General features: G+C 70.5%; 45 protein-coding genes. 37 read left to right on the forward strand and 8 right to left on the reverse strand.

Translation table 11 applies throughout. The annotated features are described in order from the left end of the window. Positions 1-305: 305 nt before the first annotated feature. A complete protein-coding gene (locus D7W79_RS01100) occupies positions 306-485 on the forward strand; it encodes a hypothetical protein (protein ID WP_043321424.1) in 180 nt (59 codons plus the stop codon). A gap of 105 nt (positions 486-590) precedes the next feature. On the opposite strand, the gene D7W79_RS01105 is transcribed toward D7W79_RS01100, so the two are convergent. After that, entirely contained in the window at positions 591-1,679 is a 1,089-nt protein-coding gene (locus tag D7W79_RS01105) for an ADP-ribosylglycohydrolase family protein (protein WP_120523460.1), read from the reverse strand. An 80-nt stretch (positions 1,680-1,759) separates the two neighbouring features. Between D7W79_RS01105 and eno the strand changes: the two genes are divergently transcribed. From eno to D7W79_RS01120, 3 genes are read left to right on the forward strand one after another with little or no spacing between them, the layout of a single operon-like run. After that, positions 1,760-3,058 carry a phosphopyruvate hydratase gene (gene eno / locus D7W79_RS01110; protein WP_120523461.1) on the forward strand — a complete coding sequence of 433 codons (1,299 nt, stop codon included), beginning with the start codon at positions 1,760-1,762 and terminating at the stop codon, positions 3,056-3,058. 2 nt (positions 3,059-3,060) lie between these two features. Next, positions 3,061-3,852 carry a 5'/3'-nucleotidase SurE gene (surE, locus tag D7W79_RS01115; RefSeq protein ID WP_120523499.1) on the forward strand — a complete coding sequence of 264 codons (792 nt, stop codon included), beginning with the start codon at positions 3,061-3,063 and terminating at the stop codon, positions 3,850-3,852. Between the two features lie 44 nt (positions 3,853-3,896). Further along, positions 3,897-4,781 carry a peptidoglycan DD-metalloendopeptidase family protein gene (locus D7W79_RS01120; RefSeq protein ID WP_244221541.1) on the forward strand — a complete coding sequence of 295 codons (885 nt, stop codon included), beginning with the start codon at positions 3,897-3,899 and terminating at the stop codon, positions 4,779-4,781. A 219-nt stretch (positions 4,782-5,000) separates the two neighbouring features. On the opposite strand, the gene D7W79_RS01125 is transcribed toward D7W79_RS01120, so the two are convergent. Together D7W79_RS01125 and D7W79_RS01130 are read right to left on the reverse strand one after the other, a co-directional pair. After that, positions 5,001-6,002 (reverse strand): 2-dehydropantoate 2-reductase, encoded by a 1,002-nt coding sequence (locus tag D7W79_RS01125; protein WP_120523463.1) that lies wholly within the window; start codon positions 6,000-6,002, stop codon positions 5,001-5,003. Further along, complete coding sequence (locus D7W79_RS01130) at positions 5,999-7,528, reverse strand: acyl--CoA ligase (RefSeq protein ID WP_120523500.1); 1,530 nt, start codon at positions 7,526-7,528, stop codon at positions 5,999-6,001. Before D7W79_RS01130 ends, D7W79_RS01125 begins: the two co-directional genes overlap by 4 nt. A gap of 151 nt (positions 7,529-7,679) precedes the next feature. Between D7W79_RS01130 and D7W79_RS01135 the strand changes: the two genes are divergently transcribed. The 4 genes from D7W79_RS01135 to D7W79_RS01150 are packed head-to-tail and all read left to right on the forward strand — an operon-like array spanning position 7,680 to position 11,387. Next, positions 7,680-8,462, forward strand: coding sequence for an SDR family NAD(P)-dependent oxidoreductase (locus tag D7W79_RS01135; RefSeq protein WP_120523464.1), 783 nt, complete (start codon positions 7,680-7,682; stop codon positions 8,460-8,462). A gap of 54 nt (positions 8,463-8,516) precedes the next feature. After that, positions 8,517-9,599 carry a hypothetical protein gene (locus tag D7W79_RS01140; protein WP_120523465.1) on the forward strand — a complete coding sequence of 361 codons (1,083 nt, stop codon included), beginning with the start codon at positions 8,517-8,519 and terminating at the stop codon, positions 9,597-9,599. Between the two features lie 17 nt (positions 9,600-9,616). Beyond that, positions 9,617-10,759 carry a tetratricopeptide repeat protein gene (locus tag D7W79_RS01145; protein WP_120523466.1) on the forward strand — a complete coding sequence of 381 codons (1,143 nt, stop codon included), beginning with the start codon at positions 9,617-9,619 and terminating at the stop codon, positions 10,757-10,759. A 58-nt stretch (positions 10,760-10,817) separates the two neighbouring features. After that, positions 10,818-11,387 (forward strand): imm11 family protein, encoded by a 570-nt coding sequence (locus D7W79_RS01150; RefSeq protein WP_120523467.1) that lies wholly within the window; start codon positions 10,818-10,820, stop codon positions 11,385-11,387. A gap of 96 nt (positions 11,388-11,483) precedes the next feature. Here the strand turns inward: D7W79_RS01150 and lexA are convergent, their stop codons facing one another. Beyond that, complete coding sequence (gene lexA / locus D7W79_RS01155) at positions 11,484-12,152, reverse strand: transcriptional repressor LexA (protein ID WP_120523468.1); 669 nt, start codon at positions 12,150-12,152, stop codon at positions 11,484-11,486. A gap of 196 nt (positions 12,153-12,348) precedes the next feature. Here lexA and D7W79_RS01160 point away from each other — a divergent pair, with 196 nt between their 5' ends. The 6 genes from D7W79_RS01160 (at position 12,349) to D7W79_RS01185 (ending at position 27,589) form a co-directional block, all read left to right on the forward strand. After that, positions 12,349-15,687 carry a response regulator gene (locus D7W79_RS01160; protein ID WP_120523469.1) on the forward strand — a complete coding sequence of 1,113 codons (3,339 nt, stop codon included), beginning with the start codon at positions 12,349-12,351 and terminating at the stop codon, positions 15,685-15,687. Continuing rightward, on the forward strand, positions 15,684-17,525 hold the full coding sequence (locus tag D7W79_RS01165; protein ID WP_120523470.1) for a sensor histidine kinase: 1,842 nt from the start codon (positions 15,684-15,686) through the stop codon (positions 17,523-17,525). Before D7W79_RS01160 ends, D7W79_RS01165 begins: the two co-directional genes overlap by 4 nt. Before the next feature lie 33 nt (positions 17,526-17,558). Further along, positions 17,559-18,560, forward strand: a complete 1,002-nt coding sequence (locus D7W79_RS01170) for a FecR domain-containing protein (protein ID WP_120523471.1) — start codon at positions 17,559-17,561, stop codon at positions 18,558-18,560. 183 nt (positions 18,561-18,743) lie between these two features. Then, positions 18,744-20,648 (forward strand): Ig-like domain-containing protein, encoded by a 1,905-nt coding sequence (locus D7W79_RS01175; protein WP_120523472.1) that lies wholly within the window; start codon positions 18,744-18,746, stop codon positions 20,646-20,648. Positions 20,649-20,854: 206 nt separating this feature from the next. After that, a complete protein-coding gene (locus tag D7W79_RS01180) occupies positions 20,855-24,445 on the forward strand; it encodes a flagellar motor protein (protein ID WP_120523473.1) in 3,591 nt (1,196 codons plus the stop codon). A gap of 24 nt (positions 24,446-24,469) precedes the next feature. Then, positions 24,470-27,589: a hypothetical protein gene (locus D7W79_RS01185; protein WP_147441754.1), complete on the forward strand. Its 3,120-nt coding sequence runs from the start codon at positions 24,470-24,472 to the stop codon at positions 27,587-27,589. Here the strand turns inward: D7W79_RS01185 and D7W79_RS01190 are convergent. Then, positions 27,573-28,946 carry a DUF4388 domain-containing protein gene (locus tag D7W79_RS01190; RefSeq protein ID WP_120523475.1) on the reverse strand — a complete coding sequence of 458 codons (1,374 nt, stop codon included), beginning with the start codon at positions 28,944-28,946 and terminating at the stop codon, positions 27,573-27,575. The two genes, D7W79_RS01185 and D7W79_RS01190, sit on opposite strands and share 17 nt — an antisense overlap. A 27-nt stretch (positions 28,947-28,973) precedes the next feature. Here D7W79_RS01190 and D7W79_RS01195 point away from each other — a divergent pair, with 27 nt between their 5' ends. Both D7W79_RS01195 and D7W79_RS01200 read left to right on the forward strand, forming a co-directional pair. After that, positions 28,974-29,363: a VOC family protein gene (locus D7W79_RS01195; RefSeq protein WP_120523476.1), complete on the forward strand. Its 390-nt coding sequence runs from the start codon at positions 28,974-28,976 to the stop codon at positions 29,361-29,363. A gap of 59 nt (positions 29,364-29,422) precedes the next feature. Beyond that, the gene (locus D7W79_RS01200) at positions 29,423-31,240 is read left to right on the forward strand and encodes a cyclic di-GMP-binding domain-containing protein, MshE-related (protein ID WP_120523477.1); all 1,818 of its coding nucleotides are present in this window, start codon (positions 29,423-29,425) and stop codon (positions 31,238-31,240) included. A gap of 19 nt (positions 31,241-31,259) precedes the next feature. Here D7W79_RS01200 and D7W79_RS01205 read toward each other — a convergent pair whose 3' ends face one another. From D7W79_RS01205 to D7W79_RS43455, 3 genes are all read right to left on the reverse strand, one after another. Further along, on the reverse strand, positions 31,260-32,219 hold the full coding sequence (locus D7W79_RS01205; protein WP_120523478.1) for an alpha/beta hydrolase: 960 nt from the start codon (positions 32,217-32,219) through the stop codon (positions 31,260-31,262). 153 nt (positions 32,220-32,372) lie between these two features. Next, complete coding sequence (locus D7W79_RS01210; RefSeq protein WP_120523479.1) at positions 32,373-33,293, reverse strand: serine protease; 921 nt, start codon at positions 33,291-33,293, stop codon at positions 32,373-32,375. Positions 33,294-33,601: 308 nt separating this feature from the next. Continuing rightward, complete coding sequence (locus D7W79_RS43455; protein WP_158616854.1) at positions 33,602-33,778, reverse strand: hypothetical protein; 177 nt, start codon at positions 33,776-33,778, stop codon at positions 33,602-33,604. Positions 33,779-34,128: 350 nt separating this feature from the next. On the opposite strand from D7W79_RS43455, the gene D7W79_RS01215 reads away from it, so the two are divergent. The 21 genes from D7W79_RS01215 to D7W79_RS01320 all read left to right on the forward strand — a co-directional run. Next, complete coding sequence (locus D7W79_RS01215; RefSeq protein ID WP_147441755.1) at positions 34,129-35,133, forward strand: isopenicillin N synthase family oxygenase; 1,005 nt, start codon at positions 34,129-34,131, stop codon at positions 35,131-35,133. Further along, positions 35,126-35,857 (forward strand): PIG-L deacetylase family protein, encoded by a 732-nt coding sequence (locus D7W79_RS01220; RefSeq protein WP_120523481.1) that lies wholly within the window; start codon positions 35,126-35,128, stop codon positions 35,855-35,857. Before D7W79_RS01215 ends, D7W79_RS01220 begins: the two co-directional genes overlap by 8 nt. 26 nt (positions 35,858-35,883) lie before the next feature. Continuing rightward, entirely contained in the window at positions 35,884-37,776 is a 1,893-nt protein-coding gene (locus tag D7W79_RS01225; protein WP_120523482.1) for a glycosyltransferase, read from the forward strand. A gap of 38 nt (positions 37,777-37,814) precedes the next feature. Next, entirely contained in the window at positions 37,815-38,918 is a 1,104-nt protein-coding gene (locus D7W79_RS01230) for a class I SAM-dependent methyltransferase (RefSeq protein ID WP_120523483.1), read from the forward strand. A 171-nt stretch (positions 38,919-39,089) separates the two neighbouring features. Beyond that, a complete protein-coding gene (locus tag D7W79_RS01235) occupies positions 39,090-39,773 on the forward strand; it encodes a thioredoxin domain-containing protein (RefSeq protein WP_147441756.1) in 684 nt (227 codons plus the stop codon). After that, positions 39,773-41,272, forward strand: a complete 1,500-nt coding sequence (locus D7W79_RS01240) for a methyl-accepting chemotaxis protein (protein ID WP_120523485.1) — start codon at positions 39,773-39,775, stop codon at positions 41,270-41,272. Before D7W79_RS01235 ends, D7W79_RS01240 begins: the two co-directional genes overlap by 1 nt. A gap of 42 nt (positions 41,273-41,314) precedes the next feature. Next, positions 41,315-42,526: a proprotein convertase P-domain-containing protein gene (locus tag D7W79_RS01245; protein WP_120523501.1), complete on the forward strand. Its 1,212-nt coding sequence runs from the start codon at positions 41,315-41,317 to the stop codon at positions 42,524-42,526. A 158-nt stretch (positions 42,527-42,684) separates the two neighbouring features. Next, positions 42,685-43,908, forward strand: coding sequence for a type 1 periplasmic-binding domain-containing protein (locus tag D7W79_RS01250; protein WP_120523486.1), 1,224 nt, complete (start codon positions 42,685-42,687; stop codon positions 43,906-43,908). A gap of 131 nt (positions 43,909-44,039) precedes the next feature. Then, complete coding sequence (locus D7W79_RS01255; protein WP_147441757.1) at positions 44,040-45,434, forward strand: hypothetical protein; 1,395 nt, start codon at positions 44,040-44,042, stop codon at positions 45,432-45,434. A 41-nt stretch (positions 45,435-45,475) separates the two neighbouring features. Next, complete coding sequence (locus D7W79_RS01260) at positions 45,476-46,045, forward strand: hypothetical protein (protein ID WP_120523488.1); 570 nt, start codon at positions 45,476-45,478, stop codon at positions 46,043-46,045. A 29-nt stretch (positions 46,046-46,074) separates the two neighbouring features. Beyond that, a complete protein-coding gene (locus D7W79_RS01265) occupies positions 46,075-46,521 on the forward strand; it encodes a hypothetical protein (protein ID WP_120523489.1) in 447 nt (148 codons plus the stop codon). Positions 46,522-46,651: 130 nt separating this feature from the next. Next, the gene (locus tag D7W79_RS01270) at positions 46,652-47,773 is read left to right on the forward strand and encodes a tetratricopeptide repeat protein (RefSeq protein ID WP_120523490.1); all 1,122 of its coding nucleotides are present in this window, start codon (positions 46,652-46,654) and stop codon (positions 47,771-47,773) included. A 147-nt stretch (positions 47,774-47,920) separates the two neighbouring features. Beyond that, positions 47,921-48,436 (forward strand): OmpA family protein, encoded by a 516-nt coding sequence (locus tag D7W79_RS01275; protein WP_120523491.1) that lies wholly within the window; start codon positions 47,921-47,923, stop codon positions 48,434-48,436. 518 nt (positions 48,437-48,954) lie between these two features. Beyond that, a complete protein-coding gene (locus D7W79_RS01285; protein ID WP_120523492.1) occupies positions 48,955-50,112 on the forward strand; it encodes a chorismate mutase in 1,158 nt (385 codons plus the stop codon). Between the two features lie 497 nt (positions 50,113-50,609). Then, on the forward strand, positions 50,610-50,939 hold the full coding sequence (locus D7W79_RS01290; RefSeq protein ID WP_120523493.1) for a DHCW motif cupin fold protein: 330 nt from the start codon (positions 50,610-50,612) through the stop codon (positions 50,937-50,939). A 25-nt stretch (positions 50,940-50,964) separates the two neighbouring features. Beyond that, entirely contained in the window at positions 50,965-51,888 is a 924-nt protein-coding gene (locus tag D7W79_RS01295) for an MbnB/TglH/ChrH family RiPP precursor modification enzyme (RefSeq protein ID WP_120523494.1), read from the forward strand. Next, positions 51,878-52,732 (forward strand): hypothetical protein, encoded by an 855-nt coding sequence (locus D7W79_RS01300; RefSeq protein WP_120523495.1) that lies wholly within the window; start codon positions 51,878-51,880, stop codon positions 52,730-52,732. Before D7W79_RS01295 ends, D7W79_RS01300 begins: the two co-directional genes overlap by 11 nt. After that, positions 52,725-53,567, forward strand: a complete 843-nt coding sequence (locus D7W79_RS01305) for a class I SAM-dependent methyltransferase (RefSeq protein ID WP_120523496.1) — start codon at positions 52,725-52,727, stop codon at positions 53,565-53,567. The genes D7W79_RS01300 and D7W79_RS01305 overlap by 8 nt, the downstream gene beginning before the upstream one ends. A 41-nt stretch (positions 53,568-53,608) precedes the next feature. Next, on the forward strand, positions 53,609-54,919 hold the full coding sequence (gene hemW, locus D7W79_RS01310; protein WP_158616855.1) for a radical SAM family heme chaperone HemW: 1,311 nt from the start codon (positions 53,609-53,611) through the stop codon (positions 54,917-54,919). 82 nt (positions 54,920-55,001) lie between these two features. Further along, positions 55,002-55,730: a methyltransferase domain-containing protein gene (locus D7W79_RS01315; RefSeq protein ID WP_120523498.1), complete on the forward strand. Its 729-nt coding sequence runs from the start codon at positions 55,002-55,004 to the stop codon at positions 55,728-55,730. Positions 55,731-55,845: 115 nt separating this feature from the next. Next, positions 55,846-56,657, forward strand: an 812-nt coding sequence (locus D7W79_RS01320) for an HlyD family secretion protein (RefSeq protein ID WP_276375036.1), incomplete at its 3' end; no start/stop codon positions are given.

Here is a 56,657-nt window from a genome sequence, read left to right on the forward strand (position 1 = left end):
CTTTTCGGCTGGAGCCGTGCCGCGCGAGGGCAGGGGGGCCACCTGAAATGAGTCGTATTGCGGCGCGCGGTGGACGCATTAGGATCAGGCGAATTTTGAACGTCCACGGACGTCTCCCTGACATCCGTGGCACGGTTGCCCTGTCCCGGATGTCGGGAGCTGGACGAGCAGCCATGCGGAATCAGGGCTGCGTTCCCAGAAAGAAACCGGGGTTCTTAATTTGCATCAGAGAGATGTGGAAGTGGTAAGGGGGCGGGACGGCGGGCGTACATCGGGGTACGTAGGCTGAGGGAGAGACCGAACCCATGCTCGACGCGTTCATCATTGAAGAAATCAAGCGCCGCGAGCGGCTCCGCCGCGAGGATTACGAGCGGCCGGTGGTGGAACTCCCACTGCCTGCACCCGATGACCGTCCCCACCGGAGGACGGACACCGAGGAAGAGAAGCCGTCTCGAGGCGTCGTCGTCATCGACCTCCTCGGCTGATGACCCATCCCACCCGTGGCCCCGGAGCCACGGCGTGTCCCGGAGCCCGCGGACGGGCCGCCCCTCACCGGACGGCCCCCGCGGGCTTCGCATTTGCGGGGTGCGTCATGCCGGGGCCAGCAGCAGCAGGTGCCGGGGGTGGTACACCTCCCACAGCACCGTCCCCTTCTGGAGGGGGTTGTAGGGCTGGAGCGCCAGGAGGACCTTCTGGCGCCACTCCTCCGGCAGCGCACCTTCACCGTGGAAGGCGCCCACCAGCGCACCGGTGACGGAGGCATGGACCTCCGTGTCGCCGCCCCGGTGGATGACGTCCAGGAGCGCGGCCTCCGCCGTGGGCACGTGGAGCAATTCCCAGAAGGCCAGCCGGAACGCGGCACGCACCGCGTTATTGCCGGGCCGGTGCATGTGCAGCTCCGGGCCGTAGAGCTGAGGGTCGTCCTTGGCCGCCAGGGCCAGGTCCTCGCGCAGCAGGCCGGCGGCCTGGGACACCTCCTGGACGTAGTCCTTCTCCTGCTTCCCCAGGGCGGCGGCCGCCAGGGAGATGCCCACCTCCGCGGCCGGCAGCAGGTCCGCGGCCTTCAGGTTCGGGCCCCCCGTCACCGCCTTGGCGATGGCGGCGCACAGCCCCGCGCTGGCCAACTGGCTGCGCGGGTCGAAGTGCGTGAGGGCGGTGTCCTCCAGCGCGGCCTTGGCCAGGGCGAAGGAGTCCTTCGCCAGGTGCACGCCCAGGGGCACCACGCGCGGCAGGGCGCCAGCGGGGGCCAGGCGGCGGAAGTTCTTCTGCCAGACGCGCTTGCCGGCGTCCTTCAGCTGGGGCGTGGGGCTGGCGTCGCACTCCTGGAACAGCTCCCGCATGGGCTCGCTGACGGAGATGGCGTGTGACTGCCAGGCCCGGTAGCGCTTGAGCGCGTCCCCCGCGTCATAGCGCTTCAGGTCGCGCAGGCTCAGGGCCAGCGCCACCGCGAGCTGGGTGGGCTCCGTCACCTGCCCCTTGCGCAGGTCGTGTTGTCCGCCGCCGTGCATGCCCTGGTACGGCCCCTCGGCGAGCTGGGGGAAGGACGGCGCGTAGAAGGGCCTTCCCGCGGTGGGGACGGCCAGGGCATTGCCGATGGCGAGGCCCAGCAGCGCACCCCGGGCGCGTTGACCAGGAAGCGGATCGGGGCCCGTGGCGCGGCGCTTGGGAGGAGGAGGCATTCGGCGGCTGGACACTGTAGCAGGCGGCCCATGCGAGCGTGCTTGCCCGTTCTGGCCGTGCCTCGTAGAAACGGCCGCCTATGACCGAGATCGCTCAAATCCTGGCGCGTGAAGTGCTCGATTCCCGTGGCAACCCGACCGTGGAGGCCGAAGTGCTGCTCGTGGGCGGCTCGCGTGGCCGCGCGACGGTTCCCTCCGGCGCCTCCACCGGCGAGCACGAGGCGCACGAGCTGCGCGACGGCGACAAGGGCCGCTACCTGGGCAAGGGCGTGCAGAAGGCCGTGGACCACGTGCGCGACACCATCGGGCCCGCGCTCATCGGCATGGACGCCGTGGACCAGGTCGCCGTGGACCAGCGGATGATCGAGCTGGACGGCACGCCCACCAAGTCCAAGCTGGGCGCCAACGCCATCCTCGCCGTCTCCATGGCCGCCGCGCGCGCCGCGGCGGACGCGCACGGCCTGCCGCTGTACCGCTACGTGGGCGGCCTGCAGGCGCGCACGCTGCCCGTGCCGCTGATGAACATCCTCAACGGCGGCGCGCACGCGGACACCCGCGTGGACGTGCAGGAGTTCATGGTGGTGCCCGCCGGCGCGAAGACCTTCGCGGAAGGCCTGCGTTGGGGCGCGGAGGTGTTCCACGCGCTGAAGAAGATTCTCAAGGGCCGCAAGCTGGCCACGGGCGTGGGCGACGAGGGCGGCTATGCCCCGGACCTGCCGGCCAACGAGGAGGCGCTCAAGCTCATCATGGAGGCCATCGACGCCGCGGGCTTCAAGGCGGGCGAGCAGCTGTTCCTGGCGCTGGACGTGGCCGCGAGCGAGTTCTTCGACAAGGGCTCCAAGAAGTACAAGCTCAAGGGCGAGGGCAAGGAGTACGACTCGCAGGGCCTGCTGGAGTACTACCGGGGCCTGGCGCAGAAGTACCCCATCATCTCCATCGAGGACGGCATGGCGGAGGATGACTGGGAGGGGTGGAAGAAGCTCACCGACGCGCTGGGGGACAAGGTGCAGCTCGTGGGCGACGACCTCTTCGTCACCAACGTGGAGCGCCTGTCCAAGGGCATCCAGACGGGCACGGCGAACTCCATCCTGGTGAAGGTGAACCAGATTGGTTCGCTGACGGAGACGTTCGACGCGGTGCGCATGGCGCACAAGGCGGGCATGACGTCCATCATGAGCCACCGCTCCGGCGAGTCCGAGGACACCACCATCGCGGACCTCGCGGTGGCGCTGGACTGCGGGCAGATCAAGACGGGCTCGGCGTCGCGCTCCGACCGCGTGGCCAAGTACAACCAGCTCCTGCGGATTGAAGAGGAGCTGGGCGCCGGGGCGCGGTACGCGGGCCGCACCGCCTTCCGCTCGCTCGCGAAGAAGCAGTGACCGTGAGCACTTCGCGCCCCCGCATCCTCGTCTCCAACGACGACGGCTACTTCTCCGAAGGGCTGCAGACGCTCGTGGAGGCGGTGAGCCCCCTGGGCGAGGTGTGGGTGGTGGCGCCTGACCGCGAGCAGAGCGCCGCCTCCCATGCCATCAGCCTGCACCGGCCGCTGCGCATCAAGGAGGTGCGCGAGCGGTGGTTCTCCGTGGACGGCACCCCCACGGATTGCTCGTATCTGGCGGTGAACCACCTGCTGAAGGACAATCGTCCCCAGCTCATGGTCTCCGGCATCAATCACGGCGCGAACCTGGCGGACGATGTCATGTACTCCGGGACGGTGGCGGCGGCCATGGAGGCCGCGTTCCTGGGCATTCCGGCCATCGCGTTCAGCCTGGTGACGCGGGGGCCGTTCGACTTCGGGCCGGCGGGCCGCTTCGCACGGGCGCTGGTGACGGAGGCGCTGTCCCGGCCCCTGCCGCCCCGGATGCTCCTCAACGTGAACATCCCCGGGGGCGTGGAGCCGGACGGCTACGTCATCACCCGGCAGGGACGGCACTCCTACGGCAACAACGTCGTGGAGAAGGAGGACCCGCGCGGCCGCAAGTACTACTGGATTGGCGGCACGGAGTACGAGCACCAGGACATCCCGGGCAGCGACTGCAACGCCGTCTTCGACGAGAAGCGCGTGTCGGTGACGCCGATGCACTTCGAGATGACCGACCACGGTCGCATCCCCGAGCTCTCGGGGTGGAACCTGCAGGGCTTCAAGCGGCATGGTTCGGCTGGCGGTGCCTGAGGTTGGGGCCGGGCGGCTCCAGCCGAGCGGGCAGGGCGCTCTGGGTGTTGCTCGCGGCCGCGTTGCTCAGCGGCTGCGTGGGCACCCAGGCCGCCTCCTCCTCGCAGCTGGACACGGCGGGGGCGCGCTCCGCGACCACGAGTGACGGCAAGCCGCTGTCGTTCGCGCTGAGGCCCACGCACGAGGAGCCGGAGCTGGTGGCGGTGCGCCACCGCGTGGCCCCGGGCGAGACGATGTACCGCATCGCCAAGACGTACGGCATCACGGTGGAGGAGCTGGCGCGGGCCAACGGCATCAAGGATCCGCGCGAGCTGTCCGTGGGCCAGGAGCTGATGATTCCGGGGGAGGAGCCCCCGAAGTACGGCGACCCGGGACCGCTGTCCGACGAGGAGCCGGAGCTGGTGCTCTCCAAGCCGGGGCAGGCGCCGGTGTCCACGCCGCGCCGCTCGGTGCCGGCGGTGTCGCGCCGCGAGGATCCGCCGCGTGCGCGCGTGGTGTCGGGGCGGCCGGGCGCGCCGTCGCGTCCGAGGCTCGCGACGCAGGGGCTGCTCGACTGGCCGCTGCGCGGGGTGCTGTATGGCCGCTTCGGTAAGAAGGGCAAGGAGCCGCACGACGGCATCGACCTGGCGGCGCCCGCGGGCACGCCCATCAAGACGGCACAGGAGGGCACGGTCCTCTACGCGGGCGAGCAGAAGGGCTACGGCCTCATCGTCATCGTGGAGCACGCCTCGCCGCTGATCACCCTGTACGCGCACAACCGCGACCTACGAGTGCGCACGGGACAGAAGGTGCGGCGAGGGCAGGTCATCGCCACGGTGGGCGAGTCCGGCCGCACATCCGGCCCGCATGTGCACTTCGAGGTGCGCGTGGATGGGAAGCCAGCGGATCCGCTGGAGTACCTGGGCGTGATGCCGTCCGCGTCCGACTGACTTCCTGGACGTGAAGGGGGGCCACCTCCCGCCCGACACGGCTCCACCCGGTCCGACTGTCGGACCAGCTCGTGCGGCTCGGAGGGCGCGGACCCCGCCCGGCCACGGTCCCCAACTGGTCCGATTGTCGGACCAGTTCGTTCAGCACGCCGCCGACGGCCCGTCTCCCCAGGGTTCTCACGTTCTCATCCGTCGGGACAGCGCTCCTGTCTCGACGGCTCAGGTGGCGTCGGGCGTCGCGCGGGGCGGGTAGCCTCCGGAGTGGCGGGCGCGCTCGCGCACCAGTGCGAGGATGTTCTCGCAGGTGGGCATGGGGCGGCCCACGAGCTGGCCCAGCTCCACGACGGCGCCCAGCAGCGCGTCGATCTCCATGGGGCGCCCGCGCTCCAGGTCCTGGAGCATGGACGTCTTGTGCGCGCCGACCTGGCTTGCGCCTTGGATGCGCTGATCCACGTCGATGAGGAATCGAGTGCCCAGCGTCTCCGCCACCGCCTGCGCCTCCACCATCATCGCCCGCGCCACGGCGCGCAGGTCCGGTTGGCGGGAGAGGACGTCGAGCGTCGCGCCGGTGAGCACCGACAGCGGGTTGAAGGCGAGGTTGCCCCAGAGCTTCACCCAGATTTCATCGCGGATGTGGGGGCGCACCGGGGACTTGAGCCCGGCCTTCATCATGAGCTGCGAGAGGGCCTGCACGCGCGGGCTCTTGCTGCCATCAGGTTCGCCCAGCGTTACGCGGTCGTTGTACGTGTGGACGATGACGCCGGGAGAGACGACCTCCGCAGCGGGGTACACGACCGTGGCGATGACGCGCTCCGGAGGCAGCGTGCGCAGGAGCACGCCGCCCGGATCCACGCTCTCGATGTGGCGGCCCGCGTACGGGCCTTCGAGTCCGTGGAAGTACCAGTAGGGCACGCCGTTGATGCCGGTGACGAGCGCTGTCTCCGGGCCCAGCAGCCGGGCGATTTGAGGCGCGGCGGCGGGCAGGGCGTGGGCCTTGAGCGTGAGGAACACGTAGTCCTGCGGACCCGCGTCGTCGGGAGCGTCCGTGCAATGCGGGCGCACGGTGACGGTCTCGCCGCCACTGGTGAGCGTGACGCCGTTCGCGCGCATCGCGTCCAGGTGGGCTCCTCGCGCGATGAAGGTCACGTCCGCGCCGGCCTGGAGCAGCTTGACGCCGAGAAACCCGCCAATGGCACCCGCGCCGAAGATGGCGATCCTCATGACGTGAGCCCCAGCCGCTCCGCGAGCCCGATGCGCTGCACCTTGCCGGTGGGCCCCTTGGGCAGCTCCGTGAGGAAGACGATGCGGCGGGGCACCTTGAAGTCCGCCACGCGCGACGCCACGTAGTCACGCAGCTCGCGCTCGGTGGGGCTGTGGCCCTCGCGCGGGACGACGGCGGCGGCCACGTCCTCGCCGAGCTTCGGGTGGGGCAGGGCGAACGTCACGGCCTGCTGCACGGCGGGATGATCCAGCAACACGGTGTCCACCTCCAGCGGGCTCACCTTCTCTCCGCCGCGATTGATCAGCTCCTTCAGCCGGCCGGTGAGCCGCAGGTAGCCCTGCGCATCGAGCGTGCCCTGGTCGCCGGTGCGGAACCACCCGTGGGTGAAGGCGCGCGCGTTGGCCTCGGGGTTGTTCACGTAGCCGGACATGACATTGGGGCCCCGGATGACCACCTCGCCGAGCGCACCCGGAGGCAGCAGCGTGCCCGCGTCGTCCATGATGGCGACCTCCGGGCCAGCGGCGAGCCCCACGGACCCCGCGTACCGGGGACGCGGTGGCAGCGGGTTGGAGGCCATCTGGTGCGCGGCCTCCGTCATGCCGTAGCTCTCGATGACGGGCACGCCGAAGACGCGCTCCAGCTCCTCCATCACCTGCGGTGGCAGCGACGCGGAGGAGGACCGGATGAAGCGCAGGCGGTGGTCCTTCAGGCTGTCCGTGTTGCGGCGGGCACGCTCCATCAGGGCCTGATGCATGGTGGGGACGGCCGTGTACCAGGTGGGGCGAGCCTCCTCGAACCAGGAGAAGAAGCGCAGGGCGTTGAAGCCCGGCGTGCACACCACGCGGCCTCCGGCCCCCAGGCTGGACAGCACCGCCGCCACGAGCCCGTGGATGTGGAACAGCGGCATGATGTTGAGGCACGCATCCGTGGGGCCCAGGCCCAGCTGCGCGCCGATGTGCCACGCCGAAGCACTGAGGTTCGCGTGCGTCAGCGGAACCAGCTTGGGCCGCGCCGTCGTGCCCGACGTGTGCAGCACCAGCGCGACATCGTCCGCGGCGGCGGGCCCGGGACGTTGTGCCTTGCCCGACAGGGGCTGCACGGCCTTGAGCGTGAAGTGCCCCGCGGGTCCCTCCGGCGTCGGACTCAAGTCGATGAGCGGGATGCTCCGTGCGCGCGCGACCTCGCGGGCCGGTCCCTCCGTGCCTTCGAGCACGACGAGCGCACGGGCCTGGAGGTCCTCCAGGTAGAACGTGAGCTCGTCCGCGCGGTAGGCGGGATTGAGCGGCGCGGTCGTCGCGGCGCCGGCCACGGCGAGGAAGGCCGCCGCCATCTCCGGCCCGTTGGGCAGCACCAGCGCAATGCGGTCTCCCTGTCCCAGGCCCCATGCGTTCAGCTGCTCGCGGACCCTCGCGGTGAGCTCCCCCAGTGCGCCGTACGTCATGCCCTGCATGCCGGGCGCACCGAGCGCTACGTCCTCCGTCCGTCCGCGTGCGAGCAGTGCTTCGAGGGTGTCCATCCGCTCCATGCCGGGCTCCACGTCCTCGGGGTTCCCTTCCGAATATGGCCGTGGATCCCCCTGGGCAACCGCTTTGTGCGCGGGCCGTCCTGCTCCGGAGAGGGCGCCGGAGCGCGGCTCCCTGGCGCTCTGCTATATCGGCGCGCCGGGAGGCATTACCATGTCGCGGAAAGTGGCGCTCATCACCGGCGCGTCGGCGGGACTCGGAGTGGAGTTCGCGGAGCAGTTCGCGAAGGATGGACACGACGTCATCCTCGTCGCGCGGGGCGTGGCGAAGCTGGAGGCCCTGGCCCGGAAGCTGGAGCAGGCGCACGGCGTGAAGGCGCACGTGCTGCCAGCGGACCTGGGTCAGCCTTCCGCGCCCGACCAGCTCTTCGCGCGCGTGCAGGAGCTGGGGCTCGCGGTGGACTTCCTCGTCAACAACGCGGGGTTTGGATCCTCCGGGCCGTTCCTGGATCAGGACCTGGGGCGCGAGGCGGAGATGGTGGAGGTCAACTGCACCGCGCTCCTGAAGCTCACGCACCTGTTCGCGCGGCCCATGCGCGAGCGCAAGCAGGGGCGCATCCTCAACATCGCGTCCACCGCGGGCTTCCAGCCGGGGCCGTACATGGCCACGTACTACGCGACGAAGGCGTTCGTGCTGTCGTTCACGGAGGCGCTCGCGTTCGAGCTGGAGGGCACCGGCGTGACGGTGACCTGCCACTGCCCTGGCGCCACCAAGACGGAGTTCACCGCGCGCGCGGGCAACTCGGAGTCGCGGCTGTTCAAGCGGTCCGGCGTGGCGGAAGCACCCGAGGTGGCGGGGCATGCCTACTCGGCGATGATGAAGGGGCGGGTCCTCGCCGTGCACGGCGTCCTCAACCGCCTGGCGGCCTTCTCGTTGCGGTTCAGCCCCCGTGCCGCGGTGCGTTTCGTCACGGCGAAGCTCAACCAGCAGGCCTGAGCGGGCAGGGAAGCGGGCACGGAGCCCCTGGGCGCGGGCCGGGAGGAGGGTAGAGTGTCGCGCGTGTCTCGCTTCCCCCGGTTCCTCGTCGCATCCCTCGTATCGCTGACGTCGCCTGCCCTCGCGCAGGACGTGATGGCCGTTCCCTCACCGTCCCCTGAACTGGCGTCGGCCGAAGCGACGGCCGCGCCACTCACGGTGGCGGTGCTGCCGCTGGAGGCCAACGCGGCGGGGAAGGATGCGGCGGAGGGCATCACCTCGCTCATCGCGGGCCGGCTCGCGGAGTCGCCCCTGCTGCGCGTGCTGACCCAGCGTGAGCTCCAGGCGCGGATCAACCCCGAGCGCCAGCGGCAGCTCCTGGGAGGCACCCCGTGCGAGAAGGGCGACTGCGTCGAGGCGTTGTCCTCGCTGACAGGCGCGCGCTACGTCCTCACGGGCCGCCTGGACCGGTTCGGGGGCCAGTACCTCCTCACCGCGAGCCTCGTGGACACGCAGGATGGCCGCACCATCGCCAGGCCGCGCGCGGAGGCCTCCGAGGACGGCGAGCTGCTGCGCACGGTCGTCGCCGTGTCCGACGAGTTGAGCGTTGCCCTGGAGTCTCCCGGTGAAGCCGTTCCGGCCCGGCCGCTGTTGGGCGGCGGCGCGGTCGTGTCGTCGCCGGGCGGTGGGCTGACGATGGGGCTGCGCTTCAACAACAGCTTCATCGACAAGCTGTCGTCGTTGAATCCGGGCCTGGACCTGGAGGTGGGCTACTGGTTCCACCCGGAATGGCAGGGCTTCGTCCAGGTGGGCTTCACGCTGGTGCGCGCTGGCGGCACCGACGAGGGCAAGGTCAACGTGCTGCCCAGCATCGTGGGGGCGCGGCACTACCACCGCCTGGACACGTCCCTGCGGCCCTACTGGGGCTTCGGCCTGGGCGTGCAGCTGGCGTTCGGCGACTACGGCATCTTCCAGAACACGGGCCCGCTGCCGTCCGTCGTAGGGTTCGTGGGATTGGAGTACCTGCTGGTGGGCCACGTGGCCTTCCAGCTGGAGCTGGGGACGAACATCGCGCAGGCGGTGCTGGGGCTCGCCGACGACGGCGCGGGCGACGGCCTCAACCTGGATGTCAACGCCGGCATCGCGTACCACTTCTGAGTCTTCCGGAGCCTTTCATGTCCTCGCGTCTGCGCGCCCTGCCGCTCCTCGCATTGCTGGCCTCCGGGGCCTGCACCGAAACGCCGAAGATGGATCCGAAGGACCAGGCGGAAGGGCTCTACCTCCGGGGCAACTCGGAGTACCTCCAGGGCAAGTTCGACGCCGCGCTCAAGTCCTTCGACGAGATGAAGACGCTGGCCCCCGGGGACCCGCGCCTGCCCGCCGCGAGGGGAGAGGTGCTCCTGTCGATGAGCCGGCTGGAGGAGTCCGAGAAGGAGTTCGAGGCCGCGCTGCGGTTGGATCCGAAGCGCTCCACCAACTGGAGCCGGCTGGGATTCATCCAGGCGCAGCTGGGCAAGAAGGACGAAGCGCGGCAGTCGCTACAGAAGGCGCTGGCGCTGCATCCGAAGGACTTCAACGCGCTGGAGCAGCTGGGAGAGCTGGCCGAGGAGCGCGGCGACCACGACGAGGCCGTGCGCGACTTCACGCAGGCGGCCGAAGCCGCGCCGGAGGCCTCGAAGTCCGACCTGCTGGTGCGGGCGGTGGACGTGCTGACGAAGCAGGGGCGGCAGGACGAGGTGCTCGGGCTGCTGCGCAAGGCGACGGGGCAGGGCGTGCGGACGCCGGAGGTGCTGACGGCGCTGGGAGACGCGGAGGTGCGCGCGGGCCGGTTGCCGGAAGCGGCGGCGGCGTACGAGGAGGCCGCGAAGAAGTCGCCCAAGGATCCGACGCTGTGGGAGCTGGTGGCGGAGATCCAGCTCAAGCTGGGCAAGCGCGAGGAAGCGCTGAAGGCCTACGGCGAGTCGCTGAAGGTGAAGGACCGCGCCATCGTCCACGTGGCGCTCGCGAGGGCGCACCTGGCGGTGGAGGACCGCGCGGCGGCGGAAGGAGAGCTGCAGAAGGCCCTGGACACGGTGTCGGGGGCGGACGTGGGGGAGATGCAGGAACTCGCGGATCTGCTCACGACGCTGGGGCGCAAGCAGGACGCCCTGCGCATCCTGACGAGCCTGGGCTCGGAGCCGGGGCACGCGAAGAACACGGAGCTGCAGCTGGCCACCGCGAGGCTCGCGCGTGACCTGAAGGACACGGCCACGGTCCAGGCCGCATGCGCCCGGGTGGCCGCGGCGGCGACGGATGGTGGCGTGGTGAAGTGCCCGTAGGTGCGTGGATGCACCGCGGGTAACTGCTCATGCGAAGCGAGTGACTCCGGAGCCATCCATGCCACGGCGCTACTTCCGGCTTCTTGATGACGTCACCATCCCAGGGCGATGGGACCTTGGCGTTCCCCATGATGCCAGGGGGAACGAGGTGGAAGACCCCTGGATGTTCAGGGAAGGCCAACCTGTGGCTTCTCCACAGCCGCTGAGCATTCCCGTGGAGCATCCGGGAACGCCGCTCGAGTTCTCACTGGCTGGATTCAGCACGCCGGTGGTTCATCCTCGGGTCGCAGCCATTTTTTCAGGGCTGGCAGCGCAGGACATCCAGTTCGTGCCAGTGGATGTCCGGGAGCATGTGGGGCCGTACTCCATCCTCGTCGCGACCCGGCTCATTCGCTGCATCGATGACGAGGCGTCCGAGGAGGTGATCCGGTGGACGCCTCAAGATGGACGTCCGGACCGCGTGGGCCAGTACCGCGACGTCGACGGCTTGCGCATCGATCCAACGCAGGTCGGAGATGCGAAAGTGTTCCGCACGTGGGGGTGGTCCATCGCCCTTATCGTCTCCGAGGACATCAAGCGCGCCCTGGAACGGATCCGCGCCACGGGAATGCGGTTCACCGAAGTCTGACGGCTGCGGCCACTCGCTCGACTGCGGGGCCTGCCCCGTCCGCTGAAGCCCCCGCCCGGGCCCACACCGTGCCCGGGCGGTGCATCACCGCAACACCTACGTCCGGCCGCCCTGCAGCTTCCGGTACACGCCCACCACCTGCCCCAGGATCATGGTGGAGCGGAAGTCCGAGCGGTTCACGTAGATGGGCTGCATCGTCGCGTTCGCCGGCTGGAAGCGGATGCGGTCCTGCTCCGGGTAGTAGCGCTTCACCGTGGCTTCGTCCTCGATGAGCGCCACGACAATTTCACCCGGCTGCGCCGACGGCGTCTTCTTCACGAAGAGGTAGTCCCCGTCGTGGATGCCGTCGTCGATCATCGACTGGCCCTTGACCCTCAGCGCGAATACCTCCCGGCCGTTCACCCCGCCCAAGAGGAAGCTGTCGATCTTGACCGAGTCCTCCATGTGCTCCTGCGCCAGCGCCGGCGCACCCGCCGCCACCTTGCCGAGCAGGGGGATCTCCACCATGCCGGACTCCCGGCTCTTCATCCCCAGCCCCAGGAGCAGCCTCGCCCGCTTGGTGGGCACCAGCGAGCGGCTCTGCTGCTCGCCGCGGGTCAGGTAGCCCTTGCGCTCCAGGGCCTTCAGGTGGTCGTTCACCCCGTTGGTCGAGCGGATGTCCATGTGCTCCCCAATCTCCCGGATGGTCGGGGGGAAGCCTCGGACCTCCGTCTCCTTCACGATGAAGGTCAGGATTTCGCGCTGGCGCTCCGTGAGCTCTTCCATGGCCGCACTCCTTCGCTCGGTCGCCCGCCTGCTCTGGCGGTGATGGGCAACAGAATTTCAGTGTCCCATGCTCCCTGAACATACGTGTAGAGTCAATCTGTTCAGTACCCCCACCCATACCGTGCGTGCTGCCCTCAACCCGTCGCTCTCGCAGCTTGAGGAGGCGCGTTGATCTCGGCGTACACTTGGCGCCGCCGTGTCCGACCTCCGCCACACGTTGCTCTTCGTCGATGACGAGGCCGACGTCCTGGACATCCTCAGCCGGATGTTCCAGCGACGCTATCGCGTCCTCACCGCCCCCCACGGCAAGGCAGCCCTGGAAATCCTGCGTACCGAGTCCGTGGACGTCCTCGTCACCGACCAGCGCATGCCGGAGATGACCGGCATCGACCTGGTCAACGCCGCCCGCTCGGAAGGCATGGACGTCACCACGCTGCTGCTGACGGCCTACACGGACCCGCAGGACATCATCGCGGCCATCAACCAGGGCCAGGTGTACCGGTACGTCACCAAGCCCTGGGACGTGAACGACCTGCTCATCACCGTGAAGAACGCGGTGGAGTTCGCCCAGCTCAAGAAGGACAAGGAGAAGCTCATCCGCCAGCTGCACCAGCGGGTGGAGGCCCTCTTCGTCCTCTACGAGGTCAGCCGCGCCAGCGCGAACGACCCGGCCAGCTACGACGCCATCATCGACCGCGTGCTCACCGCCGTGGCCCGCGTGCTGCCGTACGACTGCGGCGCCGCCCTCATCGCGCCGGACGGCCAGCGCGGCGCCACGCTGCGCCTGCGCTGCGTGGGCAACGTGGGGGAGGAGGCGCTGCTGGGCGTCAAGGAGTCCATGCTCGGCGCGTACCGCAAGAGCAGCGGCCTGACGCTCCCGGAGGACCGGGTCATCACCCGCGTCACCGGCACCACCACGAAGGACTCCGCGTCCCCCGTCGTCTACCCCAACCAGCTCACGGTGAACCTCACCGCGGCTGGCAAGCCCGTGGGCATGCTGTCGCTGTTCTCCCACCGCGCGGACGCGTTCACGGAGGACGACGGGCTCTTGCTGGACGTGCTCGCCAACCAGACGGCGGACGCCATCCAGTCGCTGCGGTCCGCGGAAGAAGAAGCCCGCCACCGCATGGAGCGCATGGTCGCGTCCATGGCGGACGGCGTGGTGCTCACCGACGAGAAGAACGACATCGTGGTGATGAACCCCGCGGCCCGCCGCATCCTGCGCGCGGGGGAGGAGGGGCAGGTGCCCTCCAACCGCCTCTTGGAGGAGCGCCTGGGCTTCCAGCCGTTCCAGCTGGTCCGCAACCTGGAGTACAGCGGCCACCAGGTGCTGCGCGAGGACGTGAAGCTCTTCGAGCGCACCGTGCAGACCACCGTGACGCCCGTCAACGACGCGCGCGGCACCCTGCGCGGCGTGTGCGTGGTGCTGCGTGACATCACCGACCAGAAGCGGCTGGAGGAGCGCAAGGACACCTTCGTCTCCATGGTGAGCCACGAATTGCGCACGCCGCTCACCTCCATCACCGGCGCGCTGGACCTGGTGCTCAACCGGATGGCGGGGGACATCAACGAGCGGCAGCACCGCTACCTGTCGCTCGCCAAGGACTCCGCGGAGAAGCTCAACAGCATCGTGGACGACCTGCTGGACCTGTCGAAGTACGCGCAGGGCCGGCTGAAGATGAGCTTCGAGCGCATCTACCTGGAGGAGCTGGTCCAGCGCGTGGTGGAGAAGTACGGGCCCGCCTTCGCGGAGAAGCGCATCCGCGTCGTGCCGCTGCTGCCGCAGCACCCGCTGCGCGCCATGGTGGACCCCAACCGCGTGAACCAGGTGCTCAACAACCTGCTCAACAACGCGGTGAAGTTCACGCCGGAGGGCGGCGAGGTGCGCGTGGAGCTGCGCGCCACGTCCAGCCTGCCCGGCTACGTGGTGCTCTCCTGCTGGAACAGCGGCGACCCCATCCCGGAAGAGAGCCTGGAGCGCATCTTCGACCGCTTCGAGCAGGCCCGCACCCAGGCGAACCGCACCGTGCGCGGCACCGGCCTGGGCCTGCCCATCTGCCGCAACATCGTGGAGGCCCACGGCGGCCGCATCTGGTCCGAGCCCTCTCACGACGGCGTGCGCTTCATCGCCGTGCTGCCCACGGAGCCGCCCCAGGAGATGCTGTCGCAGGCGGCCGTGGACACGCTCCTGCCGTCGCCGCAGCCCATCCGCGCGGACACGCGCGGCAAGGTGCTCATCATCGAGGGCGAGCCCGAGGTGGGCCACATCATGAAGGCCCTGCTGGGCGCCCGGGGCTACCGGGTGCGCCTGGCGGGCTCCGCGGAGGAGGGGCTCTCCGCCGCGCGCAACCTGCACCCGGACGTGGTGCTGGTGTCGGTGCGGCTGCCAGACGTGGACGGCCTGCGGCTGGCGGAGATCCTCCGGCATGATCCGGAGACGCGCCGCGCGCCGCTGCTGCTCACCTCCGCGTTCGACGAACGCCAGCGCGCCTTCCGGGCCGGCGCGGACGCGTTCCTCGTGCGCCCCCTGGCCGGCGACAAGCTGCTGGCCACGGTGGACTCGCTGGCGCGGGGCCGCGCCGGGGCGCAGCACGGGCGCGTGCTGGTGGTGGACGACGACGTGAAGATCGCCTTCATCTGCCGCGAGGTGCTGGAGGGGCTGGGCTTCGAGGTCGGCGTCGCGCACAGCGTGGAGGAGGGGCGCCGTTCCCTGCGCGAGCGCAGGCCGGACGCGGTGCTCCTGGACGTCACGCTGCCGGATGGCGATGGGTTCGCGTTCCTGGAGGAGATCAAGGCCGAGCGTGCCAGCGGCCACATCTCCGTCATCTTCATCTCCGCGCGCACGGAGACGTCGTCCAAGGTCCGCGCACTGAAGCTGGGCGGGGACGACTACATCACCAAGCCCTTCGACGCGCTGGAGCTGGGCGCGCGCGTGGAGAGCATGCTGCGGCGCAAGGAGCAGGAGCTGTCCTCGTCGCCCACCACGCAGCTGCCCGGGTCCACCGCCATCGAGCGCGAGGTGCAGCGCCGGCTGGGCGCTCGCCAGCCGTTCGCGTTCTGCTACCTGGACCTGGACAACCTCAAGGCCTACAACGACTACTACGGCTTCGCGAAGGCGGACGGCGTGGTGCGCCAGACGGGCGACCTCATGCGGGAGATCTTCCAGCAGGAAGGCGCCCCGGGGGACTTCCTGGGCCACGTGGCCGGGGACGACTTCGTGTTCATCACCTCCGTGGAGTCCGTGGACCGGGTGTGCCAGCGGGCCATTGAGGCCTTCGACCGGATCATCCCGCTCTACTACGACCGGCATGACCGGGAGCGCGGCCACATCGAGGCGGAGGACCGCTTCGGGGAGATGCGCCAGTTCCCCATCATGAGCGTGTCCGTGGTGGCGGTGATGACGGACGGCGTCGCGCATGACCACGCGGAGCTGGCGCGCCGGGCCGCGGACATGAAGAAGCGGGCGAAGGCGATTCCCGGCTCCGTCTTCCTGCGCAGCGACCTGGAGCGCGTGGTCCGGTCCGTCACTGGATGAGGCTCTACCAGCAGCTCATCCTCTTCATGCTCGCCGCGACGGTGCTGCCCCTGGCCATCGTGGGCTTCCTGTTGCTGTCGCGCTCGGAGCAGGCGCTCGCGCAGCGCATCGACGAGCAGCAGCGCGCCACCGCCACCGCCACCGCGGAGGCCGTGGAGGCCAGCCTGATGGAGGTCGTCAACGGCCTGGCCCGGTCCGCGGAGCTGCTGCCCTGGGAGCGCGCCACGCCCGACGAGGTGCGCGGCATGCTGATGCTCCTGTACGGCCAGTCCACCACGGTGAGCGCGGTCATCCAGGCGGACGCGAACGGACAGCCCCTGGGGCCCGCCGTGTTCCGGAGCGCGGAGCCGCTGGAGCACCACCCCGCCTTCGACGCCGCGAGCGTCCGGCAGCTGGCGCACGCGGTGCCGGTGGAGCAGTTCCGCAAGGGTGGCAAGGGCCAGGCGGCGCTGGGCAGCGCGTACGTGCACGCGGGCTCGGGCGTGGCCGCGGTGCCGGTGGCGGTGAAGCTGGGGGCTTCGGAGGAGGCCCCCTACGCCGTCGCGGAGCTCGTCTTCACCCAGCTGGAGGCGCTGCTCGCGCGGCGCGCGAACGACGGGTCCGCGCGGCTGGACGTGGTGGACACCGAGGGGCGCATCCTGGCCAGCTCCCAGCCCACGCGGCGCATGGCGGCGCTGGAGCCGGAGCTGCGAGAGGCGCTGGGGCCCCTCCAGGGCGCGGACACCGGGCGCAGCTTCCAGCTGAAGGACCCCGCGCGCCGCGTGAGCGTGGCCTGGGTGGACGCGCTGGAGATGGGCGTCGTCGTGACGGAGGACGAGGCCCTGGCGCTGACGCCGGTGCGGGAGCTGCGCACCACGGTGCTCGCGTCCGTGGCGGGCGCGCTGCTGGTGCTGCTGGCCCTGGGCGCGCTCTTCACCCGACGGCTGGACCGGCGGCTCGCGCAGGTGGTGCAGGGCGCGGAGGCCTATGGCCGCGGAGAGCTGGAGCGCCGCCTGCCGGTGGAGGGCCAGGACGAGCTGAGCGAGCTGGCGTCCACCTTCAACCGCATGGGCGAGGAGCTGGAGGCGTCGCGCGCGCGGCTGATGAGCTGGAACGACGACCTGCGCGTCCGGGTGGAGGAGGCCACGGCGGACCTGCGGGCGGCGCAGCTGCAGCTGGTGGAGGCGCAGAAGCTGGCGGCGGTGGGGCAGCTGGGCGCGGGCGTGGCACACGAAATCAACAACCCGCTGGCTGGCATCCTGGGCAACGTGCAGCTCTTGCTGCTGGACCGGGCGGCGGACGACACGGACTTCGAGACGCTTCGCAAAATCGAGCAGAGTGCCAAGCGCTGCAAGGAGATCACCCAGAACCTGCTGCGCTTCTCCCAGCAGCGCGAGCGCCCGGACCTGCGGCCCGTGGACCTGAACGCGGTGGTGCGCGACGCGCTGAGCCTCACGGAGAACCAGACGCGCGGGGAGGGCATCGACCTGGTGACGGAGCTGAGCGCGGACGTGCCCCGCGTGAAGGCGGACCCCGGGCACCTGTCGCAGGTGGTGCTGGCGCTGCTGTCCAACGCGCGCACCGCGATGATGAAGACGCCGGTGAAGCGGCTCACGCTGCGCACGGGCGAGCGCGACGGGATGTGCATCCTGGAGGTGGAGGACACCGGCAAGGGCATCGCGGAGAACATCCGGCCGCGCATCTTCGAGCCCTTTTTCACCACCAAGGACGTCTGGTCCAATGTGGGCCTGGGCCTGAGCGTTGCGTGGCGCATCATCACGGAGGCCGGGGGGACGCTGGAGGTCCGCTCGGAGGCAGGGCAGGGGGCCCGGTTCACCATCGTGCTGCCCCGGGCATAGAATCCGCCGCGGTGTGCTAGCTAGGGGCTTCGCATGGCTGCTCCCCCTTCCCGCAAGCGACAGGTGCCCTTCCTCGTCGGGCTCGTGCTCATCCTGGCCGCGCTGCCGGTGGGCTGGTTCGTCTTCCTGCGGGAGACGCCCGCTCCGCTGCCGCCGCCCGCGCCCAAGCGCACCGTCACCGCGCCGGTGGCGCAGAAGAAGGCCGTGGAGCTGGTGCTGAGCCACTTCGAGGGCAACGTGGACGTGCGGCATGGCGAGGGGGCGTGGGAGTCCGCCCGGAAGGACATGCCGTTGCGGCCGACGGACGTGGTGCGCACGGGCCCTGGAGCCTGGGCGGTGCTGCTGAACGGCGAGTCCGTGGAGCTGCGCATGGAGTCCGACTCCGAGATCTCCGTGGAGGAGCTGTCGGATCAGCTGTCGAGCATGCTGCTGGCCAACGGCATGGCCACCGCCACCGTGCGGGGCCGCCCCAACGTCCGCCACACCTTCGTCCTGAAGGCGAAGAACGGGAAGGAGAACGCCGCGGAGGCCAGCACCACGCAGGGCACCTTCACCATGAGCAACAACGGCAAGGGCACCGTGAGCGTGGGCACGCGCGAGGGCGACGTGAAGCTGGCCAACAATGAGGGCAAGTACGTCATCGTCCGCGCCGGCCAGCGGTCCATCGTGCGCCCGGGACAGGTTCCCACCGAGCCCGTCCCCATCCCCAGCACCGTGTTCCTGAAGATGGAGTGGCCCGCCGGCAAGACGCAGCGCAAGCCCGAGGTCGCCGTCGTGGGCCAGACGGATCCGGGCAGCCGCGTGATGGTGGACGGCGTCAGCGTGCCGACGGACAAGGACGGGAGGTTCACGGTCAACGTCGCGCTCAAGAAGGGCAGCAACACCGTCCAGGTGAGCGCCGTGGATGTGGGCGGCGCGCGCCAGGACGCGCAACGCGAGCTGGTCCTGGTCACTCCGCCCGCGCCGAAGAAGCCGGGGACCCTCGAGGTCGAGACCGGGGTCTTCCGGGAGAGTGCCGGCGGCACCTCGCCCTGATCCGCCGGCCGGGCCCGCGGGTCCTGCCCGGGCGGGCCCACCTCGTGGGTGGGGCGGGTTGATGGCGCTGTCCCCGGGGCCGACGGCGGGCCCCTTCCCGTGCCCGGTGGCAGCAAAGTCGTGCAGTCCCGGCGGAGGGCCCTGTAGAGTCGGGACGCCCTGGAACGTCTCCTGCTCACCGCGCTGGTGTTGGTCTGTGCCCCGGTCTGGGCGGCTTCGCTGGAGCTGCTCGGTCCGGACGTGCCCGTGCCTCCGGAGGGCTTCACGGTCGCGGTGGTGCGCAGGGACGCCGGAGGCCAGCCGGTGGCGTTCACGCCGTCCTCGGTGACGGCGGAGGGCGCGGAGCTCAAGCCCGGACCGGACGCTCCTCCGCTGCGCACCTACGTCGTCGTGCCGAAGGCCCAGGCGCGCGAGGTGGTGGTGCGCGTGCAGGGCGACGGCGAGGAGGCCCGGGCCCGCTATGACGTGGGGCCACCCGCGAGCCACATGGAGCTGTCACTGGAGCCCGCGCTTCCGGTGAAGGGGCGCGACAAGGAGGCGATGCTCACGGTGCGGAGGCTGCGGCCGGATGGGACGCCGGACGACAGCGGCGCGCCCCCGGTGCTGCGCGTGAGCACCGGGCAGGTGAAGGACCTCCAGCACACCGGGCCGGGCACGTACACCGCTCGCTACGTGCTGCCCCCGACGCGCCTGCCCGAGGCGGCCATCCTCGTTGCGCTGTCCGCGTGGCCGCATCCGCAGTCGGTGCATGGGGCGTATGGGCGGCTGCTGGTGCCGCTGGCGACGGCGGTGGACCTGCCCGGCCGGAGCGAGCCCGGCGGTCAGGTGTCGCTGGAGGTGGCGGGGAAGCGCTTCGGGCCCGTGCCGGTGGACGCGAGCGGGCGCTTCGTGCTGCCGCTGGTGGTGCCTCCGGGCTACTCGCTCGCGCGGGGCGAGGTGAAGGACGATTCAGGCCACGTGGAGCGCCTCGCCATCGACCTCCAGCTGCCGCCCACGGATGGCCTGGCGTGCGTGCTCAACCCGCAGCGGCTGCCCGCGGACGGCGTGTCCCAGGCCCGGCTGTTGTGCGCGACCAGTGATCCGAAGGGGCTCCCCGTGGCGGACGCGCGCGTCACGGTGAAGGCGAAGTACGGCCGGCTGGACGGGCCCCAGCGCGACACGAACGGCATGCTGGAGTGGCGCTACACGGCGCCGCGCACGCTCGCGGAGGATGAGCGCATCGAAGCGGCGTGGCCGCAGCGGGGCCCCGGCTCCCGCGAGTCGCTGCCGATGCAACTGGTGCAGGGCGCGGTGCGCGACGTGACGGTGTCGGTGTCCGAGCCCCTGGTGCACGCGGGCACGACGGCGCGCGTGGTGGTGACGGCGCGGGATGCGGCAGGGCAGCCCCGTGCGGATGCGAAGGTGTCGCTGTCGTCGACGCTGGGAACGGCGGGCCCGGCGGTGGAGTCCCCGCCCGGGACTTTCACGCTGCCGTGGACCGCGCCGCAGGACCTCCTCGGGCCGGGCACGGACTTGACAGTGCGCGCCTATGGCCCGACAGGCACGGAGCCCGCGCGGCTCGCGGTGTGGCGGAGGGGGCAGTCGCTCGTCGCGGGCGTGGTGGACCTGGCGGGATGGCCGGTGCCCCGGCAGCCGCTCCGGGTGAACGGCGTGGAGAAGGTGACGGGGGAGGACGGGACGGTGGACGTGGGCACGGTGGTGCCCGGCAAGGTGCGCGTGTCGCACGGCGTGTGGCCGGGGCTCGACGTCACGGTGCACGTGCTGGGGCCGCGGGGGCCGGTGTTCCCGGAGTCCGCGCCGCTGGTGCCCGCGCCCGTGGTGCAACGGGTGGAGCTGGCGCCGCCGCTGCCGGTCAACGTGCGGGTGCGCGTGGAGGGCGCGCGGGTGACGTGCTGGGTGGAGGATTCGAACGGCCAGGTGCTGAAGGACCGGCCGGTGCACGTCGCGCTGTCCGAGGGCGAGCGGGGTGACGAGTCCGTGCAGGACGGGCTCACGCGCTTCACCGTGCGCGGCGCGCGAGGCCCCGTGAGCGTGTCCGTGGCGGACGTGCGCACCGGCGTGACGGCGGTGGAAGAGGTGCGGCCTTGAGGTCTCCGCGCCCGGCGCATGGCGGTGTGCCCGCGACCAGGAGCGGCCGGGAGGACGCGCCTGCGTGCGGCGAGGTGCCCGTGCCCACCGGAATGTTCGTGCCCGAGACGGCGACACGCGATGCCCGGAGGGATCGTGAGGACACGTCGCGTCGTGGGAGGCGTGCGGAAGGCGCATGGCGGAGGGCTTTCGGCCACTCCGCCACAGTGGGCCTCGTGCTCGTCCTGCTCCTGCTGTCGTCCGTGGCATCCGCGCAGGCTCTGTCCTCGGACCTGCCCGCGCAGGCGTCGACCATCGCGGGGCGCGTCTGCGTGGACGTGGACGGCGATGGCCTCTGCGGCCCCGACGAGCCTGGGCTCGCGGACGTGCGGCTGGTGCTGGCCACCGGCCGCGAGGTGCGCACCGATGCCTTCGGCCGCTACCACCTCACCGGCGTGGACTCTCGCGTGCCGGACCTGACCGACGGCCCGCACCTGCGCCCCGGACGCCATGCGCTGAAGGTGGATCCGCGCAGCCTGCCGCCGTCCAGCCAGGTGGTCCCCCGGATCGCGACCGTGGAGGTGCCCTGGGGCGCCGCCGTCCTCCAGGACTTCGCCGTGCGGCCTCCGCCCACGCGCCCCTCCGCGTCCGCCGCCACCGCACCCGGCCGTCCCCCCGAGGCACACGTCGCCAACAGCGGCCTGCGCTTCGTCATCAGCGGCCAGGCCTCCCCCGGCGACCGGGTCCGGGCGGGCGACGTGGACGCGACCGTGGAGGAGTCCGGCGCGTGGCTCGCGACGGTGCCGCTCCAGCCAGGAAGAAACACCCTCGTCATCACCACCACCTCGCCGGGCGGCGCGGTGGAGTTCACCCAGCAGTCCTTCGACGTGGTGCGACGCGGTGAGCACGGCTGGCTCGTCATCCCTCGGGAGAGGAATCGCCTGGGCGCCGTGCACGGGCTCTCCGCGGACGCGCCCGTGCCCGCGGGGGACACGTTCCTGAGCCTGGAGGTGCCCCCCGGCACCCAGGTGACGTCTCCCGACGCGAGCCTCCACGCGGGCCCCGATGGTGAGGTCCGCCTGCCCGTGCGGCTCGTGCCGGGACGCAACAGCGTCCCCCTCACGCTGGCGCCCCCCTCGCAGGCCTCGAGCACCGTGACGGTGTCCGTGGAAGCGCGGGCCCAGCCCTTCGTCGTGGGCCTGCTCGACGTGGAGGCCAGCATCGCGCCGGCCGGCGGCGGCTTCCGGCTGCGGGGCCGGGGCGCCCTCCACGGCGAGGCCCAGGTCGGGCCCGTTCAGGTGGTGGGGGAGCTGGACCTGAGCGACACCGACCTGCGCCAGCTGCACGACGCACCGCTCGCGGACTGGCTGCGCCCCCGGCTGCCCGAGCGCTTCGACCGCTGGCCCGACCCCGACCTCGTGCCGGCGGAGTGGGGCGACGCTTCCGTGTCCCTCACGCCCAACCCCGCCGAAGGACGCCTGCGCCTGGAGGCCCGGCACGACGCGTATGGCCGTGCGGGCTTCGGCACCTACCGCGCGCTCTTGCAGGACCGCGAGGTGGGCCGCTACCACCGCCCCCTCTTCGGCCCCTACGCGGAGCTGCGCGACCAGCTGGGCCCTGTGAGCGTGGGCCTGGACGTGTTCGCCGGAGGGTTGGTGGATCCGACACGCGGCCTGGCCGCGACGCCCGCGCACGAGGAGCTGCAGGCCACCGGCGGCAGCCTCTACTACCTGGGGGGCGGCACCGTGGCGGAGGGCTCCGAGCTGGTGCGCGTGGAGGTGCGCGACGGCGTCACCGGCCTGCCCCTGGGCGAGCAGCACCTCATCCGCGGCCGCGACTACGACATCGACTACCTCGCGGGCCGCATCCTGCTCGCGCGCCCGCTGTCGTTCCTCGCCGGCGTGTCACTGCTGCGCACGGACGCGCTCACCGAGGCGCCGGAGCCGGTGCTCGTCGTGGACTACGCCGTGCTGCACACCGGCGATCCACGCGACTCCGTGGGCGGTGAGGCCTGGGCGCGCTGGCGCGACTCCACCGTCGGCCTGGCCGCCGTGCGCGAGCGCCGCCTGGGGGCTCCATTCCAGCTGCTGTCGGGGCGGGGCCAGACGAAGCTGGGCGGCTACTCGCTCCTCGCCGAGGCCGCCGGCAGCCGGGGCCTCGCGGTGGAGTCGGACGTGTTCGGCGTGTCGGACGACGGCGGCCTGTCCTTCCTCCGCCCGGTGGGCACGCAGGACGACCACGGCGGCGCGGTGGGCCTGCGCCTGAGCGGCCCCGGTGTCCTGGGCCCCGCGCATGGCGGCTCCGTGGACGCCGCGTGGCGCGAGCGCTCCCGGGGCTTCTCCGACGGCGCGCACGTGGACGCCGCGCGCTTCCGGCAGCTGTCCCTGCGCGTCACGCAGCCCGTGGGCCCGGTGGCGCTCACGCTCCTGGGCGACGAGCGGCGCTCCGCGGATCCGCGCCTGCCCTTCGAGGACACGCCCTTTGGCGCCCGCACGCTGGGCGCCGCCGTGGGCTACGACCGCGGCGACTGGGGCGCGCGAGTGGAGCTGCGCGACAGCTGGCTGCGCGCCACCGACCTTCCTGGCGAGGGCGACGCGCTCGAGGGAGGCCGCACGTCCCTGGGCGTGGCGGGCCACTACGCGCTGTCCTCGCGCCTCACCCTGTCCGCGGGCCACCGGCAGCGGCTGCACGAGCGCGGCGCTGGCCTGGGCCGCATGGACGACACCTTCACCTCCGCGGGCGTGGACGTGGTGCTGGACGAGGACGCCACCGTCGGGGTGAAGGGCGGCTGGGGCCCCGAGCTGGGCCCGCAGGCCTGGCTGGATGCGCGCGTGCGGCGCGGCCGGGAGACGTACTACGGCGGCTACTCCGTGGACGTGGACGGGCCGGACTTCGGCGCGGGCCGCGCCGTGACGGGCGCGCGCACGGAGGTGGGGGATGGCACCACCGTGTTCGTGGAGGACGTGAGCGCGCACGACGCCATGGCGGTGCGGCGGGCCCGCGCGGTGGGCTTCCAGTGGGCGGCGGGCCAGAGCGGCTTCAGCGCGGGCGCCCGCTACGAGCGCGGCGTGCGCCAACCGCTGCCGCTGGACATCGCCAGCGACCTCACGCGCGACGTGGCCAGCGTGTCCGCGCAGTGGCTGCGCGAGCGCTTCCGGGCGGACGTGCGCGCGGAGTTGCGCCACGAGGAGGGCACCCCCGCGCGCGGCGCCTCCGGCCCGGTGGACCGCACCCAGGTGGTGCTGGCGCTGGCCGCCGAGGCGCAGCTGCTGAAGGACGTGACGGCCTCCGGACGGCTGGACTTCGCGCACACCGCGGGCCGGGAGGGGCTGGAGGCCCGGTTCGCGGAAGGGTTCGCGGCGCTCGTCTGGCGGCCCGGCCCCTGGCTGGTGGTGGCGCGCTACGGCCTCACGCGCGAGCTGTCCCCCGGCGCCCGCTTCGCCTTCGGGGACCGGGTGCTCCAGACGGTGTCGCTGATGCCAGCGGTGCGGCTGGGGGAGCGGCTCTCCGTGGCGTCGGGCCTGCACGTCGGACGCTCCAGCCTGGGCGAGTCCTCGCGCTGGGTGTGGACGGGCACGCTGCGGCCCGCGGTGCGGGTGCTGGGCGGACTGGAGGTCGCGGTGGAGGCCGCCCGGCGCACGTCCGCGGCGGATGGCCAGGGCCTGAGCGCGCTGCGGCCGGAAGTGGCCTACCGGCTGGACGAGCGCCTTCGGGTGGCCCTGGGGTACACCGTCCTGGGCTTCAGCGGCTTGGGTCTGGAGGCCAAACCGGAGGATGCTCCGGACCGCCTCTATCTCCGGGCGGAAGTGGCCTGGTAGTCGCCGGGCAGAGGGACGTCGAACGTGCGAGTCTGGCGGATCATCCTGGGACTGGGGTTGTGCGCGGGCGTGGCTCGCGCGGAGTGGACCAACGTCCAGACCCAGACGGGCATCCCGAAGGCCGTGACCGTCTTCCGGCCCGGCTTCTTCGCCGTGGCGACCGACACGCAGCTGTACGTGTCGCGCGACGGCGGCGTGACGACCCTGAACGAGGGCATGGCGGGCAGCTTCCTGCGCGCCCCCGACTGCGTGGTGGGCATTCGCACGGATGGCACGCTCCGGAGCGTGGGCGGCTGTTCCCCGGCGGATGACGGCAAGCACCTGTTCCCCAACGACGGCAACGAGGTCGAGGTGCGCGCCGTGCACGTCACCGCGGACGGAGGCGTGGGCTACGCCGTCGCCGCCGAGCTGCCCCTGACGACCCCGCAGTTCCGCTCCTCGCTCGTCCCGAGGGATGGCGGCACGGCCGAGTGGGGAGTCCTGGCGCCTCCACAGCCGGGGCAGACCGCGCAGCCGCAGCTCGCGGTGCTGCCGCCGCAGGCGGATGGCCTGCCGCAGGCGCTGTTCTCCGTGTCCTCGGCCAAGGCCAACTTCGTCTGGTACCGGGGCACGAGCGCGGTGTCCTACACCGCGGTGGGCAGCCCCTCGCTGAACCCGGCGCGCAGCGTGGCGCTCCTGCCAGGTGCGACGCCGGACAAGCCGCTCGCGTTCTTCGGCAACGACATGGCCCTGTTTCGAGGCACCCTGGGCGGCTCCGCCACTCCGTTCGAGCCCATCCCGCTGGCGCCCGGCGCGGTGGACGCGCTCGCGTTCGACGTGGCGAGCGGCTCCAGCGCGGGGACGGGCTTCGGCCTGCTGCTCCTCAAGCAATCGGACGGCAAGGTGACGGCGTTCAGCGCGGAGCCGGTGACGCCGCCCGCCTTGCCCGGCACGCTCTGGCGGCAGAACACGGACCTGCCCCTGGGCATCACCCAGTCCGCGCTGCAGCTGGCCTGCGCGGACGCGTCCTACTGCGTCGCCATCCTCAACGGGTACGCGCAGAACGTCCTCATCTACGAGAACGCGAACGCGCCCAACGTGAGTGAGCTGCCGGCCAGCCTCCGCGTGGACGAGGGCACGACGCAGGACGTGCAGCTCAAGCTGCGCGACGGTGACGGGGACGCCGTGCGGCTCTCGGCCACGGTGCGCGCGCCGGGCAGCCCGCTCACCGTCGTCCAGGAGCCGCTCGACTCGCGCGAGGACAGCGGGCTCAAGCTGAAGCTCACCGCGCCCCCGGGCATCTGCGCGAGCCAGACGTCCTTCCTGGACGTGGTGGCCTCCGACGGACTGCGCGCGCACGACACGCCGAAGGCCATCGCGCTGGAGCTGCGCCACACCGTCGCGCCCGGCGCGCCCCAGGGGGCCACGCTGTCGGTGGACAGCGGCGCCTTCTTCATGGGCGGGCCCCCGGGCACGCTCACCCCCACGCGGGGCGCCACCGGCTGCGAGCCCGTCAAGTACGCCTGGACGACGCCCGCCCGGGCGCCGGTGCTCACCGTGGACGCCGTGGGGGTGGCCACGCTCACGCCGCCCTCCACCCGGGCGGACCGCTGCAAGGAGGGCATCACCGCCTACAACTACGAGGTGCGCGCGTACGACAGCGAGCTGGGTTCCCTGCCGACGACGGTCCCCGTGCAGCTCCACCCGTGGGGACCGCCCGACGCGCCGTTCACCAGTGGCACGCGCGAGGTCTACTCCGGCGCGGCCCTGAGCCCCCAGGCGACCCACCTGTGCGCGGCGCCTCCGGGCACGCCGCCGACGCCGGGACTGCCTCCGGTGTCGACGTTCTGGTCGGTGCTGGAGAACCCCTCGGGCGTGTCGGTGTTGGCCCTGCTGGGGAACAACCGGCGCCCGGTGGGCTCGGAGCCCCTGGAGGGCAACTCCGTGCTGCTCGCGTCTGCGACGTGCGTGGACACGCTCCAGCTGAAGCTGCGCGCCTTCAACCGCATCACCGTGGACGGCTACGCCCTCGACGGCCCCCCGTCCGACGTGGACGTCGCGGTGAAGCCTCGGTGGGTGCCGGTGGATCTGGTGAGGACGGAGGTGGCGTTGGAGCCGCCGGAGGAGCGCAAGGTGCGCGGCCGCGTGACGACGAACCCGCCGGTCAACTGCACGGGCATGCGCGCCCTCTCCACGGTGGTGACGCTGGAGGACCCGTCCGACCCGAGCCGCGTGTTCGACACGAAGACGTACCCGTGGGCCGCGGGCACCTTCGAGCTGGACCTGCCCCCCACCTGCGGCGGCGCCAGCTACACCGTGCGCGCGCGCGTGCAGGAGGCGGTGGCGTCGGGCTCCGTCACGACGCCGGATGCGCTCACGCCCTTCTCGAGGGAAGCGCGCGACGTGGAGCTGGGCGAGCTGGACGGCGAGCTCATCGCCACCTGCGGCGAGGGCGCCCGGGGCACGCTGCACCAGACGATTCCGGAGGGGGCCTGCTCGGCGGTGGACCTGACGTGGGCGCATTCCGGGGGCCCGGAGCTGGCGCCGTTCGTCTCCCAGGGGGACTCGGTGGCGCTGGCCACGGTGGACACGCAGCTGGAGACCCTGGTGGGCGAGCACGTCATCCTGGACGTGACGGCCACGGGCGAGGGCGCCAGCGGGGCGGTGCGGCAGCACGCGGCGCGCATCGGCGCCCGGCCCTTCGTGACGGTGGAGCGGCGCACGGAGACGACGGGCCTGGGCAGCGACTCCGGCCAGCTCGGCGTCACGGTGACGCTGCGCAACGACACCGCCTGCGGCGTGAGCGCCATCCGCTACGCGGAGACCGTCACCGGCGCGCAGGTGCTGCCCCAGTCGGTGACGCTGAACGGCCGGCCGGTGACGCCGGTGAACGTGACGGAGCAGCACTTCGAGGTGGAGCCGGTGCCGCTGCCCGCGGGCGCCACCGCGACGCTCACGTACGTGGTGCGCCCGGTGCTGTTGACCTCGCCGACGTACTCGGGGACCGCGACGCTGCGCGACGTCGTCGTGTCGCGGGCGGAGCCGCCGCCTGCCTCCACGTCGGGCTGCGGATGCTCCGGTGGGGGCTCGGGCGTGACGGCCTTCGGGCTGGGCGCGCTGGCGTGGGCCGCGCGGCGCCGGCGGGGCGTCAGAGCCCGAAGCTGATGCGCTGGCGGCGGTTGGGCGTCTGCTGCCGCTCCTCCAGCACGCCGGACAGCTCCAGGCCGCGAAGGGTGGCCAGGGCCTCGCGCTCCGACAGGTCGGTGAGGGCCAGCAGGTCCTCCACCGTCTTCGTGCCGTCCGCGAACGCGAGCAGCATCGCCTGCGGCCCGTCCAGCTTCAGCTCGTGCAGGCCGTAGGGCGGATCCGCCGCGGGGAACAGGCGGCGTCCGGGCGCCATGCGCTGGCGCAGCGCCACCAGCGTCTCCGTGCGCGCGACGCCCTCCAGGATGAGGTCGCCGGGGAACAGCGACAGCGGCACCAGGTCCGCGCGCTGCGGCCGCATGGGGCTGAAGCCGTAGCCGCCCTCCGTCCACGCGAAGGTGGACCAGAGGATGTCCTTCACCTGCTCCTCCAGCAGCTGGCGGCGCTGCTTGGGGCTCAAGAGGCCGCGCTTGAGCAGGGCGTCGCCCGTGCGCAGCGAGTGCTCGCGCGCGTAGCCTGCGGCCTCCGCGAGCTGGGCTTCGGTGAGCGCGCCCTTGCGCAGGCAGAAGCGGCCGAAGCGCTCCGGGGCCAGGTTGGAGGCGGCGTACACGACGCGGCCGGCCTCGAAGTAGACGACCTTGAGCACCGTGCCCTGGCGCAGCTTCAGCTCGCCGTGGTGGCGGGCCTCGTAATAGGCGTTGAGCAGGCGCGGCACGGACGTGTGCGCCAGGTCTCCGCCAAGCGACCACTCCGGCAGCTGGCGGCGCTGGCGCGCGGGGGCGGGCACGGCCTCCGTCCACACGGCGCCGCGCTGGGCGAAGGGCAGGGGCAGGGCCTCCGACACGCCGGGGGCCTCTTCCGGGAGCGCCGGTTCGGACGGCTCGGACGGCCCGGCCGGCCCGGCCGCGGCGTCGACGGACTCGAGCGCGGGCTCGTCTTGCGAGGGCGTCTCCTGGACCAGTTCCTCCAGGACGAGCAGGTCCACCTCGTCGAGCAGCTCCCCGTGCGTCACGGGCGGCACGCCTGCGGCCTCCTCCAGCGCGTTGAGCACGGCGTCCAGTTCGAAGGGCTTCTCGAAGAAGGCGCACGCACCGTGGACCTTGATGGCTTCCTGGGCGAAGCGGTCGCCCTTGTAGACGCCGCTGACGGCGATGGCGGGGATGGCGTGGGCACGCAGCGCGCCCAGCACCTCGCTGCCGCGGATGTCCGGCAGGAGCAGGTCCACCAGCGCGGCGTCGAAGCGGGAGTGGGGGCCCAGGGCCTCCAGCGCGGACTCGCCGGTGAAGACGGTGAGCGCCTCATGGCCCCGGGTCTGCGCGACCGTGGCGATGAGGGAGGCGAGTTCCTGGTTGTCCTCCACGATGAGCAGTCGCGCCATGGGCGGCCAGACCCTACCATCAACCCCATGAAGGACGTTCAGGGCTTCCACCACGTGGCGATTCAAGCGAAGGACGTGGAGCGCGTGACCGCGTTCTATCGCGACCTGCTGGGCTTTCCGGAACTCAAACGCCACCTGCGTGAGGACGGCACCCTGCGGAGCGTCTGGGTAGGCGTCCCAGGGGGCGCCTTCCTGGCCATCGAGGCGGTGGACGGGATGCCGGAGGTGGGGCCCTTCCGCCATCCGGCGCCGGGGCTGCTGATGTTGGTGTTCCGGATTCCCCGCGAGGCGCGAGGTGGGGTGGTGGAGACCTTGGCCCGCGCGGGGGTGCCGCTGGAGCACGAGACGCGCTGGACGCTCTACGTGCGGGACCCGGAGGGCAACCGGGTGGGGCTGAGCCACCATCCGGACGACTAGGGGTGCGTGCCCGGCCGGGTGCTTGCGGAGGGTGACGGGGCATGGCTACAAGCGGGCCCATGCGCCTGGGTGAACTGCTCGTGAAGGACGGCCTGGTGTCGGCGGCGGCGGTGGAGGAGGCGCTGGAGTCGCAGGTGGTCCACGGCGGCCGGCTGGGGACGAACCTGGTGGAGCTGGGGCTCCTCACCGAGCAGGACCTGGCGAAGGCGCTGGGCAAGCTGCACAACTGCGCCTACGCGTCCGGGGAGATGGTGCCCGACCCGAAGGCCGTGGCGCTGGTGCACCCGAACGAAGCGGACGACAAGGAGTTCCTGCCGATGCGGGCGGACGCGACGCGGCTGAGCGTCGCGGTGGTGAACCCGCACGACTTCCCGACGTTGGACGCCATCGCGTTCAAGACGGGCAAGCGCGTGGTGCCGGTGGTCATCCCCGAGTTCCGGATGAACCAGCTGCTGCGGCGGCACGCGAAGGCGTTCCGGCAGCTGCGGGCCATCGACATGGAAGCGGTCCGGCCGAGGCCCGCGAAGGGCGCGCCGGCGGAGCTGGCGAAGGCGGCGGAGCGGCCGCCGGACCTGATGAGCGAGGAGGAGTTCCAGTCCGTCTACGCGCAGGCGCTGCGCGGCGGTTCGGATGCGGAAGCGGACGTGCTGGAAGGGGAGATCATCATCACCGGCGAGGAGGTGATGGAGGCGCCCGTGGCCGCGCCGCCCCAGGGCCGACCCGCGGTTCCAGCGCAGTCGCGTCCCGGAGCGCCCGTGCCGCCCGCGGCCCAGAGGCCCGGAGCGCCGCGAGTGGACATCCCCGCGCACATGGCCCCGTCCGTGCCGGTACCCGGAGTGCCCGCGCAGGCGGCCCGCGCAGCGAGCACCGTGGGGCAGGGCGCAGGGGCGCAGGGAGTGCCCGCGCACGTCGCGGGGCAGCGTGGTGCGCAAGGAGTCCCCGCGCACGTCGCGGCGCAGCCCGGAGCACATGGCGTCCCCGCCCAGTCCACGGCGCAGGGAGTGCCTGCCCATCTCGCGGCCCAGGCTGGTGCGCAGGGCGTGCCTGCGCATCTGGCGGCCCAGGCTGGAGCTCAGGGCGTGCCTGCGCATCTCGCGCAAGGAGTGCCCGCGCACCTCGCTGGCCAACCCGGTACACAGGGCGTGCCTCCGTATCAGGCGGGCCAAGGCGCGGGAGCGCAGGGCGCCGCGGCGCAGGCGCGTGGCGGTGCTGGTGTGCCCGCGCACGTCGCGGCCCAGGCGGGTGCCGGTGTGCCCGCGCACGTCGCGGCCCAGGCGGGTGCCGGTGTGCCCGCGCAGGTGGCGGCTCAAGCCGGCGCGACGGGTGCGATGCCCCCGGGTGCTGTCGTGAGCCCGCCCGTGGCCGCGAAGCCGGCGGTTCCTCCTCCGACGCCGCTCACGTTCCCGGAGGCCCAGGCGGAGCTGGCGCGCAGCTCGGACCGCGAGGACGTGGCCCGCACGGTGCTCCGCTTCGCGATGGGCAAGTGGCGCCGGTGCCTGCTGCTGTCCGTGCAGGGCAACCTCGTCACGGGCTGGCACGGCATGGGGCAGGGCGTGAACGACGAAGGGGTCCGCCGCATCGGCGTGCCGCTGCGCGACCAGAGCACCTTCCGCCTCGTGCGCGACCTGCGCTCCCACTACGTCGGTCCGGTGAAGCGCGACGCGGCGATGGGCATGTTCTACCGGCTGCTCGGCGGAGGCTTCCCCACGACCGCGGTCATCCTGCCGCTGCTGGTGCGCGGCAAGGTGGTGCACCTGCTCTACGTGGACAACGGCGCGGAGCAGTTCACCCCGCCGGACGTGGGCGAACTGCTCATCCTCTCCCAGGGCGTGGGCCGTTCGTACGAAGCGATGATGCGGCGGCGCAAGAGCGCGTAGCTCTGTCCCGCGCGAAGGCTCACCCGTTGCCCGTGGACCGTTCCGGGTCGCGAGCCAGCACGGGCATGGCATCGGGACGGTCCCACAGGACGAAGTGGCTGCACCCGTCCAGCTCCACCACGTTGAGCCCCGGCTTCGCGCGCACGGCGCTCTCCCGCATGGAGGCGGACTCCAGCACCCGGTCCTTCCCCGGGACGAGCACCGTGCCGCGCCGCACGTTGCCGAACACGGACGCATCGCGCGACTGACTCCAGGCGTCGATGTCCCGCAGGTTGGCCATCATCGTCGCCACCCGCTTCGGGTTGAACGGGAACGCCATGATCAGCTCGCGCTTGCGAGCATTCTCCAGCGGCCCCCACGCGCCCCGGTTGTGCCGCGCGATCGGCGCCATGCGCCACAACGGGATGAGGAACGGCAGCAGCCAGAGCTGCGACGGCGTCAGGCTCCGGTAGGGACGGGCCTGCGGGAGCACGGGCGCCTCCAGCACCACCTCCACCCGCTCGAACAGGTCCGGACGCAGCTTCGCGGCCTCCAGGACGACGGCGCCTCCACGCGAATGTCCATGGACGCGGATGACGTCCGTCCGGGGCAGGTGCTCCAGGGCCTGCACCAGCACCGCGGCGTCATGGGAGATGGTGCCCTCCGGTTCGGCAGGCACCTTCGCCCAGGGAGCGGGTTGCTCGCGAGGGTCGGTGATGGGCAGGTGGTAGTCGCAGCTCGTCAGCAGGATGAGCTGGAGGTCGGGCTCGCGGTAGTGGTGCGTGAAGTAGCGCATGTCGGCCACGAAGCCGTGCATGACGATGACCGTGGCGCGGGGCCGCTCGCAGCGCCGTTCAGCGATGACGGCCTTGCCCACCCGGTAGACGTGTCCGTCGAAGGGCTCGCTCGCACGGGGCGTGCCCACCCGGTGCATCAACCACCAGCGCGCGATGGGCACGAGCACGGCGGCGCCAGCAAGGACTCCAAGAGCGACGAACATGCATTCACCGGGGGCGGAGGGGGACAGGCGCCTTGCGGCGGACGGCCCGTGACACGGTGGCCATCATAAAGGCCAGGTCAGCCTCCCGCCGCCACTGGGATGAGAAGGTGAGGCCCCCGTTGGGGCTCCCCTTGAGGTGGAAGGCCCTGCGCCCTACCTGACGGTGCTGAGGTTTTGAATCTGCGTGTTGATCCACGGGATGTAATTGGAGACCCGCGTGTAGATGCCGGGCAGCCCTGCCCGCGCACAGCCCACCCCGAAGCTCACGATGCCCTGGAGTACGTAGCCTTGGGAGCCTTTGACGACGAGCGGCCCGCCGCTGTCGCCCTGGCATGCGTCCTTGCCCCCCTGCGGATACCTGGCCCCGAGCATGGCACTCTCGTCGATGACGATTCCTTGTGACCTGTAGCCGTTGGCGACGTCCTGATGCCGCAGGACGGGGACTCCCACCTGCAGCAATAGGCTGGACGTGTCGTAGCCCTCCTCCTGTGTCAGGCCCCAGCCCGCGACCGTCGCCATCGTGTTTTCAGCGACGCGTTCCCCGGGGGCTGGGAGGCAAACAGGGACGCGCGTGTTGCCGCCCGCGAGCTGAGGGGCCAGGTTGGGGCGCATGCCCGAGGACTGGCCGCAAGCCCCGGCGACGCTCGTGTCGAACTTGATGGGCTTGTCGAGCTTGAGGACGGCGATGTCGTTCATCGTCGTGTCCGGGTTGTACTGAGGGTAGTGGACGGCCTTCGTCACCTGGGCGCTCACTTGCGTGGACGTGGGGTGTTTCAGGTCATGCGCCCCGACGACCGCCGTGACGTTGGTGGGACCGTCATAGACGCAATGGGCAGCGGTGAGGACGATGTCGCTCTCCTCCTTGTTGCCCACTCGCACCAGACTGCCCCCGCAGAAATGGCTGCCGTACTGCTGCAGACTGACAATCCAAGGGAACGAGTTCGGCCGGGCTTCGATGCCTCCCACGATCTCCTGGTCCGTGTGACCCACTGGCTCGAAGGAGGCCTGATCGGCCTCCGAACCCCCGCACCCAAGAAGACCGACCGCGACGACGACTCCGCTCATGAAGCGCATGCATCCTCCAGGTTCAAGTGCGGAGCGAGACAGCAATCGACATGCCGCGGTCATGCGCCTGGGCTGTTGGGACGAGACGCGCGACGGCACGTCGTCTTCGTCGCCGTGTGACATGTCAGCGGAGGCGCATGACGCGTCAGCCGTCTGGGAAGGCGCGTCGAGCGGGTGACAAGGAGCAGCGGGGCTCAGCGCTCCAAGGGCGGAAACGCGTCGCGTGTGCGGGCCTCGGGCGTCCCGGGCACCACCAGCCTCCGGGCCTTCTGGAACAGCGGCACGGGCGGCTCCTCCGCCGCGTACACGCCCCAGTACTACTCGCCGGGGGCCAGTCCAGGCAGCACCACCTGCTGCGGGCTTCCCTCGCGCACGAGCACCGGCTGTGGCAGGAGCGCCAGGGCCTCGCCGTCCCGCGAGACGGGGTGGCGCGCACAGGCGCAGGTGCCAGCCATCAGGGCGGCGATGAGCAGACGTCTCAAATGCGGAGGCATGACAGGAATTGGAGCGCGAGCGCGGGTGCCCCCGTCAAGGCACCGGCCTCTATGTCTCAATCGCTGTTCCCACCCGCACAGCCCGGCGAAAACAGCGCTCCCGGAGGTGCTTTCCAGACCCACCTGCCCAGGTCGTTCTCCTGAGTGAAAAGTGGATGTTCCCGGGTGGACGGATGGCCTCCGTCCGTGACTCCCGGCGCCCGGGGGCGTGAGCGACGGAGCGTGCGTGCCGGGTGACCTGGGAGGTGGCTGGGTTTGAGAGGAATTGGATCCGGAGACGGGTCCGGGCGGATCCACGCATGTCAGACGCCACCCGTAACCTGCGACACGTTCCAGCCTGAATCCCACCCATGACGACCCGACATCCCATGCCCGCCACCGCGCCCCGGACACCGGCCCCGTCCCTGCCTCCCAGACCCTTCACCTCCGCGCGGGATGGCCTCGTGCGCAGACAGCCCCAGCGCTTCACGGACATCCGGCCGCTCAAGCTGGAGGACTTCGTGTCCGGGACGCCGCGCCAACGGGAGTCCTTCGCGCGGCGGCTGATTACCCACCTGTCGGAGCGCGGCTTCTTCTACCTGGAGCGTCCCACCGCCTTCCTGGAGCGGCACGCCCTGGCGGGTCTGTTCGAGCGCTATGAGGCGACCTTCCAGCACGCCCTGCTGGCGCACCCGTACCTGCACGCGCTCCTGCCCGCGGCCACGGTGTTCCAGACGGGCTACAACGCCACCTGGTACCCGGAGTCGCCGGTGGTGAGGCAACCCATCGAGGCGTTCATGGCCAAGCCCGCGACGTGGACGGGCTTCCGCCGCCGCCAGGTGCCGGAGCCGGTGCGGGAGCTGCTGGAGGCCTCGGAGGACGCGTACGACGCCTGCCACGCCGTGGGCATCGTGCTGCTGGAGGCGCTGGAGCTGGGCTACGGCCTGCGTGCCGGCGGGCTCACGCGGCTGTTCCGCCGCCGCACGGAAGGGGCGGTGCGGTTCGTGAAGTACCACGCGCCCAGCACGGCGCGGCGCCGGCGGGAGGTGGTGGCGCACGCGTCGGAGCCGCACTCGGACAAGAGCTTCTTCACCTTCAACCTGGGGGAGTCGCGGCCGGGGCTGGTGTGGCTGGACGGGAACACGCCGCGCCTGATGCCCAACGACACGGGGCACTGGCTCATCACCTCCGGCCGCTTCTCCGAAGGGCTGACGCGCGAACTGGACGCGCCGGTGCGGGCGTTCCGGCACACGGTGCACAACGACGGGGAGCGCGTGGTCATCCTGGGCTTCGTGACGCCCGAGGGCGACCTGCACGACCTGCCACTGGACGCGTGGCCCGCGCCGCCGCTCGCCGCGGGAGGCGTCCGTGGCTGAGCGCGCGCGCAACCGCAGGGACGAGGGGCCGGCACACGTCTTCTTCTCCCCGCATCCGGACGACGTGGCCCTGGGCGCGTACGCAAGCCTGCTGGGCGTGCCCCGGGGCATCGTGCCCACGCTCGTCACGGTCTTCTCTCAGAGTTGCTGGGAGTTCGTGCTGCCGGTGGATCCGTCGAGGGCCATGGCGGTGACGTCGCTGCGGATGGGCGAGGACCGGCGGTTCGCCCGGGCGCACGGCGCGGACCTGGTGCACCTGGGCTTCCGGGACACCAGCCTGCGCTCGCCGCCCGGGGGACCCGCGGAGACGGAGGAGGCACGGGCGGCGCTGGCCTCGCGCGTGCTGCTGGCGCTGGACGAGGTGCTGGCGAGCGTGTCCGAGGACGCCATCTGCTACGTGCCGCTGGGCATCTCCAGCCACGTGGACCACCTGCTGGTGCGTGACGCGGTGCGGGCGCTGCGCGGCGAGCGGGGCGTCGTCTACTACGAGGACCTGCCGTACTCCGCGCACCACCCGGAGGACGAGATTGTCGACTACGCGTGGGCGCTCGGGCTGTCGCCCCGGTGCGTGGACATGACTGCGGTGTGGCCCGCGAAGCTGCGCGGGCTGTCCTTCTACGCCAGCCAGATAGAGCCCCAGACGCTGCCCGCGGTGGAGGCGCACGCGCGCAGGCTGGGCGCGGGCCGGGGGATGTGCGAGCGCGTCTGGACGGTGGCGCCATGAGCGCGAGGGAGCCGTGGGCGCCCGGGATGGACGATGACCTCCTGGTGCACCTCTCCTACGAGGCCACGCGCACGCTGGGCGGGATGGGCGTGGTGCTGGAGCACCTGCTGTCCGCGCCCGAGTACCGGCAGGCCTTCCCGCGCACGCTGCTGGTGAGCCCCACGGTGCGGCCGTGCGGGCTGGGGAGCTACGCGCCGGAGGAGTCGCTGGCGCGCGACCTGGAGGCGCACGGCGAGGTGTTCTACAGCGGCCTGCGCCCGGACAACCCGGAGCGGTGGACGCGCGTCTTCCGGCCGGTGGAGGAGAAGCACGACGTGTCGTTCGTCTACGGGCGGCGCGACGCTCCGGGCGGTCCGGTGGAGGTGCTGCTCGTGGACCTCACCGACGTGCTCCGGGGCTACCGGGTGCGGATGGGCACGCTGCCCCGGTTCCTTGCGCGGCTGCACACGCTGCTGGGGGTGGACCTCCCGTTCGACTGCCGGGGCGGGCGTCCGGCGGCGTGGCGCGGGCTGTCGCGCGTGTGGCGCAAGCGCTTCGGCACGCGGCTGGGCGCGGCGCCCTGGGTGAACCGCCTGTTCCGCAAGGCGGTGCGGCACGGCCTGCTGGACGCGCCTGCGCTGGACCATGACGCGATGCTGGCCATCGTCCTCGCGGAGCCCGTCTTCGACGCGCTGGAGCGGCTGCGGCCGAAGGATGGGGCGGGGACGGTCATCCTGGCGCAGGAGCACCTGTCGCTGCCGCTCGCGTACAAGGCGCTGCTCGACGGGCGCGACTGGTGCCGCACCGTGTACTACGCGGGCGAGGTGCGCACGCCCCGCGTGCTCGTGGAGTACGGCGAGGCAGGGCAGGGCGCGTCCGACGCGCGCTTCTACAACATCCAGCGCCTGGGGCTGGAAGAGGGGCGGACGCTGGACCAGGTGTACCCCGTCGGCGCCTGGCCCAACTTCCAAATCCTGCGCAACGGCCACCTGTGCGACCGCGTGGGCGCGGTGAGCGCCTCCGTGGCGGACGAGCTGCGCTTCCTGGACGCGCGCTACGGGCTCCACCCGGTGACGGTGGTGCCCCACGGCCACCGGCCCATCGAGACGGGCTGGGACGCCAAGGAGGCGTCGCGGGCGCGGGTGCTGGCCCATGCGCGCAAGCAGTGGGGAAAGGGCTTCCGCCTGCTGCTCGCGCACATCGCACGGGACGAGGTCTGCAAGGGGCTCTGGCGCGACGTGGACGTGTGCGAGCACCTGGCCACGCTGCTGCCGCCGGAGCGCAAGCCCGCGCTGCTGGTGATGGTGACGGAGTGGAACGAAGCGGAGCCGTCCGACAACCTGCGCGCCCTGAAGGCCCGGGTGGACGCGTTCAACGCGAAGGACACGGGCCTGCACATCGCGCTGGTGAACCAGCCCACGTGGCCCGCTGGACTGGACTTCACGCGGGAGGACCTGCACCGCGCCACGGACGTGTCCCTGGGGCAGTCGCTGTATGAGTCCTACGGGCTGGCGCAGCTGGAGGCCCTGGGCTGCGGCGCCATCTGCGTCATCTCCGGCGTGAGCGGCGCCAGGCGTGCCCTGCGCGAGGTCTGCATGCGGCAGGGCCTGTCGGAGGCCGCGCACCCGAACCTCGTGGTCTCCGACGCGGCGGCGGACGCCCGGGAGGCGGGCCTGGCGCACACGGTGGAGGCCTGGAAGGCGCTGCCCGCGGGCGTGCTGCGGGAGCAGGAGCTGCGCACGGCGGAGCGCGTGGCGGAGGAGGTGGTGCGCCGCCTCCCGCGCGACGCGCACGAAGGCCGCCTCTTGCTGGCGACAGGCTGGGCGCTGTCGGAGCGGCTGCGCTGGGAGCCGCTCATCCGCGAGCGGCTGCTCCCGCTGCTCCGCTTCCCGAAGCAGGAAGCGGAGGCCGTGTCGGACTGGAGCGCGGCCCACGGCTGAGGCCGTCACGCAATCACTTTCAAACAGGAGTGCGGCACATGGCTGAGAACAACAAGTCCCCGGCGCTCATCGTCGTGGCCCACCCGGAGGACGTCGTCCGCCTGTTCAGCACGGTGGCGCCGGGGGCGGACCTGGCGGTGGTGACGGAGGACGGAGGCGCGGGCCGGGAGCTGGAGGCCGTGGGCCGGGCCCTGGGCGCGCGGAGCACGCACCTGCTGCTGTCGCCCTCGGAGGTGGGGCCGTGGTGCCGCGAGCAGCGCTCCCGGGGCGACGTCCGCGTCTTCACCCACAGCCCGCAGGAGGACGCCCCCCTGCACCGCGAGGTGGCGCTCCTCGTCAGCCGCGTCTTCGACCGGCTGTGGGTGCCCGCCACGGGCGCCCGGCCCACGGCCTGGACGGTGCTGGACGACGCGGCCTTCCAGCGCAAGCTGGGCCTGCTCAACACGCTCTATCGGGAGCGTCCGGACGGGGCCAGCTCGGGCGCGTGCACGGACCCCGTGCGCGACGGGCCCGGCATCGAGGCCTTCACAGAAGCGCGGGCCGGAGACGTCGTGCGCGCCCTGTCCCTCACGAAGCCGGAGATCTTCTCCGAGCTCGCGGACCCCTGGGGCTTCGCCCGCTCCACCTACGAGGTCGAGCGCTTCGCCCTCACCGCGAAGGTGCTCGGGACGCTGCGCCACGCCGTCCCGCCCCGGCGCGTGGTGGACGTGGGCGCCTGCGAGGGAATGATGACCGAGCACCTGCTGTCGCTCTTCCCCGACGCGAACGTCCAGGCCGTGGAGTCCGAGCCCCGCTTCGTCACGCGCCTGCGCGAGCGGCTGGGAGGCCATGCGCGCGTGCGCATCGTGGAGGCCAGCGCGGAGGACGTGGCGCTGGAGGCGGACCTGGTGCTGCTCGCGGAGGTGCTCTACTACCTCTCCGAGGACGCCAGCCGCGACCTCCTGGACCGGCTGCGCGCGTCCCACCTGCTCACGTCCTATGGCGGAGGCTTCGGCGACCAGTTGCACGCCGCGCTCGCCGGGCGGGGCTGGAAGTGCGTCCAGTCCGCGACACTTCCAGGCCGCATCGAGCCCGTGGACGGCGCCTCCAGCCCGCTGCTCGTGCGCCGTGCAGGCACCGAAATCCGGCTTTGGGAGCGGTGATAACAAGGATTCAGGGGCGGACGGCCGGGCTCGCCCGCAGGGCGTGCGCTCCTCTCTCCGGGAAGCGCCCGTCGCCCTGGTTCAATCGTTTTACATGTTTAAGGATTGTATAGCCTTGCCTGCTTGAATATGCGTTGCGAATGACACGGGAACTCTTCAGCATGACCGTGCATGGCCGCCCCGGTTGTATCGCATGGCCCCGTGGATGCCCCGGCCCGGGAATCCCTTGAAGCGGGACTGAAACACAGTGCGCTGCCGCGCCGGGCCCTGCCGTGGTTGGTGGGCGGGTGGCTCGTGGCGAGCGTGCTGGGGATGGGGCTCGTGTGGTCCCACGCGAGCGCCGCGGGGCTCGCGGCCACGCCGCCGTCCCGGTTGCCGGAGCGGTTCGCGCGAGCGCCAGGAGCGTGGACGCTGCTCGTCTTCCTCCATCCCCAGTGCCCGTGTTCCCGCGCGACGCTCGCGGAGCTGGCGAAGCTCCTGGACCGCGAAGGCGCGCGGCTCGCCACGCACGTGTTCGTCTGGGCCCCACGCCAGGCGCCGCCGGGCTTCGAGCGCTCGGAGCTGTGGACGCGCGCCGTGGGCCTGCCAGGGGTGGAGGTCGTGGCGGACGTGGACGGCCAGGTGGCGCGTGAGCTGGGAGCGCGCACTTCGGGTCAGGTGGTCCTCTACTCGCCGGACGGCGTGGATCGCTTCAGCGGGGGCATCACCCCCGCGCGGGGCCACGAAGGTGACAGCGCGGGGGCAGGCGCCATTCGCGACCTCCTTCGCGCGGAAGACCCCCGCGTCGCCACCGCGCCTGTTTTCGGCTGTGCCCTCCAGACGGCCTCCACGGCGTCCTCCGGTGAGACCCCGTGATGAGAATCCAGCTGTCCGAAGCAGCCGTGTCCGCGCGCTCGCAACAGCTGTTCGCCACGCAGCGTCTGGCATTGGGCCGGCGGACGGACCGGACCTTCGTGTTCCTGATGGCGTTGCAGTGGCTGGGGGGAATCGTGGCGGCGGTGTACCTGTCACCACGGGCCTGGGAGGGATTGCGGAGCACAGTCCACTTCCACGTGGGAGCCGCGGTGGGGCTGGGGCTGCTCTTTGGCGGGCTGCCGGTGGTGCTCGCGCTCACGCGGCCCGGGCGTGAGTCCACGCGGCACGTCATCGCGGTGGGGCAGGCGTTGATGTCCGCGCTGCTCATCCACCTGATGGGCGGACGCATCGAGACGCACTTCCACATCTTCGGCTCGCTGGCGCTGCTCTCCATCTACCGGGACTGGAAGGTGCTGCTCACCTTCAGCGGCGTGGTGGCGGTGGACCACTTCCTTCGCGGCATGTTCTGGCCGGAGTCCATCTTCGGCATGCACGCCCAGGAGTCCTGGCGGTGGATGGAGCACACGGCGTGGGTGGTGTTCGAGGACATCTTCCTCATCGCCTCCTGCGTGCAGGGCGAGCGCGACCTGCGGGCGGCGGCGGAGCGCGAGGCGCAGCTGGAGCTGTCCCGGAGCGCGGTGGAGGAGCAGGTCGTCCGGCCGCTGATGGGGTCCACGGACGCGCTGCGCGACTCCGTGCGGACCCTGACGGAGTCCACCGGCGAGCAGCGCCAGGAACTCTCACGGCAGGCCCGGGCGCTGGATGAGACGCGGGTGACGGCGGAGCAGATCCGCCAGACGTCGCTCGTCGCCTCCGCGCAGGCCGCGCGAGTGCTGGAGGCCACGCAGGAGGCCGGGGACGTGGGCGCGGCGGTGGAGGAGGCCATCACCCGCAGCGTGGAGGGGCTGGCGGACCTGCGCGCGCAGACGACCGACCTCTCCGAGCGCATCCAGGGGCTCGCGGCCTACACGGAACGCATCGCGGGCATCACCCGGACGGTGCAGGACCTGGCGGACCAGTCCAACGTGCTGGCCATCAACGCGGCCATCGAGGCGGCGAGGGCAGGGGACGTGGGCCGGGGCTTCGCGGTGGTGGCGCGGGAGATTCGCGGCCTCGCGTCCCAGTCCGTGGCGGCCACGCAGCAGGTGCGCGCGGTGCTGGACGACACGCGCTCGCGCATCCAGGGGGTGGTGGACCTCACCCGCCAGGGCGGCGAACGGATGGGCCGGGGCATCGAGACCATCCGCGCCTCCGGTGAACGGCTGGGCATGCTGTCCGGGCTGGTGAAGGGCAACGCGGACGCCGTCCGCCAGATCTCGGCGTCGGTGAGCCAGCAGTCCGCGGGCGTGTCGCAGATCTTCACCGCCGTGTCGGACCTGACGGCGCTGATGCAGGCCTCGGTGGCCCGGGTGGAGGCAACCCACACGGCGGCGGACCGCCTCAAGCAGGTCACCGACCAGGTCCACGGTGTCATCGCGCTGTATCAAGACAGGACCTGAACGGTCGCCGACACACGGCCCGTCATGGAGTACATGGAGGCCATGAACTCCAGACTCCGTCGTCTTCTGTCGTTTTCCTCGGTTCCCCTCCTCCTGAGCTGCGGCGCTGCCGCGGTGTCGGACACGCCGGCCGCCGCGCTGGCGGTGCAGACGCAGGAGCTCGCGTCGGGCACGCCCGCGGGCAACGGGGTGGTGCTGTTCCTCAATGACTGGACCACCACCTTCTCCGTGCTGGACACGCAGGTGCCGCTCAACTCGCAGGCGGCGCAGAGCATCATCACCTGGCGCAACGGGCCGGACGGCATCGCGCACACGGCGGATGACCGGCGCTTCGTCTCCATCGAGCAGGTGGATGACCTCCTGTACGTGGGGCCGGCGGCGCTGACGGCGCTGGAGACGTACGCCCGGGGCACGGGCCGGGTGGAGCTGCCGGTGGACGGCTGGGTGGGCACGTTCCACGGCGTGTCGTTCAACGTCGCGGAGGCGCGTCGGGTGCTGGCGGTGGTGAACACGCAGTCCGCGGCGGCGTTGCAGGCCACGTACAACGTGCCCGCGGCGGCGGCGAACGCGATGGTGGCCTCGCGGCCGTTCTACGACATCCTGAAGCTGGGCCGGCTGCCGGCCGTGGATGCGACGGCGCTCCAGAACCTGAAGACGGCCACCCAGCAGGGCGCGGCAGGCGACCCGTGCACGGGTGCGGCGACGTGCGGCTCCGGGCTCGAGTGCGAGGGCATCCCGTACGACAGCTCCAGCCCCTACGGCCGCTGTGTGACGGCGGCGCCCACCCCGGGGGACGGCGCGTCGTGCTCGCGCTTCGTGCCGTGTCAGGACGGGCTGGCGTGCCACGGCCTGGACTCGGGCGCGGTGGAGGGCTGGTGCCGGCCGGCGTGGATGTCGGGCGAGTTCACGGCGTACGCGGACCTGACGCTGCAGGGGAACACGACGCCCCAGACGTCGACGCAGCCGGTGGTGGGGCTGGCGACGGTGCCGGAGGACATCACGGTGGAGCTGGACCTGGCGCACAACAACCCGTCCAGGCTGGTGCTGACGCTGGAGGACCCGGGCGGCGAGACGGCGCTCCTGTGGGACGGTCCCAACGAGGGCACGCCGCCCAAGCGCATCCCGGTGACGCGTGGCATCCCGCGCGACGGCTCCGTCAACGGCCTGTGGAAGCTGCACGTCGTGAACCCGTCGGGCATGGGCAACGGCAAGCTGCGTGAGTGGAAGCTGAAGCTGACCAGCCGCTGGGACTGACGGCCCCTGGCAGGGCAGGGCGCCTCGGGAGAAATCAGGCCGCGGCGCCCGGCTTGTCAACAAATGATACAATCCGTGGGGCATTCATCGCTGAGGCGATGACGAACTGCCCGCAGGGGCGCGGAAGCCTGTCGTGGGGGGCTCCAAGGAAGGATCAGATGGCGACCGCTCAAGATTTCAGGAATGTCCTGAGGGACCTGCGGACGGCGACCCGGGACCTCCCGGCGGAGACGGGCGGCTTCCTGGGGTTCGGGAAGAGCAAGATCTACAACCGCGCCACCGCCAGGATGCTTGGCAACCAACTCGTCGCCATCTGCCGGCAGTGCATTGATGCCCTCGAGGACGTCAACGTCACCCTGTTCAAGTTCCGCACGAAGGCCGAGGAGATCGACGCCCTGCTGAACATCCAGATGGTCACGGCCAACAAGCAGCAGATCCAGGACCTGAAGGACACGGCCCTCCAGCTGAAACAATATTGCCTTCAGACCCCCTCCATCGACAGGCTCGACATCACCTCCACCCTGGCGCAATGGGACGGGGTCAAGGCCATCGACCTGGTCTTGGAGGAGCTCGCGAAGAATCCCGATAACCTCTCCGAGGACGAAGTGGCGGGGCGGGCCCAGTTGATCATCAACAACGCGGGCAACGCCGCCGACCCCCTGGATACGGGCTGGAACCCGAGCAAGCGCGCGAACATCCAGAACCCCCTGGACCGCGTGCCGGAAGCGAGCCGGGACATCGTCGGGCTTGGAAAGACCACGGTCGCAACGGATCCAGGTTCGCTGGGCGTCTGCCATGGCACGGCGGCGGGCATGCTCAACATCCTGGGACGCAAGCACCGCACCTACCAGGCGGGAGGCAAGGGAAGGGTGCTGCGAAAGGAGGCCCGGGACCTCGCCCTGCGGCTGCTGAAGGACAAGAGCAAGCTCTACCTCATCTGGTTCAAATGCACCGCGCAGATGGATGGGCATTCCTTCATGCTGTGCATGAATCACTCGGGCAGCGTGACGCGCGCGGAGTCGTGGGCGAACCCCTCCGGGAACGGCTTGTTCGTGAGCCTTCAGGAGGACAAGAAGCAGCGATCAGAGGACACGCTGTCTGGGGTGGCAGCGGCCAACGCGGTCCGGAAGATCTTCTCCGCCGACCCGGACGAGCGCACGCAAGGGTACGAGACGCTCGCGCAAGCCTACTCGGATTGCGTGCGGTACGAGCTGCGCATGCACGACGAGCATGCCCCGAACCACGAGTGTGATGACGACTGCCGTGCGGACGACGCCGAAATCTCAATCGTCGTCACGGCCAGACAGCTCACCACCCCCAAGACCGTGAAGAACCGCCTCGAAGTCCTTGCCAGCGTGTACGACGCCGTCGAACCCCTGTGACCCTGGCCATGCACTCCATCCTTCGTCGTTGTGGGTCCGCCGCGGTCCTGTCGCTGGCGGGGGTGTCGATGCTCGCTGGCTGTGAGCCGGACGCTCCTGGACCCGCCGCGCTCCCTCGGGAGCGCCTCGCCTTGGCGGCGGCTCCGCTGGCCCTCGGGACTGGCGGGGACACGTCCTGTGTCTGGGGAAGCCCGGACTGCAACCTGTGCGTCCCCGACGTGCCGCTCCGCTTCCAGGAGCTGCGGGACCATGGCGAGGTGCTGGGCTTCCATCCCGGTCCATTCAATCTCAACGTGGCCTATCCGGGCGCCAATCACTGGCAGGGCATCCAACGTCTGGCGATGGGCTCGGGCCGCTACCTCGTCGTGTCCAAGCGGGATGACGCACCCGGGGGCAACGTGGGGCACCTGGTGCACATGGCCACCCGCAATGGGGAGGGGCGGCGCTTCCGCTCCAACCGGCTGAGCCCCTCCATCCAGGAGCCCGAGGACACCCAGCCGCCGGGCGCGGACGTCGCGGTGGCGGCGCTGCCGGTGCTCGACGGCTACCGTCACGGCGGCGGAATGCAGGCGTTGGGCAACATCCTGGCGCTGCCCATGGAAGAGGGGCCGGGCCCGGGGCGCATCGCCTTGTATGACTACAACGCGTCCCTCATGCCGGGCCCGTTCGCCTATGTCCACGGCCTCACGGCGAACGCAGGCACGGCCTCATTCACGAAGCTGTCGGACGGGCACTCCCTGCTCCTGCTCGGGCACTTCGATGCGAAGGCGCTGGAGGTCTTCCGCTCCACGGAAACCGACATCCGCTCCGCGGCCAACCAGTGGCAGCGCGTGGACCTGTGGGAGGCGTCGGAGCTGCCGCAAGGGGAGTGGGGCGCCTTCCAGGGCCTCAACCTCGTGACGGACTGCAATGACTCACAGCTCTACCTGGTGGGCACGCGGCTGGGCGGTCTGCGCTGGGGCGCGGTGAGCGACGACTACGCCCACCTGTACCGGGTGCACCTCGATGGCCACATGCGCCTGGAGCACGTCGCCTCCAAGCACCTGTACTGCAGCAACGATGGCTCACGGCAGTGCAACCTGGACGCGGCCGCTGGCGTCTTCGTGGGCCCCGACCGGGGCCTCATCCTCTACGCCACCGAGCACGCGGATGACGGCCCCGCCTCGACGGTGAAGCTGGTGGAGTTCCGCGGCATCTGGGCGGACGCGGCCTGCCGCACGGACCTCCGGCGCGCCTACGTCGACTTCTACGACGACTCCGACTTCAGCGACCGGGGCGTCATCCTCGACTACGAGGACCAGGGCCTGAAGAACTGGGCGCGCTTCGACGACGTCGACGCATTCAACGACAAGGCCTCCGCGGTCCGCTGGTGCATTCCCCCGGGCCAGCGGGTGCGGCTGTACGGCGACTCGAACTACAAGGGCAGCTACAAGGACCTCGTGGGCGACGGCCTGCTCCACGAGGTCAACCTGAACAGCTGGAGCTTCGGCGACAAGGTGTCCTCCGCGCGCTGGATGGCCTTCTGACAGGGGTATGCTGCTCACCCACCGCAAAGCCGAGGTGAGCCATGCATCCCATCGCAGGAGTCGTCTGGTACGCCATCGGGCGCTTCTATGAAGCGCTTGATGGCAAGGTGCAGGACGTGGGCTATTTCGCGCACCTGGGGGACCTGGAGGGGCCGCTCTTCAACGGTCCACCAGGCGAGGCCCACGCCTTCTTCACCTTCCGCGCGGAGCCCTTCACGCCCCAGCACCTGAGCAACGGGGACCTCACGGTGTCGCTGGATCCGGTGGGCCGCTTCACCCTGTATTTCAACCCGGAGCCTTGCGGAGACTTCTCCGCGCCGGAGAGCTTCTCGGTGGGCCAACCCATCGCGACGCTCCAGCGCCTCTCCACGGTGGTCGGGACCGCGGTGGGCCCGCTCTCCAGCAACCTCTTCTCCGCGGTGCTGTGTTCCAGCGAGGACTTCCACTTCCGGGGCCGGACGTGGAACCTGGGGCGCAGCCTGCCCCGGGGCATCACCCAGCTGGGCACGGGCAGCACCGCCCCGCTGCAGCCGCCGCCCGCGGGCTACCGGAGCGTCACGGCCTTCGTCGGCTCGGCGATGGCGCTGGGGGGCGAGGTGCGCGCGCCATGAGCCGCCGTCCAGAGGTGTCCTCCAATCCCATGCGAATCCCGCTCACGCTGTCCGCCCGCCCCGCGCTGCTCCTCTCGCTGCTGCTGGGCGCGTGTGCAGGCGGTCCACCGCAAAGGAGCTCCGTGAACCCGAACGATCCATCCCTCCGCCGGGGCGAGGCGCTGGTGCGCCATGGCGCGGGCAGCGATGCGCTCTCGCCGGTCGCTCCGGCTCCCGCGGTCCAGGACCTCGGCGCCCAGGCGGGTTTCGGCCGGGCCTGGACGTCGAGCTCCGTCCGGGCGTCGGTCTACCTGTTCAACAATTACCAGGAAGCGCGTGTGGCGGAGGACTGGCTGAAGGCACACGTGCCTGAAGGCCTTCGGGGCGCCGGAACGGTCAATGGAGACCTGCTCGTGTGGGCGACCGCCGATGCGACGGACGAGGCCGGCCGGGCCATTCTCGAGAATCTGATCGGCTCCTTCGCGGGCGAGGAGTGAACCCGCGAGTCCATGGGCAGAGCCGGGGCGGAAGGCAGCCCATTCCCGAACGATGAACAAGGCGTGAGGGTTCCGTGAACCAGCGCGAGCGAGGCCCGCGTACGATGCTCGCGTTCCTGAAAGGCGGACCATGCACCGCATCCTCCTGTCCCTGTTCCTGTCGCTCACGCTCGGCTGTGCCTCTACCACGGCGAGCACCCGGAGTGCGGCGCCCTCGCAAACTGCTCAAGCGGCTCCGGGGGAGCTGGAGCGCCTCCTGTCGCTGAAGGAGATCTTCGAACGCATGGAGGCCTCGTCCGTGAAGTACGAGCTGCGCGAGAAGGACTCGCCGCCGGGGGGCTGGGCGGACGCGCTCTGGCCGCAGCGGGTCGAGCCGGTGCCGTATGCACGAGTCGTGAGGGAGGGGAGCACGGCCACGCTCGCGCCGCCCCACTACGACCCCGAGTCAGAGCGCCTGCTCGCGGAGGCCGAGCCGCACTACCAGGCTGACCGCTTCGACGAGGCCGCGAAGTTGTATGCGCGTGCCACCGAAGTCTGCCCGCGCTGCGTGAACGCCTGGATCTTCCGTGGGGATGCGGCGCTCTTCTCCGACAAGCCCGAGGAGGCGCTCGGCTACTACCACCAGGCGGCCGAGCTCAACCCGGACGACTACCGCGGGCACTTCTTCCAGGGGCACGCGCTGGCGCGGCTGGGCCGGCGCGCCGAGGCGCGAGAGGCCTTCGCGTCCGCGCTGGTGCTCAACCCGCGCCTGCCCACGCTGCGCAAGCTGCTCGAAGCGAATCCGGGGTTCGGGCTCGTCATCACGCCGGACGTGGTGGTGCCGCGCGGCTTCGCCGAGCGAACGGAGACCGGCGTGGCGGCGACGTACGACGGTCACTACGGCGCCGCGTGGCTCGCGTTCGCGGCGTGCAAGGCGCTGTGGATGGGGGAGCCCTCGCACCGCAAGGAGATGACGGGCAGCGACAGTGACAGCCGCTTCACCTCCACCGAGGAACTCGAGTGTCTGAACGCCGCGCTCAGCGGCCATGAGCTGGAAAAGACAAAGAAGAAAGAGGACACGACGATCCAGACCATTCCAGACAAGGGCCTGGAACGCCTGGAGCGCATCGCCGAGGCAGGGATGGCCGACATGCTCGTGCTCTTCGAGCTTGCCCCGCGCGTCCATCCGCAAGCGACGCTGACGATCAGCGCGGACGTGCGCCAGAGGCTGCGCGCCTATGTCCTCGAGTACGTCCTGCTGGAGCGCGACTGAAGCCGTCCTGACAGCTTCAGCGGGCGCTCCTCTGGTTCCGCCCCGGGCGGCCTGCACCGCCCCTGTCTTCGGACTGGACGCGACACGCCGCCGTCGGCAGCCTTCAGCCCGGGCTCCCTTCCCCCTGGAGCCCAAGGAGTCCTACGGATGAAGCTCAAGGCGTTCTGCATCGCCGTATCGCTGTTGGCCGTCCCCGGCGTCGCCGCCGCGCAAAGCCCCTTTGATTCCCTGAAGAAGGCCGCGGGCGACACCGGCAAGGCCGCCGTCGAGAAGCGCGTCAACACGAAGCTGACGGAGGAGGGCCGCGCGAACCAGTGCAGCTTCAAGACGGGCACGGCCGAGCTGGCCCCCGGCTGTGATGCGAAGCTCAAGAAGCTCACCAACGCCCTCGTCGACGCGAAGAAGCAGCTCGTCGCCGCTGGGGTGACCAGCTACAAGTTCGAGGTCTCCGGCCACACCGACTCGACGGGTGACGCCGCGAAGAACAAGGCGCTCAGCGAGCAGCGCGCGGAGACCATCGTCAAGGAGCTCGTCGCCCGGGGCATCCCGCGCGGGGAGATCACCGCCGTGGGCTACGGCTCCGAGCGCCCCCTGGTGAAGCCGGACAACACCGAGGCGAAGCGCGCGAAGAACCGCCGCTACGAGCTCCAGGTCCGTCTGTAGCTGGCGCGCGCCGCGTCCCAGCGGCCCTCACTCCGCGTGAGGCCTCTGATGGGTTCCTTGGAAAGCCTGTCAGTCAGCGACTGCCCTCAAGGCGGACAGCCTTGGGGGTGGTTGCTGGGTTCCGTGAAGGGACAGTCCATGCTGGATCTGGCCTGTGGCGACGGGCTGTACACGCGCCAGCTCAAGTCGCGCGGCGCCCACGCTGGGTGTCTTTGATTGCGTGACGGCCATCTATCTCCTGCACTACGCGCACTCACCCGAACACCTGCTGCGAATGTGCCGTTCAACCCCGGGTTCAGCGCGAAGGGGTCCAACAGCACCCGCGATGGCATCGGCGCCAGGACACGTACGAGCACGCGCTGCGTTGCGAGCGGTAAACCCAGGCTGATTCCAGGGGGCGACTGGGCGCAGGCAGCCAGACAACATCATGGCGGATTTAGAATATGCTATTCCTTGACGCCACTGTGGCGTGACGCGAGTCCATGACGTGCCGGACGCTTGCTCGAAGGAAAGCCCTGATGAAGCCCTTGGATTTGCAGCTCGTTCCTCCTGAGCGGCCCATGGCGTCTATTGATCGACCCATGATCATCGCAGGGCCGTGTGCCGCCGAGACCGAGGAACAGGTCATGGCGACGGCAATCGCTCTCGACGCCATTCCAGCGGTGACGGTATTTCGCGCGGGAATCTGGAAACCACGCACCCGTCCGGGAGCGTTCGAGGGTGTTGGCACGGTCGGGCTCAAATGGCTGGCACGCGTACGCCGGGAGACACGACTGCTCGTCGCTGTCGAGGTCGCCAATGCGCAGCACGTAGAGGAGGCCCTCGCACACGGAATCGATGTCCAATGGATCGGGGCGCGAACCACCGCGAATCCCTTCTCCGTTCAGGAGATCGCTGATGCGCTGCGTGGCGTGCCTGCGACCGTTCTCGTCAAGAACCCCATCAGCCCCGACCTGTCACTGTGGATTGGCGCGCTCGAACGGGTCAACCGCGCTGGAATCGGCTCCTTGCTCGCCGTCCATCGCGGCTTCTCCATGGGGGAGACGAATGGGTATCGGAACTCGCCGCACTGGCAGATCCCGATCCAGTTGCGGCGGCTGGCACCCACCTTGCCGGTCCTCTGTGACCCCAGCCACATCTCCGGCGATCGCCGCCTGCTCCCCGAGGTCGCGCAGTGCGCCATGGACCTCGACATGGCCGGGCTCATGATCGAGACCCACGTCACGCCAGAGGCTGCGTGGAGCGACGCCTCCCAGCAGATCACGCCGGACGCGCTCGTTGCGCTGCTTGCCGCCCTGGTCTTGCGGCGCCCTTCGTCCCAGGACCCGCAGTTCGCCGACCGTCTCGAACTGCTGCGGCGACGGATCGACCGGCTCGACGCGGACCTGCTGCAGACGCTGGCGGAGCGGATGGCGGTGGTGCGGAAGATTGGAGAGATCAAGGCAGAAAACAGCGTGACGCCGCTGCAGCTCGAGCGCTGGAACGCTGTCGTCGAGAGCCGGCTGCTGCTCGGCAAGCAGAGCGATCTCGGGGAGGACTTCGTGCTGGCGATCTTCCAAGCCATCCACGAAGAAGCGCTCCGGACCCAGACTGGCTTGGAGGGTCAGGCTCGCTCCAATCGGGTGGATGCAACCCCAGCCATCGAAGTCCGGGTCGCGAGCAACGGAACGACTTGAGGCACACCCGGGCCTCGATGAGGCTGTCATCCACGCGAAGGGGTCACGACGCACCTGAGTGCCGCTGCACCTGGAAGTCTGACAATGCCTTGCGTCATGGGAAGTCTTTGCAACGCAATGTTCCGGTTCTTCAGGCTAGACGTGATGATGCCGCTAGGTAGCTTGAACGTGATTTGGGAACATGCTAATGATAGTCAACAGGTGTGTTGATGTCGGGCTTCGAATTGGAGTCAGCTTCACGCACCCGTTGCAGCACAACCCACGAGGAACGAAATGAACCAGACCAACACCGCGCAGGTTGATGTGACCGTCACCGAGATCCAGAAGCCGAAGGTCCGCACCAACGTCAAGGCGGGTCCGGCCGACGACGTGGTTGCCGTGTGCTGATGCGTTACACCGGAGCCCGGTAAGGGGTCCGGTACCGTCCCCTCCAGTTTCCTGGAGGGGACGTCTTGTCTGGACCCTGGACCCTGGACCCTTGCTGGAGCGGCCGCCGAATGAAGATCTCCAACATTCCTTTCGCCACCACCGACTGGAGCGCCATCCGGCCCACGGAGCATGCCGGTGCTCCAGGCAAGGCGTTCTGGAGGACGCTCCAGGCGGGAGAGATTCGGGTCCGCATGGTTGAGTACACGCCAGGGTACGTCGCGGACCACTGGTGCAGCCGGGGGCACATCCTGCTCGTTCTCGAGGGAACGTTGATCACGGAGTTGCAGGACGGACGCCGGTTCGAGCTGACGCCGATGACGAGCTACCAGGTCGCAGACGACGATGCGCCCCACCGGTCCTCTACTCAGACAGGCGCCAGGCTCTTCATCGTGGACTGAGCGCGGCTGAGAGGGGAATCAGCACATGCATCGTGTTCCACAGCTAGGGGTCGGCATCCAGTACAACCCGGAGATCCTGCACTGGTTCCCCTTTGAAGAGCAGCGCGTGGATGTCTTCGAGGTCCTGCTCGACAACCTGATCGGCCCCATTGACGGGCCCATGGTGTTGCAGCCCGGGAAGCTCGAACTCATCCAGCAGCTGCGCTCCCAGCACGTCCTGATCGCCCACTCGAACTACGGTGGGGAGTTTGGCTTTGGTCCCCTGGAGGAGTCGGTGGCCGTCCGCCGGCACGTCTCGCTGGCGCGCATGATGGAGAGCCCCTGGGTGTCGGACCACTGTTTCTATGCCGACGACTCCTGGATGGACATCTGGAGCAGTCCGCTCCAGTTCTCCCGCGCCGAGGTGGCCCGCATCGCCGCCCGCGCCAGGAAGCTGCAGGAGCTGTATGGCATTCCGCTCGGCCATGAGAACGCGGCGTACTACGTGGCGTGTCCAGGCGGGGAGATGAGCGAAGCCGAGTTCCTGGCCCGGCTCGTTGACGCGGCGGGAACCTGGCTCCACCTGGACCTGCACAACGTCTACACCAACTCCGTCAACCACCCGGGCTACAGCGCCGACGCCTTCCTGAAGACCATTCCGCTCGACCGTGTCATCTCAATCCACCTGGCCGGAGGCAGCTGGTCCGGCGGCTTCTACCATGACTGGCATGACAGCAAGGTCCCCGAGCCCGTATGGGAAATGCTGGAGCAGGTGCTCGAGAAGTCCCGGCCAGGCGCCGTGATCCTCGAGTTCCAGGGGCGGGCCCACCATGCCAACACCCGCGTCCTGAGCCAGGAAGAGGATCTCCAACTCATCCAGTCCGACCTCAAGCGGGCCCAGGCCCTCTGGGACCGCGTCTATGGCCCTGGGAGCCGTCGGGGCACGCGTGAGCACACCCATGGAGGCTGACCAGGTCTGGCGGGTCTGGCGCAGGCTGCTGCGCGAGCCCCGGCTGAGCGAGCGGATCTTCCAGCCGGGGTTCGTGGAGGAGGCCGCCGCCTGGGGGCTGTCCGCCGAGGAGGCGCGCATCGCGGCCGCCTATGGGGCCTCACCCGAGGGGACACGCTGGGCGCTCGAGACGTACCGCTTCCGGTTGGTGACGAGCACGAACCACGCGGTGGCCTACTGCGCACCCCTGACGTATGGGGTGCTGAAGAGACTGGAGCCGGACCTGCGCGAGGCCGCCAGGCTCTACCTGGACTCCATTGGCTGGGTGGATGACGGTCCCTTCCACTACCGGGCCTGCGCGCGCTATCTCGACTATCTCGCGGCACGCCTGCCGCAGCGTGGCGGGCCTGGCGTGCAGGACATCCTCCGGCTGGAGTCCTGCACGGTGGCGCTGCTCCGCTCCCTCGCGGAGGCCCCACCCAGCCAGTGGCGCCCGTCCACGGAGCGTGAGGTGCCCGCGTCGGCGCTTCCCCAGGCCTGCTTCGTCAGGACGGGCACGGGGGCGGTGGTGACGACGGAGTACACGCTGACCCCCTGGCTTCAGGACCCGTCGGAGATCCTGGCTTCCCAGCTCGAAGCGCGCCCGCAGCACCTGCTGGTGTACCTGTCCTCACCCCAGGAGGAGCACTCGCTGGCGGTCATTGGCGCAGCGGCAATGCACCTCCTCGAACAATTGGAGCGGCCCCGCTCCTTCACGGACCTGCGGAATCTGGCGAGCGGCATTTCCGACGAGGCACTGACGGAGTTGCTCGGCAGGTTTCTCAAGCAGGGGGTGATTCGGTTGGCTCCGGTGGCTCATGATTGACATCAAGAACACCTATTACACGGAGCAGCATTGGGACGGCGTGGCCTCGGTCCGCGTCTTCGACTCCACGGCCTGCAGCAGGGCGCTGATCAACACCCTGCGCGGTCGCTCCGGTGAGCTGGCGGGCCGGCGCGTCCTGGACGTGGGGACGGGCGGCGGGACGCTGGTCATTGACCTCGTGCGGCACGGCGCGGAGGCCGTGGGCATTGATGTCTCGTCCGTGGGCATCGAGGCCGCCTCCCGGAACGCGGACGCGGTCCTCGGCGTCGGCGAGGAGCGTGCGCGGCTGCGCTTCCTCAAGATGGATGCACACTCGCTGGAGTTCGCCTCCGCATCCTTCGACGTGGTCACCTTCCTGAAGGCAATCTGGGTCCTTCCCGACGCCCCGGCCTGCCTTGCCGAGTGCCACCGCGTCCTGGCACCCGGCGGACGGATGGTCATCCAGCTCTGGGGTGACATGGAGGAGAGCGAGCTGCTCGTCGTGGGAAGCGAGTCGGTGCGCAAGTTCGTGCCCTCCCTGGAGATGCCGGACGGGGCACGCTCCGTATTCCGATACACCCCTGAGTACGTGGAGCAGTTGCTCGCGGACGCAGGCTTCTCGGGTTTCGAGTGCACGACCTATCAGGCCCGGTTCGAGTTCTCCCACGCGGACGCATTCTGGGAGCTCTTCCGCTCGGTGGCCGGGACTGCCTACTACGCCTATGCCTCACAGCCCGCGGAAGTGAAGAAGGCCATCAGCGCGGCATGGGAGGAGCGCTCAAGGCTCTTCCGGAATGACTCCGGCAACGTCGTGCTGCCTCTGGAATGGTCCATCGCCACGGCCGTGAAGGCGTAGTCGCGGCGCGGGCGGAGCCGCCTGTGCAGGGAGGAACCTTGATGAGTGCCGAACTGACGAAACTGCGCCGAAGCATCCACACCTATCCCTTCAAGTATTCTCCCTTCCAGGCAGACAGGTTCTTCGGCCTCCAGAACGGGGCCCTCTACGTCCACATCCCGTTCTGCAGCACCAAGTGCCACTTCTGTGATTTCACGGTCTACGTCAACAAGACGGACGACATGCGGGAGCAGTACGTCCAGCGTCTCTGCACGGAGATTGCCCGCTTCCCAGAGCAGCATCCGATGTTTCCCCGCTTCAAGATTGACGCCATCTACTTTGGCGGGGGGACGCCCGGGCTTCTCTCCAGCGAGCAGCTGATCCGCATCCTGCAGACCTGCCGCCAGACCTATTCCATCAATCCCGGCTGTGAAATCACCATTGAGTTCGACCCCGACTCGGTCTCGCTGGAGAAGGCGCTTGCCGTCAAGGAAGCCGGGTTCACGCGCGTCAGCGTGGGCGTGCAGTCCTTCAATGACGACCTGTTGAAGCAGAGCAACCGGCCACACACCGCTCGCTCGGTCCATGCGGCCTTCGAGACCCTGCGCAAGGTGGGGTTCACGAACACCAACCTCGACCTCATCTATCCATTGCCGGGCCTGACCATGGACGTGTGGATGGACTCGGTCCAGCAGGCGCTGCGGCTGGAGCCCGCCTGCATCAGCCTGTATGGGCTGGAGGTCTGGCCGGGGACGGCGTTTCACAACTGGCTGGAGAAGGGAAAGCTCAAGCTTCCCAACGCCTCGACGGAAGTGGAGATGTACACCGCCGCGGTGGATGCGCTCGAGAGCGAGGGCTTCGTGGCGCGGAGCACCAACGGGTATGTCCATCCCGGGCGCGCGGAGGCCTACAGCCGCTTCCTGGACTACTACTGGCGGACCTGGCCCATGCTGGGCTTTGGCGTGTCCTCCAAGTCGGCGTACGACGACCGGCTCTGGGCCAACGTGAAGGGGCTCAAGGACTACATCCAGCGCGTGGACGCGGGGGAGCCCGTGGTGGACCTCGTCGCATACATGAGCAAGGCCCAGGAGATGCGCCGGGTGATGATCCGCGGCCTCAAGGCCTGCGAGGTGAGCAAGCAGGAGTTCCTCCAGCGCTTCGGGGTCGAGATGGAGAGCGTCTTCGGAGACATCATTGGCAGGCTGGTCGCGGATGGGCTGCTGGCCAATGAGGACGCCCGGGTGTGCCTGACCCGCAAGGGCCGCACCTTTGGCACCAACGTGTACGAGTACTTCTACACCGACGAGGACAGGAAGCCGGCGACCCAGAACGAGGTCCAGTTCGGCATCTCCCACCTCGTGACGACCGACTAGCGCGGCGTCGTGGCGGCGTCCCGGGCAGCGCGGATGGATTCACAGCGTGTATTCAGGCCCTGTCGGGCCAAGGGGTCACAGCATGGCCGTGCAGAAGGTGGTGATGGAGCTGGGGGACGGGCTCAGTGCGGAGACCGCCGCCTGGTCGTTTGGTGGCAATACACCGCAGCACTTCGAGGATCATGTCCGGCGCTCGGTGCCTCATTACGACACCGGCCATGAGCTGGTGCTGCAGCTGAGTGACTTCTTCGTCAGGGACGGCTCGGTCTGCTACGAATTGGGCACCTCCACGGGGCTGCTGACGCGGCGGCTCGCCGAGCGCCATTCCAAGGTCCGGTGGATTGGAATCGACATCGAGCCGGCCATGATTCAGCAGGCCCAGGCGGCGCTGGCGAGGAAGGATCCTGGCAATGTCAGCTTCAGGGTCGAGGACCTCAGCCAGATGGAGTTCGAGCCCGCGGACCTCGTCGTGGCCTACTACACCATCCAGTTCATCCCTCCGCGCCTGCGGCAGGAGGTCATCAATAAAATCTACCGGAGCCTGAACTGGGGGGGCGCCTTCATCCAGTTCGAGAAGGTGCGCGGCCCGGACGCCCGCTTCCAGGACATCCTCACGGGGCTGTACAACGACTTCAAGATGAGCAACGGCTATGGGCCGGCGGAGATCATCGGCAAGTCCCGGAGCCTCAGGGGGGTGCTGGAGCCCTTCTCCACGCAGGGCAACCTCGACCTGCTCAAGCGGGCGGGCTTCGTCGACACGATGAGCATCTTCAAGCACCTGTGCTTCGAGGGATACGTCTCCATCAAGTGAGGGTGGGTCGGGGCGCCGTGCAGGGACAGGCCGTTTGCGAGAAGATGGCGCACGGTCCTTGATAAGGAGGAGGGTGGCGGCAGGCTGTCAGCGGGTCGCGCCATCCACAGGTGTGATGCACGAAGGCTCCTTCCTCAACTCGGTCCGCGCCCTGCGCACGGGCGATGCCGTCGTGGTGCGAGTCATGGCCGTGCTGGGCGTGCTCGTCGTCGCGACCCTGGCCAGCTGGTTCCTCCTGGCGGAGGTGATCCTCTACGAGCCCTCCGTCCAGGCGCAGCTCGAGGTGGGCGGCGCCGCGCGCCCGGTCGTGGCCTCGGTGGAGGGGCAGGTCCTGGCGGTAGGCCTGCAACTGGGCAGGGAGGTGCGCGCGGGGGAGCTGTTGGTGGAGTTGGACTCCACGGCCCTGCGCCTGCAGAGCACCGAGAACCGGGCCCGGCTTGGCGCGGTGGAGGCCCGGTGCGAGGTGCTGCGCGCGGAGATTGGCGCGGCGCAGCAGTCCGCCCAGGGCGAGGCCCTCATGTCCCGGCTGGCCAGTGACATGGCCCGGGTGGAGAACGAGCGGGCCGAGCTGTTGGTGAAGTTGGCGGAAGCGGAGGCCCGGCGCACGGCCCAATTGCAGGCCAGCGGCTTCGCCGCGGAAGCCGAGCAGAGCCGCTCCCTGCTGGAGGTCCAGCAGCTGCGAGCCTCCGCCGAATCCCGGCGGCTGGCGCGGGAGGGCGCGGAGATGGCGGTGCACACCCAGGCCAGCACCCGGCAGCAGGCGCTGATGCGGCTGAAGCGGGAGCTGGCCGAGTTGGAGGGAGAGCGCGGCTCGCTCGAGGCCACGCTCCAGCGCCTGGACTACCTCGTCTCGCGGTATCAGATCCGCGCGCAATTCGATGGGACGCTGGGGGAGGTGGCCTCGCTCCGGGCTGGGGAGACGGTGCG

Source organism: Corallococcus exercitus (assembly GCF_003611585.1).
Lineage (GTDB): Bacteria > Myxococcota > Myxococcia > Myxococcales > Myxococcaceae > Corallococcus > Corallococcus exercitus.

Bases quoted from the DNA above. Each gene is read 5' to 3' on its own strand.
- D7W79_RS01270 (WP_120523490.1), top strand. From the start codon at position 46,652: ATGCACCGCATCCTCCTGTCCCTGTTCCTGTCGCTCACGCTCGGCTGT.
- D7W79_RS01100 (WP_043321424.1), top strand. From the start codon at position 306: ATGCTCGACGCGTTCATCATTGAAGAAATCAAGCGCCGCGAGCGGCTC.
- D7W79_RS01125 (WP_120523463.1), bottom strand. From the start codon at position 6,002: ATGAGGATCGCCATCTTCGGCGCGGGTGCCATTGGCGGGTTTCTCGGC.
- D7W79_RS01265 (WP_120523489.1), top strand. From the start codon at position 46,075: ATGCGAATCCCGCTCACGCTGTCCGCCCGCCCCGCGCTGCTCCTCTCG.
- D7W79_RS01135 (WP_120523464.1), top strand. From the start codon at position 7,680: ATGTCGCGGAAAGTGGCGCTCATCACCGGCGCGTCGGCGGGACTCGGA.
- D7W79_RS01170 (WP_120523471.1), top strand. From the start codon at position 17,559: ATGGCTGCTCCCCCTTCCCGCAAGCGACAGGTGCCCTTCCTCGTCGGG.
- D7W79_RS01295 (WP_120523494.1), top strand. From the start codon at position 50,965: ATGCATCGTGTTCCACAGCTAGGGGTCGGCATCCAGTACAACCCGGAG.
- D7W79_RS01275 (WP_120523491.1), top strand. From the start codon at position 47,921: ATGAAGCTCAAGGCGTTCTGCATCGCCGTATCGCTGTTGGCCGTCCCC.
- D7W79_RS01230 (WP_120523483.1), top strand. From the start codon at position 37,815: ATGGCTGAGAACAACAAGTCCCCGGCGCTCATCGTCGTGGCCCACCCG.
- D7W79_RS01315 (WP_120523498.1), top strand. From the start codon at position 55,002: ATGGCCGTGCAGAAGGTGGTGATGGAGCTGGGGGACGGGCTCAGTGCG.
- D7W79_RS01165 (WP_120523470.1), top strand. From the start codon at position 15,684: ATGAGGCTCTACCAGCAGCTCATCCTCTTCATGCTCGCCGCGACGGTG.
- D7W79_RS01250 (WP_120523486.1), top strand. From the start codon at position 42,685: ATGGCGACCGCTCAAGATTTCAGGAATGTCCTGAGGGACCTGCGGACG.
- D7W79_RS01105 (WP_120523460.1), bottom strand. From the start codon at position 1,679: ATGCCTCCTCCTCCCAAGCGCCGCGCCACGGGCCCCGATCCGCTTCCT.
- D7W79_RS01145 (WP_120523466.1), top strand. From the start codon at position 9,617: ATGTCCTCGCGTCTGCGCGCCCTGCCGCTCCTCGCATTGCTGGCCTCC.
- D7W79_RS01190 (WP_120523475.1), bottom strand. From the start codon at position 28,946: ATGGCGCGACTGCTCATCGTGGAGGACAACCAGGAACTCGCCTCCCTC.
- D7W79_RS01130 (WP_120523500.1), bottom strand. From the start codon at position 7,528: ATGGAGCGGATGGACACCCTCGAAGCACTGCTCGCACGCGGACGGACG.
- D7W79_RS01245 (WP_120523501.1), top strand. From the start codon at position 41,315: ATGAACTCCAGACTCCGTCGTCTTCTGTCGTTTTCCTCGGTTCCCCTC.
- hemW (WP_158616855.1), top strand. From the start codon at position 53,609: ATGAGTGCCGAACTGACGAAACTGCGCCGAAGCATCCACACCTATCCC.
- eno (WP_120523461.1), top strand. From the start codon at position 1,760: ATGACCGAGATCGCTCAAATCCTGGCGCGTGAAGTGCTCGATTCCCGT.
- D7W79_RS01215 (WP_147441755.1), top strand. From the start codon at position 34,129: ATGACGACCCGACATCCCATGCCCGCCACCGCGCCCCGGACACCGGCC.
- D7W79_RS01195 (WP_120523476.1), top strand. From the start codon at position 28,974: ATGAAGGACGTTCAGGGCTTCCACCACGTGGCGATTCAAGCGAAGGAC.
- D7W79_RS01200 (WP_120523477.1), top strand. From the start codon at position 29,423: ATGCGCCTGGGTGAACTGCTCGTGAAGGACGGCCTGGTGTCGGCGGCG.
- D7W79_RS01290 (WP_120523493.1), top strand. From the start codon at position 50,610: ATGAAGATCTCCAACATTCCTTTCGCCACCACCGACTGGAGCGCCATC.
- D7W79_RS01150 (WP_120523467.1), top strand. From the start codon at position 10,818: ATGCCACGGCGCTACTTCCGGCTTCTTGATGACGTCACCATCCCAGGG.
- D7W79_RS01210 (WP_120523479.1), bottom strand. From the start codon at position 33,293: ATGCGCTTCATGAGCGGAGTCGTCGTCGCGGTCGGTCTTCTTGGGTGC.
- D7W79_RS01260 (WP_120523488.1), top strand. From the start codon at position 45,476: ATGCATCCCATCGCAGGAGTCGTCTGGTACGCCATCGGGCGCTTCTAT.
- D7W79_RS01300 (WP_120523495.1), top strand. From the start codon at position 51,878: ATGGAGGCTGACCAGGTCTGGCGGGTCTGGCGCAGGCTGCTGCGCGAG.
- D7W79_RS43455 (WP_158616854.1), bottom strand. From the start codon at position 33,778: ATGCCTCCGCATTTGAGACGTCTGCTCATCGCCGCCCTGATGGCTGGC.
- lexA (WP_120523468.1), bottom strand. From the start codon at position 12,152: ATGGAAGAGCTCACGGAGCGCCAGCGCGAAATCCTGACCTTCATCGTG.
- D7W79_RS01285 (WP_120523492.1), top strand. From the start codon at position 48,955: ATGAAGCCCTTGGATTTGCAGCTCGTTCCTCCTGAGCGGCCCATGGCG.
- D7W79_RS01235 (WP_147441756.1), top strand. From the start codon at position 39,090: ATGGCCGCCCCGGTTGTATCGCATGGCCCCGTGGATGCCCCGGCCCGG.
- D7W79_RS01240 (WP_120523485.1), top strand. From the start codon at position 39,773: ATGAGAATCCAGCTGTCCGAAGCAGCCGTGTCCGCGCGCTCGCAACAG.
- D7W79_RS01225 (WP_120523482.1), top strand. From the start codon at position 35,884: ATGGACGATGACCTCCTGGTGCACCTCTCCTACGAGGCCACGCGCACG.
- D7W79_RS01305 (WP_120523496.1), top strand. From the start codon at position 52,725: ATGATTGACATCAAGAACACCTATTACACGGAGCAGCATTGGGACGGC.
- D7W79_RS01205 (WP_120523478.1), bottom strand. From the start codon at position 32,219: ATGTTCGTCGCTCTTGGAGTCCTTGCTGGCGCCGCCGTGCTCGTGCCC.